Raw genomic sequence first — 57,671 nt, forward strand, 5'->3', positions numbered from 1 at the left:
ATTTGTTTGCTTAAAATTAGTGTATTTTTTTGGATACATCAGTCTTCCAAACGACAATGTATAATTAGTGGCGTTATCACTTTGCGCTGCGGGAAATTTGTAATCCGGCTTATTATCGAATGCTTTTTCAAAACTGACAGAAGCACTAATGGCTACCTTTTTTATAAGCTGCGTCGCAACAATTCCAGTTTCAAAACCAGTATTTTGTCCCATAATTTCTAACTGTTCCTGATGAATATCGGCATTATTGAAACTGTATCTTCCAAATGCTGCCATCCTAAAATGACTGTGTAAATCATCCGTGGAAAGGAAACGATATTTTGTATAAAAACTGGCGCCTTCAGTTACCAATTGATTACTTCTATTGCTGACAAACATGGATGTTCTCACCATCAAATTTTTATTGATTCCCAAAGTAACTTCGGGCATGACATGGTAATTAAATCGTGATTGCATTTGCTCCTTAAAAATGGATTGTCCAAAACGAATTCCCAGTGAGCCCGCAGGAACATTACTTGCCGGATCAGTAACTACAAAAAGTTCCTGAGCCGATATTCCCTGAATAAAAAAAAGTGTAAATACAATTATAAATTTCCTCATTACATTACAGCTTTAATATGGTAATCATCTTCATTATCTAATGGATATGAAGCAGTTTTTGAAAACGTTTTAAGCAGTTTTTTATGTTCTTTTTGGGTAACATATCCTTTGTCATAAATTTTCAATTTTGTTTCCCCATTACTATTTTTAAGTTCTTCATTCAATAAAACGAAAGTCGAACCATTTACTAAAATAGTTTTATTCCCATCGACTTTTAAGTTTTCTGAAGGCATTGTAATTACTAATGAACCGATGAAAAAACCTGCTTTTTCAACGCCTTCTTTCAATACTCTTGGCATTATTTTACTGTCTTTTTTAAAATAAACCGTGAAGGTATTCGTATTCAAATCAGTACTCACGCTGTCCACACCAACGGTTGCTTTCAATTGTTTGTTTATCGCATTAGAACACATCGAACACGTTAAACCTGTCGCCATTATCTCAGCTTTTGAGATTTGAGAATAGGATTGTACACTTGTCATTAAAACCAAACAAGCGATACCTATGAATTTTAGATTTAGATTTTTCATTTTGCTTTAATTTTTTATTTGCATTAAAATTTGCTCTTCTGTAGGATTGATAGCAACCAGTTTTCCTGATGCATCAAAAAGATAAGCACTTGGCAACTGCTCTACGCCAAAAAGTAGCGCTGCTTTAGCATCAAACCCTTTTGGATCAATCAATTGCTCATATTCTAATTTATCTTTTTGAATAGCATTCATCCATTTGGTTTTATCAGTATCCAGCGATATACCAACAATTTCGAAGTTGTCATTTTTATATTGATTGTAAAAAGGAACCAACTTTTTATTGGCTATTCTACATGGCGCGCACCAAGAAGCCCAAAAATCAATTAAGACCGTTTTTCCTTTTAGCGAAGCCAAATTTATTGTTGACTCTTTATTATTTTTAAGTTCAAAATCAAGCAAACTTTCTCCAATTTTCACTTGCGCAGTCGCAGTTGAAATACTGATTATTAAACTGAATAGCAGCATTATTTTTTTCATTTTATACTCCTTTTAAATGCTTATTGAATTGTCTCGACCGTTTTTCCGCAAGTCATCATTTGGGAACCATAATAAGGATTTTTAACCGCATTTTCTTTGCTTAACCAGTTTGCACCTTTACCGTCATTTGCCATTGGGCAAAACTGAAGATAAACCGGAGTTTCATATTTAGCCACTTTTATCAATTCATACATCGATTTTGAAAGTGGAATGAAAATTTCTCTTTGACGTTTGATGTCTTGAGTCTCCGAAATGTTCTTGGCACCAGCCATTAAACCTTTCATTTCTTTCATCCAAATCATGTGAACATCCATCGCAAGCTCGTCCATTTTTACTGCATTTAATGCTGTAAGAATGTCTTTAGCTACAGTAGCAGCAGCTTTTCCGTCAGTTTTCACCAAAGCATCTTTCAGAAGAAAATAGGTGTCAAAAACAACTTTTAGTTTAGTATCCACTTGCTGTTTTGCAGCAGAGGCATCAGAATGATTGGCGTGATTTGCATGACTTTCTGTTGTGGCAGTTTCAGATTTCATCTCTGTTGAAACAGCTACTTTAGCTTCTCTTTCATATTGACAACATCCATGTAATGCGTCATAAGTAGCATCCGGAGCAAGAAATTTATCGCTGTCGTAACCTGCTAAAGCAATGCGTTTCAAAATTTCGTCTTGGCTCGTTTTAGTAGAATCATAGGTAAGTGTCGCCATTTTAGTGTCTTTATTCCACTCGACTTTTGCTACTTTTTTCAGGTTTCCGGCAGTTTCTATCTTGCTTTTACACATATCACAGTTTCCATATATTTTAACAGTTTCTGTCTTGCTATTTTTAATTTGCGCGCTTGCAATTGTAACTGAAAGCAATAGGATTATTGCCATCAATATTTTTTTTATTGAGTTCATTGTATGAATAATTTTGAGGTGAATCAGTCGCAAAAAACATTGAAAAAAATAGCACATTTAGCTACATTTCAAATTCTATCCGACTAAAATTTAATGATTGTTAAAGCATAATTTGCTTTGAAAAAGACAGTTTTCAGGCTGTCATAGAAGGGATTTAGCTTATTTTAGGTGGAAGCCAAATAGAACGAAAATGTGAAGAAATAAACATTTCCGAATAATAATAATTTTGTTTTTCAGTAGAAAAACTAAAAACTTGCTTGTTTAATTCGGTATAAAACACCGAAGTTAAACCTAATTGAAATGCTGAACTGCTACAAGAAATATTCTTGCAAGCACCGTTACAGCCTTCATGTGAACTTTCATTTGATTTCTTTTCTTTCTTGCAACAGTCTTTCTGCTCCTTTTTTGAAGAAGATTCTTTTTTGCAACACGACTTGTCTGCTTTTGTTCCACATGCAAAAGCTACGCTTGGTGTCATAAAGAAACCAAGCATAACCAATAACAATATGTAAAACTTTTTAGACATAATATTCTATAAATAAAGTACAAAGGTATAAATTGAACACAATTAAAACCGGAATTCAATCATAAATACGTGTTAAAAACAACGTTTTATTTTCCTTCGCCTAATATTCCATTCATAATAGACTGCAAAACTGACAATATAATACTAAAGAATAAGGCCGTCCAAAACGTGTCAACGCTAAATCCGCCCACAATTTTGGTACACAACAAAATCATTAACGCATTAATAACCAGTAAAAACAATCCTAATGTAATAATAGTAACCGGCAAAGTTAGTATTACCAATATTGGTTTGATAAATATATTAAGCAACCCTAGAACAATGGCTACAATTAATGCTGTAGTAAATCCAGCCACATGAACTCCCGGCATAAAGTTCGCAATAAGCAACACCAAGCCCGAAGTAATAAGAATTTTGATTAGTAAATTCATAATTTTATATTTTAAGATTTAATAAATGTAGTAAAAATTTAAATCTGATTAATTTATTTTAAAAAGGAAATAACTTTTTGATAGAAATCGGCTGGGTTTTCGGCATGAAGCCAATGTCCTGCATTCGGGATTGTTTCAATGCTTGAATCCGGAAAATGCTGCTTTATGTTTTCGAAATCGCTGTCTAAAATATACCTTGAATTTCCACCACGAATAAACAACGTTGGTTTTTCGAAAATGGAATTCTCAGGTAAGGGAATTCCTATTTCATCCATTTTTGTATTAAAAACTGCCAAATTGAATCGGAAGGCGAGTTGTCCGGGCTCTTGCCAAAATAAATTTTTCAGCAGGAATTGTCTGGTTCCAAAATCAGGAACAAACTGCTCCATAATTTCTTCGACATCACTTCGGCTTGGTTTTTTTGAAAAATCGACGGCGTTCAATCCCGCCAAAATATCCTGATGGTGTTGCGGATAAAATTTTGGACCAATATCAGCTACAATTAATTTACTCACTAATTCCGGATGTGTCGTTGCCAAAAGCATGGCCACTTTCCCGCCCATCGAGTGTCCTATTATATTGATGTTTTCTAAATTATGAGCCTGGCAGTACTCGTAAACATCCTGCACCATGATTTCATAACTAAATTCTTCTGAATGTAAGCTTCGTCCGTGGTTGCGTAAATCGAGAACGTGAACCTGAAAATCAGTCGCAAATTGCGTTCCGAGTGTTTTCCAATTATCTGACATTCCCAGAAATCCGTGAAGAATTAAAAGTGGTTTCCCTGAGCCTTCTATTTTTGAAAAAAGCATATAATTTTAGATTTTAACGTTATAATTTAAATTACAAACCATTAAGAAATTAAGATAGATTAAGTGTAAAGCTTACTAACCTTAATTTCTTAATGGTTAAAAAAACTATTTCAATTTTTGCAAATACATATTTACCACATTATCCAATCCAAGATAGATAGCTTCGGAAATTAAAGCATGACCAATAGAAACTTCCAATAATCCCGGAATGTTTTGTTTGAAAAACTGAATGTTATCCAAACTCAAATCATGACCTGCATTGATTCCTAATCCAAGTTCATTAGCCAAAATTGCCGATTCAGTGTACGGCAAAATTCCCTTTTGATTTCCTAAACTGTATTGATGAGCAAATGCTTCGGTATACAATTCGATTCTTTCGGTTCCAATTTTCTTTGCACCTTCAATCATTTCCAGAACTGGATCTACAAAAATGGAAGTTCTGATTCCGTTGCGTTGAAATTCCTGAACGATTTCAGTTAAATAAGACGCGTGTTTTATAGTATCCCAACCCGCATTAGAGGTTATGGCATCAATCGCATCTGGTACTAGAGTCACTTGTGTTGGTTTTATTTCCAGAACAAGATCGATAAACGTTTTCTCTGGATTTCCTTCAATATTATATTCGGTGTAAACCACAGCCTTTAAATCGCGGGCATCTTGATAGCGAATGTGGCGCTCGTCCGGACGCGGATGTATGGTTATTCCTTCGGCTCCAAACTTTTGAATGTCGGCAGCCACTTTTAATAAATCTGGAACATTACCGCCACGAGCGTTTCGCAAAGTAGCTATTTTATTGATGTTTACACTTAATTTTGTCATTAGAACACTTTTTGATTTTGATACTTGTATTTGTCAGGACAAAAATACAAAGTAAAACTTAGGAGATTTTGCTTATTTTTGATTATTTTGCATGAAATATTGCCGATTGATTTATGACAGAAATTACAGAATATATTACCAATGATTTTAAAGCGATTGACAGCCATGATTCTATTTCGGCCGTTCAAGACTTTTTTAGCGACTTACACTTTTCCCATTTTCCAATTGTAGAAGAGGGAGTTTACATTGGCAGTATTGCATCGGAAGATATTGAAACCTTTGACAGTGACAAGGAAGTAGCCGATTACCGCTTTACGCTCGAGGGATTTTTTGCCAGAACAAATACGATTTGGCTAGATGTTTTAGAAGTTTTCGCAAAAAACCATACAAATTTAGTTCCTGTTTTGGACGAAAACAATGCTTACGTAGGCTATTATGAAATAGAAGATATCATGAAGTTTTTTCATGAAACACCCTTTTTAAAAGAACCAGGCGGAATCATTGTTGTCAGAAAACCAATTTTAGATTATTCTATGAGTCAGATTACTCAAATTGTCGAAAGCAATAACGGCAAGCTATTGGGGTTGTTCATTTCGGAGGCCGATGTGGATAGTGTGGAAGTAACCATGAAAATAACATTGGGAGCAATGAACGAAATAATCCAGACTTTTAGAAGGTACAGTTATGAAATCATTTCAGAACATCAAGAAGACAATTATATTAATAACTTAAAGGAAAGGTCTGATTATTTAGACAAATACCTGAACATATAACCGCTTATTCGGAGATTTGATGATTTGGTTATTGCAACCGCCATCTCAAACAACCCAATAATCAAATTAACGATTAAAAAAAAGATGAAAGTAGCGATCTACGGTCAATATTATCAAAACAGTACAGAACCTATTATAAACGACATCTTTGTTTTTTTCAACAAAAACAATGTAGAGATGATTATCGAGTCTCATTTTTTGTTGATGCTTAATGAAAGGAAGATTGTCGAAAATAAATACAAAACTTTCACTTCCCATACGGAACTAGACTCCAGTTTTGACATGCTAATTAGCATTGGCGGAGACGGAACAATACTAAGAGCCGCAACATTAGTTAGAGATTCAGGCATTCCCATATTAGGTATAAATGCAGGAAGACTTGGTTTTCTGGCAACTGTTCAAAAAGAGAATATAGCTGAATTTATGCAATTTGTGATTGACAAAAAATATTCGATTTCCAAAAGAGCATTACTAAGCTTGACCTGTTTTCCAGCCAATGAATCGATTGACGAAATCAATTTTGCGATGAATGAAATTACGGTTAGCCGAAAAGACACCACATCGATGATTACGATTGATACCTATTTGAACGATGAATTTTTGAATTCCTATTGGGCTGACGGTTTAATTATTTCAACGCCAACTGGATCTACAGGATATTCCTTGAGTTGCGGCGGTCCAATTTTGACTCCGGATGTAAAAAGTTTAGTCATTACTCCTATTGCACCACATAATCTTACCGCCAGACCACTTGTTGTACCGGACGAAACTGAAATCAGATTGAAAGTTTCAGGACGAGAGGAAAATTACTTGGTTTCCTTAGATTCCAGAGTCACTTCTGTAAAAAATGAATCAGTACTGACTTTAAAGAAAACGCCATTTCAAATTAACATGGTCGAAATTCCCGAAGAAACCTTTTTGAAAACACTTCGCAGCAAATTACTTTGGGGACAAGACAAGAGGAATTAAATCATTTTGTCCGCGCGTTATACGATTTTATCGATTTTCCCCGTTTTAATGAAACAAATACTTATTTAGTGTTAGTTACCACTCTAATTATTAAAAAAACACACATTTAACGGAATGGGTATTGTATCGAATTGATAATTATTATATTTGCACGCAATTTTTGATTTAATGAACAAGATCTATTACTTACTTTTCTGTTTTTTCCCTTTGATGATGGCCCAAGCCCAAATCCATGAGGTCGGAGTTTTTCTAGGCGGAAGCAACTACATTGGTGACATAGGTCCAACAACTTATATTGCACCAAACGAGCCTGCTTTTGGAGTGTTGTACAAATGGAATAAAAGCCCGAGACACTCCTATAGATTTTCCTATACTCAATCTGACATTACATCAAATGATTTAGATTCCGAAGAAGCCAGCAGAAACCAAAGAGGGTATCTTTTTGAAAACAACTTAAAAGAAGTATCTTTAGGTCTTGAATTCAACTTTTTCGATTTTAATCTTCATGAATTGAGCACTAAAATCACTCCTTATGTTTTTTCTGGTGTAAATTATTTTTCAGCTAAATATACCTTAACCAATACCAAAGCAGATATATCCGTGGAGGGCAGAACAGAAAGAAGAAAATCAATCGCAATACCAATGGTAATGGGAATCAAGTCAAACATAACACCACGTTTCGTTTTAGCACTAGAAACCGGAGCCAGATATACATTGACCGATAATATAGACGGAAGTTTTAATCAACAATTTGGAAATATAAATAATAATGATTGGTATGTTTTTTCAGGAGTTACCTTAACGTATACTTTTGGAGAAAAACCCTGTTATTGCGCAGAATAAAAAAATGAATTTACTACAGCATATCGACGCGACAAGATTACCCAAACACTTAGCTATCATCATGGATGGCAATGGACGTTGGGCAAAGCAGCAAGGACTTTTACGAGCTTTGGGACATGAAAGCGGGACAAAATCAGTGAAAGTAATAATAGAAGCCAGTGCTAAATTAGGCATTGAATTCCTTACGCTTTACGCTTTCTCAACTGAGAATTGGAACAGACCAAAATTAGAAGTTGAAACTTTAATGAAAGTGCTTATCAACTCCTTGAAAAAGGAACTTACCACCTTACAAAAAAACAACATCAAGCTTAATGCTATTGGCAATTTGGAAAAATTACCAAAATCCGCACAAAAAGAGCTTCTTGATGTAATTGATAAAACTAAAGATAACACGCAAATGACTCTGACTTTGGCGTTAAGCTACGGATCCAGAGAGGAACTTGTCAGTGCGGTTAAAAACATTTGCAGTAAAGTTAAAAATAATATAATTTCAATAGACAGTATTGACGATTCCATTATTAATGAGCATCTTTACACGCAAAATTTACCTGACGTAGATTTACTAATACGAACAAGTGGAGAACATAGGATAAGTAACTTTTTGTTGTGGCAAATTGCCTATTCAGAATTGTATTTTACTGACATATTGTGGCCAGACTTTAAAGAACAAGATTTATATGAGGCTATCATTAGTTATCAAAAAAGAGAACGTAGATTTGGAAAAACAAGTGAACAAATTAAATAATTTTTTAGTGTTAAATAAAAGCATAAAAATAGTCCTTACCGTTTTGATTTTTGGAAGTTTTACACAAGTTAAAGCTCAAGAAAGAGTTCCTTTTGATCAAGGTAAAAAATACATTCTTGCCGATGTAGCCGTAGTGGGAGATATCAGTTTTAATTCGCAAACCGTTGTCACTTTTTCTGGTTTGCAAAAAGGACAAGAAATAACTGTTCCAGGTGAGGAAATCAGTGCTGCTATAAAAAAATTAGGAAAATTAGGTCTCTTTGATGAAATCTCTTTTTATGTAAATAAAATACAGAATGATAGTATTTATCTTGACTTAAACATCATCGAATTACCTAAATTAAGCGAGGTAAAATTTGTAGGTGTTAAGAAAACAAAAACGGAAGGTTTAATTAAAGACAACTCGTTGAATAAAGGAAAAGTAGTTAATGAAAACTTGATTACGACTACCAAAAACTACATTGAAAATAAATATAAAAAAGACGGCTACTACAACACTAAAGTAAATATTAACACCGTAAAAGACACTGCTTCGGTAAACCAAGTCAATATGCTTGTTACTATTGACAAAGGCGATAAAGTAAAGATTCAGAGTATTGATTTTGCCGGAAACACAAAAATATCGGATAACACTTTGCGTAAAGCAATGAAAGATACGAAACAAAAGAAATTTACTCGTGTTTTGAAAGCTTCTAAATTTATAAAAGATAAGTACAAAACTGATTTAGAAAAAGTAATTGCATCTTACAAGGAAAAAGGATACAGAGACGCGAGAATAATTTCGGATTCTGTAACTTATGATAAGAATAAAAATGCGTTAAACATCAAAATTAATGTTGAAGAAGGGAATAAATACTATTTTGGAGACGTTAAGTTTTTAGGTAATACTGTTTATCCTGATCAATTTTTAAGCAGAATATTAGGCGTAAAAAAAGGAGACACTTACAATGGTGTTCTTCTTGAAAAAAGAATTGCAGATAAGTCTAAACCAGACGCAGAAGATATCACGAATTTATACCAAAACAGCGGTTATTTATTTTCTAATGTAAATGCTGTTGAGGTTAAAACTGCAAACGATACTATTGATTTTGAAATACGAATTACGGAAGGTCCAATTGCTTATTTCAACAAAATTACAGTTACAGGAAATGACAAAACAAATGACCGTGTAATCTATCGTGAATTAAGAACAAAACCGGGAGAGAAATACAGCAAAGAAGAATTAGTTAGAACAATTCGTGAAATTGGTCAATTAGGATTTTTTGACCCTGAAGCTATCAATCCAGCGTTCAAAAACGTTGATTCAGGAGCGGGAACTGTTGATATTGAATATCAATTAGTAGAGAAAGGATCGAGTCAAATTGAACTTCAAGGAGGTTATGGCGGAGGTGGTTTCATCGGTACACTTGGACTGTCATTTAATAACTTTTCAGCAAGAAACATGTTCAATAAAGATGCTTACAAACCTTTGCCAATGGGTGATGGTCAAAAAGTATCGTTACGTTTGCAGGCTAGTACTTTTTTCCAAACCTATAGTGTATCCTTTTCAGAGCCATGGTTTGGAGGAAAAAAACCAGTACAATTCAGCTCTTCTATTTCATATAGCAAGCAGTTTTTAAATAACTTCATAACACAACGAGCAGATAGAACAAAAAGTTTTGATATTCTTACATTATCTGTAGGTTTAGCAAAAAGACTTACTGTTCCAGATGATTTCTTTGTATTATCACAATCTATTAGTTATCAGCATTACGCCTTAAACAACTATAATACAGGGTTATTCACATTTGGAAACGGAACTTCCAGAAACTTAGCTTACACCGTAGGACTTACAAGAAACAGTAAAGGGTTGAATCCGATATTCCCTACTTATGGTTCAGAGTTCAGCATTTCGGCAAAGTTAACGCCACCTTACTCTTTATTTAATGGTGTAGATTATGCCACGCTAGGAGATCAAGAAGAGTACAAATTAAAAAACACCGTGGACAGACAAAATGTGCCGGATGCTAATGGAAATATTGTAAATATTGGAGATTACATCGACACGAATGGTAACAAGGTTACTAATTTTTCACAAGCGGCACCTGACGTAAGTAAAGTCGATCAAAAGCGATTCAATTGGTTAGAATATTATAAAGTTAAATTCAAAGCGGACACGTACACCAAAATTTACGGTAAATTAGTACTTAGAGCATTAGCTGAATTTGGTTTCTTAGGATCATACAATCAAGAAAGAGGAGCTGTTCCTTTTGAACGATTCTATCTTGGTGGTGATGGATTGGCTAACTTCTCCATGGATGGTAGAGAGACGATCCAGTTGAGAGGATATCCTAATAACTCGCTAACGCCTGTTAATAGTGCTGGAGAACAAATTGGAGCCACAGTATTTAATAAGTTCTCAATGGAATTGCGTTATCCAATTACATTGAAATCATCAGCTTCAATATACGCGTTGGCCTTTATGGAAGCAGGATCATCATTTAGTGATTTCAAAAGCTATAATCCATTTGCTTTAAGCCGTTCTGCAGGGGTTGGATTACGTGTATTTATGCCAGCATTTGGTTTATTGGGAATTGATTTTGGACATGGATTTGACGCATTACCGGGACAAGCAAAAGCTAACGGATGGGAAACCCACTTTATCATTGGGCAACAATTCTAAAGAACTGCTTTACGATTTTCTAATATAGCACAGTTATGAGGAAACAATTTTTATATGTATTTTTAGCTTTAATTGCCATGCAAACAATTAACGCGCAGACCAGAGGAAATAAACTGGGCTACATTGATATGGAATACATTTTACAAAATGTTCCTGATTATACTGAAGCAAAAATTCAATTAGAGCAAAAAGCTCAAAAATGGAAATCGGAAATTGACGCTAAGAAAATTGAAATCAATAAATTAAAAGAAGCTTTAAAAGCCGAAAAAGCTTTGCTTACTAAAGAATTGATAGACGAAAGAGAAACCGAAATCAGTTTCCTTGAAAATGAAAATTTAGAATATCAACAGAAACGTTTTGGTGCCAACGGAGATTTAATCATTCAGAAATCTGTTTTGGTAAAACCAATCCAAGACCAAGTTTTTACAGCAGTTCAAGATATTGCAGAACGATTGAAGTATGATTTCATATTTGATAAAACTTCCGACTTGACGATGCTTTTTGCAGCCAAAAGATTTGACATCAGTGATCAGGTTTTACGCGTTTTGAACCGTACCGAAAAAAGAGAGCAACTGACCAAAAAACAGCAAAAAGAAGCGGAAGCAAGAGAGAGTAAAGAAGATGCATTAGATGATAATCCGGCTTTGGCTGAACGCCAAAAATTGTTAGACGATAAAAAAGCTGCAAGAGACAAAGTTCTAGAAGACCGAAAACTACTTCAAGAGCAAAAGAAAAAAGAATTTGACGACAAAAGAAAACAAATTCAAGCAGACAGGGAAGCTAAAAAAAATGGCACGGTTTCTGCAAATGTTAAAAAAGAAGAAGCACCAACCAGTTCAACTGTAAATAATGAGGCTACAACAATTGCAGATGATGCTAAACAAAAGCAAGCTGACGCGAGAGCCAAAACATTAGAAGACCGTAAAAAAGTGCTGGAAGACCGCAAAAAAATTTTAGAAGAAAGAAGAAAAAAAATACTGGAAGACAGAGAAGCGCTGAAGAAAGCGAAAGAAGAAAAATTAAAAGAAAATACAAACAATAATTAATTACTTAATATTTTAAAAACGATGAAACAAATCAAAACTCTACTAATTGCTGCAATTTTAATGTTAGGAGCAAATCAAACAATGAATGCACAAGCAAAAACAGCTCATGTTGATGTAAGTGAAATTATGACAAAAATGCCAGCAATGTTAGATGCTCAAAAACAATTAGATAAATTGAGTACAACTTATGATGCTGACTACAAAAAAATGGTTGAAGAATACCAAGCAAAATTAAAAAAATACGAAGCTGAAGCTGCAACTGTTACTGAAGCTGTAAACGGAGATCGTTCTAAAGAAGTGCAGGATATGCAAAAAAGAATTGTTGATTTTAGAGATAATGCTCAAAAAGAATTACAACAAAAAGAATCTGATATCGTAAAACCATTAATGGAAAAAGTGAGAGCTTCTATCCAAAAAGTAGGTAAAGCAAAAGGATTCCAATATGTTCTTGATGGTTCTTCTCTTTTACTTGCTGATGGTCCAAACTTGACTATGGATGTAAAAAAAGATTTAGGTTTCTAAAAAAATCATTAATCGTAATAAAAACTGCTCAACCTAATATAGGATTGAGCGGTTTTTTTGTTTAAAACAAATCATAGGAAATTTAAATCGTAGCATGTAACTTTGTTTTTATGAATAGCAATAATCAACCTATAGGAATCTTTGACTCAGGTATTGGCGGAACTTCTATTTGGAAAGCAATCCATCAATTGCTGCCTAATGAAAAAACAATATATCTCGCAGATAGTAAAAATGCGCCTTACGGACAAAAATCTAAAAAGGAAATTGTTGCACTCAGCATGAAAAATACCGACTTATTGCTTGAAATGAACTGCAAATTAATAGTAGTCGCCTGCAATACCGCAACCACGAATGCAATTCAGGAATTAAGAGCAAAATATAATGTTCCTTTCATAGGAATAGAACCGGCTATAAAACCAGCAGTCACACATTCGAAAACACAGATTATAGGAATCTTGGCAACAAAAGGAACGCTGAACAGTGAGCTTTTTAATAAAACCACTGAGAAGTACCAAGACACTAAAATAATAGAACAGGTAGGTCACGGATTAGTTCAGTTAATTGAAAATGGAGAAATCAATTCACCCGAAATGACTAAACTGCTTCACTCCTATCTAGAACCAATGATTGAAGCTAATATCGATTATTTAGTTTTAGGCTGCAGCCACTATCCCTATTTGATTCCGCAGATAAAGAAAATCCTTCCTGAACACATTCAAATTATCGATTCAGGGGAAGCTGTTGCTAAGCAAACACAAAATATACTTCGGGAAAAAGTAGGATTCGCTTCCGTTGAAGAGAAGCAACCTGTTTTTTACACCAATACAAATCCCAAAGTTTTAAGTGAAATATTGGAAAATAAATATACGGTTTTACAGAAAGAATTCTAAAGAATACGGCTACTCTTCCTCTTTAAACCAACTGGAATACATTACATAATTATTCGAAATCCGTTCAATTTCTCCGGCAAAGTCCGATTGATCGATATCTTTTACCTTTTTAGCAGGAACTCCCGCCCAGATTGAGCCTGATGCTACCACTGTGTTTTGAGTAATAACAGCTCCGGCAGCCACAATCGAATTGCTTTCGATGACACAATTATCCATAACAATCGCTCCCATTCCTATTAGCACATTATCATGAACAACACATCCATGTACAATGGCATTGTGTCCAATAGAAACATTATTTCCTATAATAGTTGGGTGTTTTTTGTAGGTGCAATGAATAACAGCTCCATCTTGGATGTTTACTTTATTTCCAATTTTGATGAAATTGACATCGCCACGAATTACTGCGTTAAACCAAACACTGCAATTTGCACCAAAAGAGACATCGCCTACAATAGTGGCATTTTCGGCAACATAACAGTCTTCAGGAATAGAAGGCGATTTGCCGTTAACAGATTTTATTAGCATGAGGATATGAATTAATTAATTAATTGCCGGACAATTACAATCGTATTTTACGGGTTTGCAAAACAAATCGATTCCTAAAGTGATTTGGTGATAGCCACCATTATCAAACTTTACGGCTCCGGACAATTGAGAATAGGTATAAGCAAACATAAACTTATCAAAATTTACCCCTACAATAGGTGTGATGTATTGTAATTTTTGCTTAGAAATTGTATTGCCATCAATATATTCAGCACCATCAAAACTTCTTCGGTAGGACAATCCGCCCCAAACTCTTCCAAAATCTAGATTTTTGTAGGCTTTCAAATTAATGTCAATTGCTTTTTCATTTGTTTTTTCAACCATTTGAAATAAAACCGAAGGCTCCCATAATATTTTGTCTCGATTTCCAAAAATATAGCCGGCACTCAATAAATATTTTCTCAAATTATCACTTTCATACTCCGTATAAATATCTCTTCTGGTCTCAATGACATTTTTCACGGTTGCATGCGCATAAAAATCCAGAAAATTATACGAAGCACCAATATCAACATTAAAATAGGAATCTTTTTGCACTACAGTTCCATCAATAATTGGATCAAAATCTCCGGATTGTCTAAATTCCGTTTCGTCCAATTGACTTTGAATCAAACCAGCACTCATACCAAAAGACAATTGATTTAAATCGATTTCATCTCTGGAAAACATAAGATGATACGCATACGTAAATTTGACTCCTTTTTGGGAATGGTAACCATTTTTATCATTAAATAGTATAATCCCAGCTCCAGCTTTTTCACCTACTCTTCCATTAAAACTTAATGTTTGCAATTCAGGTGCATCCTTCTGATCGAACCATTGCTTACGACCTGTCAACCTAACTTTAGCACAATTAGCAGCACCAGCCATTGACGGATGTATCAGGTAATAATTATCAGATAAATAATCTGAATACACAGGAATTCCTTCTTGTGCAAAAGAATAATTTGTTATAAATAATAGTGCAGCTAGAATTTTAATTTTATGATACATTGAAATATTTTTTAGCAAAATGAATAATTCCAAATCAACATTAAGATATATAAATAATGATTTCTCCAATTTAAAAATTAAACTAAAGTTAATTTATTCATTAAAAAATCAAATATAGTTATTCGTAGAAAATAACTTTAGTAAATTTGTGAAAATTTCAAAAGCCATGAACAAAGTTACTATAAAAGAAACACAAAACCCAACGATATTAAAGTTTGAATTTCAAGATTTTATCACTCAAAATGAAAGTTTTGAATTTAAAAATATTGATGAAGCAAAAACGTCTCCATTAGCGCAACAATTGTTTTATTTACCGTTTGTAAAAACAGTTTACATATCCGGCAATTTTATCGCAATCGAAAAATACAGTATTGTAGAATGGGACGATGTAAAAGATGCCGTTGCAGAACAAATGGAAAAATTTGTCAACGATGGCGGAACAATAATCACTGTTGATGAAAATAAAACCAAGAAACAGCCGGTAACAGTTTATGGGGAAACTACTCCAAACCCTTCAGCATTAAAATTTGTAGTCAGCAAAATGCTGACTAAAAACGCGATTGAATTCAAAAATATTGATCAAACTGCTGCTTCACCTTTAGCCAAAGAACTTTTCAAATTTCCTTACGTAAAAGAAATTTTCATTGACGAAAACTACATTTCTGTAACCAAATATGAAATCAATGATTGGCAAGAAATCACTTTAGAACTTAGAAGTTTCATCAAACAATATATTGAAAACGGAGGAACTGTTTTAGATGAAAATTATGTTGCTGCAGTTACCGCAGAAGAAACCGTTAAGGCAAAAGAATTTGATAATTTGGATGTAACCTCACAACAAATCATCAATATTTTAGAAGAATATGTAAAACCTGCCGTACAAGCCGATGGTGGAAATATCGCATTTGACTCTTACAACGAAAATGACAAAACCGTAAAAGTGATCTTGCAAGGTGCCTGCAGCGGTTGTCCTTCTTCTACTTTTACATTAAAAAGCGGTATCGAAAACATGTTAAAAAGCATGTTGAATGATGAAAGTATCAAAGTTGAAGCAATAAACGCATAAACACACAAAATACTATTTGCTTGAAAATCTTTACGTTACGTGAAATATTTATATTTTTTAAATGTTCTATTTAAAAAAAATTGGTAAATTTATATTTCACTTAACAAATAGAAATCATGTCAATATTAAAAGTAATTGAAATACTTTCAAGCTCAGAAATTAGCTGGGAAGATGCAGCTCGAAAAGGAGTTGCTAAGGCGTCAAAATCAGTAAAACACATCCGTTCTGTCTATATTCATGAACAAAGTGCAACAGTAAGCGATGGCGCCATTACAGAATTTCGAGTGAATCTCAAATTGACTTTCGAACTCGAATAAAGAACTTAACAAAACAAATCAAAGCGTTTCATTCGAGACGCTTTTTTTTAGAAGCTATTTCCCGTCATCCGTTGCAATCTTTCCAGCCCTGAAAAAGCTCAGGACTAGAAAGGATTTCCACTACTACCGGGGCTAAAAACGACCTCATGAACGAACTACATTTAGAAACCAGCCCATACCTATTACAACACGCCGGAAATCCTGTAGAATGGAAAGCTTGGAATCCAAAATCATTGGCAACAGCTAAAGAAGACAATAAACTTATCATCATAAGCATTGGTTATTCCGCTTGTCATTGGTGTCATGTAATGGAATACGAAAGCTTTGAAGATCAAGAAGTCGCTCAAGTAATGAATGCACATTTTATACCCATAAAAGTCGATCGGGAAGAACGCCCAGATATTGATGCTGTTTACATGAAAGCTATTCAAATCATGACCGGTCGTGGCGGATGGCCGCTGAACATAGTGACGCTTCCTGATGGAAGACCCGTTTGGGGCGGAACCTATTTTAAAAAAGAAGAATGGATAGAATCTCTGAACCAATTACAGGAACTCTATCAATCTGCACCTGAAAAGATGATTGATTATGCCGAAAAATTACATCAGGGAATCCAAGAAATTGGATTAATTCAAAACGATAACACAGAAACGGAAGTAAACCAAAATGTACTGAAACTCTTAGTCAAAAAATGGAAAAAAAGTTTCGACATGGAATTTGGCGGCATGGCCAGAGCACCAAAATTTATGATGCCTAATAATTACCAATTTCTGTTGCGTTATGGCTATCAAACTAAAGACACCGATTTGCTGAATTTCGTGAATCTTACATTAATAAAAATGGCGTATGGTGGACTTTTTGACACTGTTGATGGTGGTTTTTCGCGTTATTCAGTAGATATGAAATGGCATATTCCTCATTTTGAAAAAATGTTATACGATAACGGCCAGTTGGTTTCTTTATACAGTGACGCCTATAAATTAACAAAAAATCCATTGTACAAAGAAGTGATAGAAAAAACACTTGGTTTTATCGAGAAAGAATTAATGAATCCTGAAGGCGGCTTATACTCAGCGCTGGATGCAGATAGTTTAAACTCGGATAATCAACTTCAGGAAGGCGCCTTTTATGTCTGGAAAATTCCAGAATTAAAGGCAATCTTAAAAGAAGATTTTGATTTATTCAGTCAAGTATTCAATTGTAATAGTTTTGGATTATGGGAAGATGAAAACTATGTTTTGATTCAAAACCAAACTTTAGAAAGTATTGCAAAGCAAAATAATATTCCCGTTTCAGAACTACAAACTAAAAAAATATTTTGGGAAAAATTGCTTTATAACGAAAGAGAAAAACGACCAAAACCAAGACTTGATGATAAGTGTTTGACTTCATGGAATGCAATAATGCTAAAAGGATATATTGATGCTTATAAGGCTTTGGGAAACCAAAAATATTTAGATATTGCACTACAAAATGCAGCCTTTATAATCAAAAACCTCTGGTCAGATGATGGGAATTTATTCCACAATTACAAAAACGGAAAGAGCACCATCAATGGATATCTGGAGGATTATTGTTTCGTGATTGCCGCATTCATTTCTCTGTATGAAGGAACTTTGAACGAAAAATGGCTTCACGATGCGAAACGACTTATGGACTATAGTCTGGACCATTTTTATGACAATAAAAAATTCTTATTTGCATTTACGTCAAATCTAGACGAGGCGTTAATTACAACGCATTACGAAACCGAAGACAATGTGATTCCTGCTTCAAATTCAGTGATGGCAAAAAACCTATTACAACTGAGTATCTACTTCAATAATTCCTATTATGAGCAAGTCAGTCATCAAATGCTGATGGCTATACTACCTGGAATTGATTATCCATCAGCTTTCTCAAATTGGATGGATTTGGCATTAAATTACTCGGAACAAAACAAAGAATTAGCCGTTTCTGGCGAACTTGCTTTGGAGTATTGCACAAAAATAAACAATCTTTATATTCCTAATATTGTATTGGCTGGATCACAGAAAAAATCAACACTTCCGTTTTTAGATTCTCGTTATTCAAACCAAGAAACACTGTTTTATCTCTGTCAAAACAAGACCTGCCTCATGCCAAATACTGATTATCAACAAATTATTAATGATTTAATAAAGTAATCTTAGAAAAAAATGATTACTATTGTAAGACTAATCAAATAAAAAAAACCATGGGACTATCTTCATTTTTTAAAAAATTATTTGGCTCAGCCAAAGAAACAGCCAGTGAATTAGCGGACAAAGCAGAAACAACTTTCGAAGAAGCAAAAGAAACTGCAGCGCCATATCTTGAAAAAGCAGAGAATTTCGCAGAAGAAACATTTGAAAAAGCAAAAGAAACCGCAGCTCCTTATCTTGAAAAAGCAGAAGTTTTTGCCGAAGATACATTTGATAAAATAAAAGAAACGGCTGCCCCAATAATCGAAAAAGTAGAAAATTTTACTGGTCATGCTAAAGAAACTACCGGTGAATATTCCGAAAAAGCAACAAACGTTTTAGAAAACACAATTGAAAGTGTCAAAGAAAAATCAGACACAACAGCTGAAAAAGTAGAAGATTTAGCCATTGAAGCCAAAACTGCCGTTTCAGACACAGTAGAAACCGTAAAAGAAAAATCAGAAACAACATCTGAAAAAGTAGAAGATTTAGCCAGTGAAGCCAAAACTGCTGTTTCAGACACAGTAGAAAATTTAAAAGAAAAGGCAGAAATAACTACTGACAAAGCGGAAGATTTAGCCAGCGAAGCTAAAACAAAAGCTACCGATGTTGTTGAGAATGTTGCTGAAAAAACAAGTTCACTTGCAAATGATGGCGATGAAGAAGCAAAGCACATTGCCAAAGAAACCATAAATAAAATAGAAGAAGACGCGGATTAATTTATAGAAAAATAATTTATTCGTATTTTTGTGCTTCAAACTTAACCTTCTCCTTTGAGAAGGTTTTTTATTTAAAAAAATGAATTTAAATCCAGAGCAAATTACTGATTACGCGAATACTTTTATCAAAGTGTTAATTGACTATTCTCCAAGATTAATTTCTGCATTCATAATTCTTTTTGTAGGTCTTTATATCATCAGGCTTATAAACAGGTTCATCAGGAGGTTAATGGTTAGGAGGCATTTGGATCCAACATTGACCCGATTTCTTGCCGATATTTTACTTTGGGTATTAAGAGTAATTTTATTTGTATCTTTTATTTCCAAACTGGGAATTGAAACATCATCATTTGTAGCCATTCTTGGAGCAATGGGACTTGCGGTAGGATTATCACTTCAAGGTTCCTTATCTAATTTTGCAGGCGGAATGTTAATTATCCTTTTTAAACCTTTTCGGGTAGGTGATCTGATAGAAGCGCAAGGTGTAACAGGAACTGTGAGTGAAATACAAATATTTGTAACCAAATTAGTTACAGCTAACAATCAAACTATTTTTGTACCAAATGGTTCCCTTTCTAACGGAAACATCATCAATTATTCACTGGAAAAAATTAGAAGAGCTGATTTGACTGTTGCTATCTCTTATGACACAAATATTAAAGAAGCTAAAGACATTATTACTGCCGTTTTAAAGAATAATCCAAAAATATTAGAAACACCAGCTGCCGAAGTTTCTGTAAAAAACCTTACTGATAGTGCCATACAAATAGCTGTAAGACCATGGGCAAAAAATGAGGATTTCTGGGGTGTTTATGCTGATACACTACAAAATTGCAAACAAGCTTTTGATGAGGCAGGAATTGTTATTCAGCCATTTGTCAAAGAATCTTCTAAAAAAAATAATCCAACTGAACCGATGGAATAATCGATACATTCAGCAATGCGCTATTTCTTTGGAGCGGTTATCATAAAATCTTTCAGATAATATGGTTCAAAATAAGCGACATCAACCGTGTCGCTTATTTTGAATTTTTCAAAACTTAGCACACTCATTTCTTTGGCAGATGGATATACAATCTCTTCCAAAAAAACATGGTTTTCCTTTGTTAAAACCGACTTGCATTTGTCGGCACAATCACCTATAAAATAAAGTGTTTCCTGTCTATCTTCAAATGAATTCTCATCGATAATTTGGGCAAGAACTTCTCGTTTTTTTTCTAAAGTTGGACTAAAAACTGCACTATACACTTCCATTCTTCGTGCATCAATCATAGGAATTATCAAACCGCTCGAAATAGTAACTTGTGCCGCTAAAGCCTGTAAAGTGTCTACCGCAATTAGTGGAATATCTAGTGCATAACACAATCCTTTTGCTGCCGAAACGCCAATTCGCAATCCCGTGTACGAACCAGGGCCTTGACTTACTGCAATCGCTGATAAATCTTGAAGAGCAATTCCTGCTTCTTTAATTATCGCTTCAATAAAAACATGAAGTCGTTCCGCATGTGAATATCCTTCTTCTGCAATTTCCTTACAAAGAATCGTTTTTCCATCTTTTGCAAGAGCGACAGAACAATTCTTGGTCGCCGTCTCAATGTTTAGTATATAGCTCAATTTCAGAATTTATTTTAAATTAAAAATCACAATCACAAAATTAGATTTTATGATTGTGATTTCAAAATAGTTGCTAATATAGGTTACTTTTTACTTTCTCCTTTATCTTTATCTGTTTTTAGCATGACTTTGTCACCAGAATTCAAATCTTTCGTCACCGTAGAATAAGGTCCTGTGATAACCACATCTCCTTTTTTAAGACCGGTCAAAACCTCAATGTTAGTATCATCCTGAATACCTGTTTTAATGACTCTGATTTTAGCTTTATCACCAACTTTTACAAATACACACTCGAATTTTTTATCGCTTTTAGGCGCTGCTCCTTTTTGCTCGTCTTTAGGATCAACTACAACAATGTCTTTTACAGCGGCAGTGTCTGATTTTATAACAACAGAACTAATTGGAACTGATAATACATTACTTTTTGTTTCGGTAATAATATCCACAGTCGCTGTCATTCCTGGTCTGAAAGGCGAATACGTATCTGGTTTTCCTTCCAATAAATCTTGGTAGGATTCCTTCAAAATTCTTACTTTAACTTTAAAATTAGTTACTTGATCAGCTGTCAAGGCAGAACTGGCTGAATTTGAAATACTGGTTACAATTCCTTTAAATTGTTTTTTCAAATACGCATCTACTTCAACATTTGCTTCGTCACCTACTTTAATTTTTACAATATCATTTTCATTCACATCCACTTCAACTTCCATATTGTTTAAGTTGGCTACCCTCAAAATTTCTGTTCCAGTCATTTGTTGGGTCCCCAAAACGCGTTCTCCTAATTCTACGTTTAACATAGAAATAGTTCCATCTGCGGGTGCGTAAATTGTAGTTCGTCCTAAGTTGTCTTTCGCTTCATTTACTGTTGCCGAAGCACTTTGAACATTAAAATAAGCGTTTTGTTTTGCAGCTTTAGCTACTTCGTAAGATGCAATTGCTTTATCCCAGTCGGCTTTTGAAATAATCCCTTTTTCGAATAAAGTTTTATTTCTGTCATAATTGGATTTTGATTCTTTGAAAGAAGCATCTGCTTGGCTCAAATTTGCTCTCGTTCCAGATAAGTTTGAAACAGAACGGTTGTAACCTGAAGTATATAAATCGGGATTTATTTTAACCAATAAATCTCCTTTTTTCACCACTTGACCTTCTTTTACATTCAAAGAAATAATCTCTCCGGATACTTCAGATGAAATTTTCACTTCAATTTCCGGTTGAATCTTTCCTGTTGCGGAAACTGTTTCAACGATTGTAGATGGTATAACTTGGGCTATTTCAACTTCAGTTCCTTTATCTTTATTACCGATAACGCCAGACTTTGAAAGTATTACTAGAGCCGCAATAATTACAACAGCTCCACCTATTAGAATATAAATTGTTTTTTTAGACATAATAAATTAGTTTTTGATAAGAGGAATTCCAAAATAGAATTCTAAGATTTTGATTTTGAAAATATAATCGTACTTGGTTCTGATAACTTCTGATTGTGCATTAGCCAATAAGGTTTGTGATTGGTTAAAATCAAATGAGTTCATCAAACCTACATCATACCTTTCTTTAGCATAATTATACGCTCCTTGTCTGGCTTCAAGTGCAACAACTGATGATTCATAAGCGTTAAGTGCACCTTTTGCATCTGTAAATGCAGTAAAAACATTTCTTTGCAAATCCAAATCTTGTTGCTCAACAGCAATTTTTGATCGTTCTAAACTCACTTTGGAACGCTCTACATTGTTTCTAACTGAAAACCCATTAAAAATCGGAATCGATAATTGTGCTCCAAAAGATTGTCCTTTATTATCGCTAAACTGATTGAAAAATGGCGCTGAATTTCTCGTGCCAATTATGTTTCCCTTGTCATCAAAAACAGGAACATCAGCATATGAAACTCTGCTATTAAAGCTGTAGAAACCCTGCAAAGTAGGCTGAAAAGCTCCTTTTGCAATTTCCACATCTTTTTGTGCAATCTCTAAATTAGTTCGGGCAATTTTCAATTCTGTTCTGCCTTCTACCGCTTTGTCATAAATAGCACTTGGAGTTTGTGCCATAATATTATTCTCATCCCTCATGTTTGTGTCATCCACAACATCAAAATTTTCAAAATCTTTTAGCTGTAGTAACTGCGCTAAACTTAATTTTGAGATTAATAAAGCATTGTCAGCAGCTATAACATTCTGATTATTTTGCGCTACTGTCGCTTTAATATCTAATAAATCTCCACGAGGAATAGATCCTGCATTGACTAATTCTTCTGAACGCGAATATTGCTTTTCATTGATTCCCAACTGCTCCTTTTGTACTTTTAAGTTTTCTTTGTTAAAAAGAACCTGCAAAAAAGCATTGGCAACATTCAAGGCAATATCTTCCTGCATTTTCAACAATTGATATTTGGCTGCTACTATCGAAAGATTGGCTTTACGAAGCGTATTCTGATTTTGCAATCCTTTATAAATATCAACACCTACATTAGCGCCAGCTGAAGTAAACTGGGTTGTTTGATTCCTCAATAAACCCGTGGTAATATCCTGGTTTAAACCAATATTCCAAGAATGGGAAGCACTGGCGTTAAGAGAAGGAAGAAAATTCCCGATAGCATCTTTTTTACCAATAAGTGCTGTTTTTGAATCCAATTCAGACTGTTTGATGGAAATATTATTTTGAATGGCGTATTTCACGCATTCTTCTAAGGTCCACACTTTTGACTGTGCTTGCGCTGTAACGCAACAAATCAGCATGACCATTAAACTAAGAAAACTTCTTTTTTCCATATATTTTTGAATAAAAGCGCAGCATAGCTGCAAACAAATTTAACTTTTTCTAATAAAAATCTATGAATTAATAAAAAATATTTTGTCCATAAATCCGTTATAAAACAATTAGACTTTAGAAATTAGCATTTGTTACAAAAATTCATAAAAAAAGAATAGTTTTGTTAATTTTGATTTTTTAAATAAAATAATGATGCTGAAATTCTCTTCCAATCTACTTATAATCTGTTCAATTTTATTCATTTCAAGTTGCGCTACTACTAATAAAATAGATGCTTTGAAACCGGAACCGGATGATGCAACCCCTTTGATTTATGAAAACACTCCTTCATATATTAATATGCCAATTAGCGTAAAACTAAAAGATATTGAAAACCAAACTAATGCATCGCTGAGTGGATTAATTTACGAAGACAACAGTATTGAAGACGACGACATTGAAATGAAAGTTTGGAAACTCGCTCCCATTACCATCAAAAATGAAATTGGAGAAAAAATTAAAACTATTTTACCCTTAAAAGCTATTGTCAAATATCGAATCGGCACTAAAAAATTGGGAATCGAAATATACGATACCCGAGAATTTCATCTTGATGGAGTTGTGACTTTAGTAAGTGATGTTGCTTTGATAAATTGGAAACTAAACACAAAAACAGAATTAAAATCATTAGATTGGAATGAAAGTCCTACGATGACCGTTTTTGGAAAAAACGTTCCGGTTACTTATTTAATTAATCCTGCCGTAAAACTATTTAAATCAAAAATTGAAAAGAAAATTGACGAAGCTATTGCAAAATCAATGGACTTTAAACCAAATGTTTTGGCAGCACTTGAGAAAATCTGTGTTCCTTTTTTAATGAATGAAACCTATGAAAGCTGGCTTCGAATTGTTCCAATAGAAATTTATTCGACCAGTGCGAAACTGAAAAATGACACTTTTGTGTTAGATATGGGAATGAAATGCAACATGGAAACCTTAATTGGAAAACAACCGGAATCTAAATTCAATGCATCCAAAATTATTTTAAAACCCGTTACCAAAATTCCTGAAGATATTACTGCCAACATTGTAGCCATTTCAACGTATCAGGAAGCATCAAAAATCATGACCAAAAATTTTGCCGGTCAAGAATTTGGTTCCGGTTCACAGAAAGTAAAAGTTCAAAATGTAGCAATTTGGCACAAAAAAGGAAAAATGATCATTGCTTTAGATGTTTTGGGTTCTGTTAATGGGACTATATATTTAGCCGGATTTCCAAAGTACAATGAAAAAACTAAGGAAATATTTTTTGATCAATTGGATTACGCTTTAGATACAAAAAACAAATTGATGCGAACTGCAAATTGGCTAGCCCAAGGATTAGTGCTCAAAAAAATTGAACAAAGTTGTCGTTATTCTATAAAACCAAACCTAGAAGAAGGTCAAAAAAGCATGATGACTTATATGAGAAACTATTCTCCAATGCAAGGTGTTTTTGTAAATGGAAAGATGGAAGACATTCAATTTCAAAAAATCCAATTAACGAATCAGGCTATAATTGCCTTTATAAAAGTAAAAGGAACTGTAAGTGTTTCCGTTGACGGATTGAAGTAGAATTATTTAATCATCAGTTTTTAATAGTCAACAAATCGTATACTTTAAACTCGAAGAAAGTGTTTTATCCTTTCTTTTTTGATAATGATATTATCTTTTAAGATTTATTCTTTTTCATTCGATAAATAGCATAACCAATTCCTGCAACCAAAATATAAGGAATAACCATCAGGTACACAATTCCATCATTTACCGCTGCTGCTTGCGTTGCATTTCCCTCACTTGTTAATGCAGCGCGACACATGGCACATTGCCCATTTACAGTACCACTGAATAATCCAAAAAACATCAGAAAGATATATATTACAACCTTGTTCACATTGTTTTTGACTGTCATTTTAGTATTCTTAGCTTTAATAAACATAGTAAGGTGAAATCATTAAATAAACAACTACTCCAGTTACGGCAACATACAACCAGATTGGGAAAGTGATTTTCGCAATCTTTTTATGCCTATCAAAATTTCCTGCTAATGCTCTCACATAGGTTATTAAAACCATAGGAATGATAGCCACTGACAAAACTATATGGGTAAACAAAATAAAGAAATAAATATATTTGATAGCTCCTTCTCCTCCGAATTTTGTAGAATCAGAAGTCATGTGATACGCAACATACATCACCAAAAAAGCAACAGACAAGGCAATTGCACCAGTCATTAATCTTTCGTGAAGTTTCCTTTTACCATTTTTAATTGCAATAACGGCAGCGATTAATAAAACAGCCGTAATTCCGTTAGTAGTGGCATAAATAGGAGGTAAAAAAGATAGAGGTTCTACATTATAACCAAAATCTTTTAGTTTCACACCAAAAAGTATCGCAACCGCAACTGGTATTATGATGGAGACCGCAATTATAAATTTATTGAATTTTTTTTCAAGAGAATTGTTTTCCATTTTTATTCTTCTAATAAAATATTAATATCTTGTTGTAAGTTTCTTACACCCATTTTATCTAATCCGTCATAATACAAAATCGGGTTTCCAAATTCATCATTTCTACAACGAATATTTCCATTTTTATCAATCAAGGCAAACAACCCTGAATGCTCAAAACCACCTGCAACTTTTTTATTTTCACCTGCGTAAAGATTAAATCCTTTATTAGCAAGATTAAATATGTAGGCTTTATTACCAGTCAAGAAATTCCAATTAGTAGATTTTACTCCAAGAAGATTAGCATGCTCTTTCAATACTTTTGCAGTATCATGTTCCGGATCGATAGTGATGGAGACGATTCCAAAATTAGGATTTCCAAAAAACTTTTTCTCAATCAGGAGCATGCTTTCATTCATCTTCGGACAAATTGTAGGACAGGTAGTAAAGAAAAACTCTAATACATATACTTTCCCTTCGTACGTTTCATTGGTTACCTTCTTACTATCTTGATTTATTAATTCAAATTTTGGAGCAGGACCAATTTTTATTAATTCCCCTTCTTCTGTAGTTGTTGGATTAACACTATCGAGCCTGTCGCCTTGAACCACCTTATCATTTTTAATTCTTTCTACAATTTTTGGAATTGCATAAATTCCAAAAATCAAAATAATAAAAGAGATACCTATGTATGATTTGTTTTTAAACATAAACTACTATATTTTTCTGGTGGCGTTATTGTTCTTTTTTAGTGCTGCACGATACTCATATAGAATCACTTTGAAGTCATCAAGCATTTCGTTACTCAACTCCGCTGGGTGAAATGTACTATATCCTTCTTTAGTATCTTTTACCAATTTTCTACCGCGAAGATTTCTCTTCTTATCGACAATATATACTTTTGGAGTTCCTAATTTATCGTCTAATTCCTCCACTAACTTTAATTGATTGTAATAAGTCTTAATTTCATCAGGTGAAGCAAAAACAAAACGCCATTGCGCTACATCCGTAAAAGCTCCTAAAGCATCTACTACTTTCTTGGCATCATTTTCAGTTCCCGTTGGGCAAATCATTACAAACTGAACATCTTTGAACTCATGATATCTTTGATAAATCTTCTGATTTAAATTGAAAAGATTTCCTCTGTTTTTTAACAGCTCTGTACCCATAAACCCCAGAATAGTTACTTTTCCATTCAAAGTAACTTTTTGTCCGTCTAAAGATTGCCAATTCCCAAAATCAGCAGTATTAGGAGTTATCGTTGGTAATTTAGTAAACCCATTTACTCCAGAAGCAAAAAAAAGGTAGGCAACTATAGGCAAAATAAAAAGAACGAAAAGGACAATATTTTTTTTCATTGTAATGATACTTTTAAAGTACAAAAATAAAAAAAGGTACGCAATGCGTACCCTTTTATTGAATTAATATCTTGTTAAAAATTCCATTTAATTGTAGAATTTTTAAAAACCTCATAAATATAATCCCCTTCGGTCAAAAGAATAAAGAGAATATATAATATCAGAAAAATTAGGGGAAAAACAACTGCATTTCTTAAAGTGCTTTTTTCTCCTTCCATGTGCATGAAAGCCCAAACAATATAATACGCTTTATAAATAGTAAGAGCGTAGAATATCCAGTTCAGTAAATTCATACCCATAAGATTGTTCATGTGTAGCGCTTCAGGTTTTAAAATCCCTAAAATTACTTCTACTACTGTAACGGCAGACAATATTCCGAAAACTTTCCAGATTCTACCTATATTAGATACGTGTTCGTGTGACATGATAATTACTTTTTGAAAATTAAACTAGATAGAAAACTGTAAATACAAAAACCCAAACTAAATCGACAAAGTGCCAATAAAGACCAACTTTCTCTACCATTTCATAACTTTTTCTTTTTTCGTAAGTACCAATTAACACATTAAAAAATATAATGATGTTTATCACAACTCCAGAAAAAACGTGAAATCCGTGGAATCCAGTAATAAAGAAAAAGAAATCAGCAAATAATTTACTACCGTATTCGTTTCTAACCAAGTTAGCACCTTCTACCACATAATGAGCTTGACTCAATCTTGCTTCAGATTCTGCTCTTGATAAAACTGTCTTTTGTTTTTGAGCAGTAACAACCTCTGTTCTAATCAAAAGTTCAGGATGCGCTTTGAAACCCGCTTGAACTTCTGCTACAGAGTACGATGGAAGAGTTGGTTCACTCATAAACCATTTCGCTTTGTTTCTTGTTAGTTGCTCTCTCTCCTCAGGCAAAGTTGCAGCAAAATCAGCTAAGGCTACACGTTTACCATCTTTATCAACAAACTGAAGTAAACTACCTCCTTTTGTTTCAATAGCACCATATTCTCCTTTGATGAAATTTTTCCATTCCCAAGCTTGAGACCCTACGAAAATCAAACCACCAATAATGGTTAAGAACATGTAGAGAACCACTTTGTTTTTTTTCATTTGATGACCTGCATCAACAGCCAAAACCATTGTTACTGATGAGAAAATCAAAATAAAAGTCATTAATGCCACATAATACATTGGAGCAGATACTCCATGCATAAACGGAAAGTGCGTAAACACTTCGTCAGCCAATGGCCATGTTTCAATAAATTTAAATCGAGAAAAACCATACGCCGCTAGAAATCCAGAGAACGTTAAAGCATCTGATACGATAAAAAACCACATCATCAATTTGCCATAACTTGCTCCCATTGGCTCATTGCCGCCTCCCCAAGTTTTTTCTTCACTATTTGCAGTAGTAACTGTCGCTTCCATAAAAGTTATTCGTTAAAAAGTTCCCAAATTTACGTTTTTTTCTTATTTAAAGAAATATAAAAACAAAAACAAATAAACCCATAATAAGTCAAGAAAGTGCCAGTACATTGCACCAAGTTCAATTCCAAGGGTTTGAGATGAATTGTATTTTTGTTTAAAATGATTATAAATTATAATTAGTAGTGAAATCACCCCACCAGCAAGGTGAATCAAGTGCACAACAGTAACAACGTATAAAAAAGTAGTGGTTATTGAGCTTCCGCTTCCGGTGAAATAATATCCGTTTTCCACTATTTGTCCAAATCCTACGAACTGTAAAATTACAAACAATATTCCGAGAACTAAGGTGCTCAAAAGAAAAATTGTTGTTTTACTTTGATCGTTTTTTTGAATAGACTTTTTTGCCAAATGAAACGTTACACTGCATGCTATAATCGCTACAGTACTATAGTAAAATGCCGGTGGTAACTGAAAATCTTTCAACCAGTCGGCTCTGGATTTACTTACTACAAAAGCACTCGTAAGTCCTGCGAACATCATGGTCATACTCACCATTGCAAACAACAAAATCAATTTATATGATCTTGCGGTTCTCGATTTTTGTTCGGCTGCTGTCATTGTCATTTCCATAACTATCTTAAAAATTTATCAAATATATAAACTAACTGTAATAATGTAATATAAGAAACACTTACTAACATTAAGGTACGGGCAGCTTTTGCTGTTCTCAACTTATACAATCGTACGGCGTAAAATAACATCCATAGTCCCAACAAAAATACAACAACAGCTGCAATAGGCGTCATATACAAACGACCTGTGTAACCCAAAACAGGTAAAAGCGAGGCTAAAATCAACCAAACTGTGTATAAAATAATCTGCAAGGCTGTTCCTTTATCTTTTTTACCTGTAGGCAACATAAAGAAACCTGCTTTTTCATAATCTTCATACAAAAACCATCCAATGGCCCAAAAATGTGGAAATTGCCAAAAAAACTGAATTAAAAATAAAGTTCCTGCTTCAATTCCAAATTCGCCTGTAGCGGCAACCCAACCCAACATAAAAGGAATTGCTCCCGGAAAAGCTCCAACAAAAACAGATAATGAGGTCATGGTTTTCAAAGGAGTATAAACGCTTGTATACAAAAATATAGAAATAGCACCAAACATTGCCGTTTTAGGATTGATCGTGTACAACAAAGCAATTCCAACAATTGTCAAAAGACTTGCAATAATCAAAGCCGTAGCTTGCGACATCCTACCAGCCGGCACGGGACGGTTTTTAGTTCTATCCATCAAAGCATCCAAGTCTTTTTCGATCACTTGATTAAAAGCATTTGATGCTCCAACCATGCAATATCCACCTACAGCTAACTTTAATAAAACCATCCAATCCAATGAATGCAAATCATAAATTCCAAGCATAAATCCCGCAATCGACGAAAAAACAACACTAATTGCTAAACGTGCTTTGGTGATCTCGCGGAAATCAATGTAAACAGATTTTAATGAAAAGGGACTTTGTGTTGCGTTCAATGCTAAAGATTATTTGCTTTGTGAAAACTTTTGCAAAAGTAGGCTATCAAAAGGGATTTGACAAAAAACAATTCATAAAAAGATTATTAATCAGTAAAATAAAGATTAATAATCAAAATACCAATTAAAGATATCCGCTCTTAATCCTAAAGTTAACCAATTTGTGCTCTGACTGAAAGTAGTTGCCGTATTTTTAGTTGGATCAAAACTCCTGTAAATATAACTTCCAAAGAGTTTTAGATTCGTTGCCGGATTCACTAAATAGCCTCCTTGAAAATCAGCAATAAAAACAGCGGTTTTGTTTCCCTGACCCACTTTTACACCACTGTCAAACGGTCTGTTTTCATCGTAATCTTTATAAATATTTCCACCGTAATTAAAATTATCTTCCGTAGTATCAAAATCCAACCCCCGAGTTCCCATAGTAATTTTTGCGTCAGCAAAATATCTGCCTTTATGATATCGGGCAATGGCAATTAATTCTTTGAAATTTCCACCCCATTGATGTCCTATACTTTGGTTATTATGCCCGTAATTAGTAATAGGCATGCTATGCGAATAAACATAAGGACGTACATGATTATACTCCAATTGCAACAATAAATTATCAATTTTGAAAGCATTGTAATATTTCGCACCCAATTGGTATCCGTATTTATTTTTCCAACTATTATCCCCTTCTTTGATATCTCCAAGAGAAAATTCATCCAGAATAAACTGTCCGTAAAAGTTAATTTGATTGCTCCATTTGTATTTGTAGGTCAACCCTAGAATTGCATTTCCGCTTCTGGCCGAAGATGCAAATTCAACCGAACGATAAAATATTATAGGATTCACAAAGCTCACATCGAATCCTCTATCATTCGTATTAGTCCAAATCACGGATTCAAAAAAACCAAGATTTAATTTATTCGAAACATTCCAACTCAAATAATGGTTTGCCATAAACTTAGTTGCATACGTACGTTCTAATGTAACCTCTGGACGAACATCTTTGAGCCACATGTAGGTATTTGTGTATTTTATTTTCCAAAAATTAGTATTCAATTTAAAATAAGGATATGGGCTGGCACCATCACTTTCTAATAAAGATCGGTATCCATCCCCAATAAAATTTCTTCCGTAACCCAACTGTAAATCGATATGTTTACTTGGCGTAAAAGTCAAATTGGCTTCGGCCGAAGGAAAATCATACGCATCGGTTTTGAAATCTTTTGCAATACCAATTCCAGGAATAATTGCGGGATTTCCTCCAGCTGGCCTGATAGATTCAGCATAATTATTGTAATAATCTGCAAAACGTCCTTGACTTTCAAAAACAGTAGTAGTAAAATTCAACGTTTTACCCAAACCACCGCGAAAATTGATTCCACGCGTATTAATATAAGTATACGATACATCACTTTTTGAAGCTTTCCCAACTTGCAAATCAAGAATAGGATTCAGTGTAAACCAGTAATCCTCGCCCTGAATTTCAACCATGTTTTCATTCCATAACTTTCTTGCCCACCAACTGGAAGCAGTCTTTTTCAGCTTCGCATTCACTGCTTTCAGGTCATAATATTTAGACACTTCGGCATAGGTGTATGGTTTTGAAGCGGTATGATTGTTACTTCCCATTTGGTTTAACGAAGCATCAAATTGCGCATAATAGCTATGTGAAAATGGGATATTCAAATGACTTTCAAACTCCGGGCTATTAAATTTTTTATAAATAATACTATCCAGTTCGGTTAACTTTTTGGTGTTGTTTGGAATAATATCGGCTTGCGCCAAAGTTGTAGCAGCCACTTCTTCCCTACTTTTTAATGGAATCGAAATCGTCATGGTAAACTTAGCATACGTTGGCTTTCCATTGTATGTCGAGGGTTGAATTTTTGGGAATTTACCAAAAACTCTTTTTGTTTCTTCAATCAATTTTTCCTCCGAGGCATCTACATAAATTACTTTGAAAACACCGTTGCTGTCAACTTCAAAAAGCACTTTTACATTTCCTTCAAAATTACTTAATGTCAAATTCTCCGGAATTTCAAAATTCGCAAAAACAAAATCCTGTACCTGATTATAAAAACAGGTTTCTAAAGCATTCGATTGTAAGTTCACGCAATCCGAAAAAACTGGAAAACGCTCCGCTGAGTTGCCGGACTGTACCGTAACACTTTTGATTTCTTGAGCAGAAATAGTAAAGGAATTTAATAGTAAAAATAATCCCAACAACCTTTTGTTCATGCTTATTTTCTTTTTGAATTTAATATTCATTATTTGAATTTTGACCATTCGCTATCATTTTTGCGCCGGAAGTTCCTATTCTTTTCACGCCCAATTCAATCATCGCTACAGCTTCCTCGTATGTTCTCACTCCACCAGCAGCTTTTACCGGAAGTGGCGAGGCATTTTCAAGCATCATCATTATGGCCGGAATAGTGGCGCCATTAGGTAAGTTATTTTCGGTTTTATAAAATCCCGTAGACGATTTTACAAAAACCTTTGGAAACAGCTCTTGTTCAAAATTAGAAACGATTACATTTTTTATCAAACTTGACAATTGGATAATTTCTTTTTCGGTGAGTGCAGCTACTTCAATAATCCATTTTACAACTTTATTATGAGCCAGACCTAATTGGGTACATTTTAAGATTTCTTCTTTAACCAAATCTATTTCTCCATTTTTAAAAGCTTGGTAATTGCATACAAAATCTAAATCATCCGCACCATCTTTTATCGCAAGAATTGCCTCTTGAAGTTTATCTTCTAGTGAAGATGTTCCTTCGGGAAAATCAATTACAGTTCCTATTTGCACTAACGAATTCGCTTCCGTAATCATCTTTTTAGCCAAAGAAACCATTTCTGGACGAATCATTATAAGTTTAAAATGCTCCTCGATAGCTTCCTGAATAAATCCCTGAGCCACAAGGATATTTTTTTCTTCACTGATTCCAGCTTGCTCTGCAGTTTTTAAATAAGTGGAATCTAAATATTGCTTAATATTCATAGCGTTTCTGATTTCTTGATGATAACGAATTCGAACTCACAAAAATACATTTTATCTGCACATAAGTTTCATATAAGATTCTTCTATTTGTATTTTTTTTAAACTCAAAACTACTATTTCTTGGCATTTTTAAAATAGAGCTTGACAAACAACTTCCTGAACAGATAATTTCTGACTTTTACGGAAACCTATAAAACAAAAAAATCCCACCGAAGTGGGACTCAATTTATTTTTGAAATTTATCTGAGCTTTGTGTTTAAACCAAATAAAAGAACCATTGCGACTGTTAAAATTGCTCCAGACAGATTTGCTAAAACATCAAACACTTCTGCATGACGGGTTGTTGTAAATAATTCCTGAGCTATTTCGATTCCTATTCCAAAAAAAACAGAAAAAAGAAACGAAGCAATCAAAGGCATGAAACTATTCGGATTATTTGCTCGGCTTTTTAAAAACAAGAAACAAAAGAATGTAAGGACAAAATGAAAAAAGGCATGTACCAACTTATCTAAATTGGATACAGTTCCCATTGGAACATTATTCAATTGTACCAGACAGAAAAAAGCAATTGTTCCTGCCCACAGCAAAGCAGCCCAAAAATAGAGCTGTTTACGCACCTATTAATTCTTTGTATGATTCGCTTGAAAGCAATCCATCAACTTCAGCCATATTAGCTATTTTCACCTTGATCATCCATCCAGCTCCATAAGGATCTGCATTTACACTTTCCGGAGTATTCTCTAAAGCGTCATTGAAAGCAATGATTTCTCCTGCTATAGGAAGAAACAAATCTGAAACCGTTTTAACCGCTTCAACTGTTCCAAAAACCTCATCTTTTTCTAACGTTTGATCTAAAGTTTCTACCTCAACATAAACGATATCTCCTAATTCTTTTTGAGCAAAATCAGTGATTCCTACTGTTGCGATATCGCCCTCAATACTAATCCATTCGTGATCTTTTGTGTACTTTAAATTTGCTGGTATGTTCATCTAAATTGTTATTGATAATTATTAATTGATAATTGAAATTTTCTGTGACAAATGTAACAATCTTCTATTCAAATCTGCTTTAGATTTTGAAAAATTAATTTCCAAAATTATAACGAAGCGTAAATCCGGAACGAATATTCGTCAATGGAAAAGAAGTCGAAATTACCGCTTTCGAAAAAGCATGATCGTAATAAAAAATGGCCGTCAGATTTTTGCTGAATGCGTAATCCGCCGTTAATTTTATGGACCAAATATTTTGTCCGCCTGCCAATTGATTGTTGTCATAATCTAAATAACGTACAATGGTCTGGTTGTTTCGATACGATAAATCTCCTTTCAAATTGATGTCGCTTTTTATAATTCCAGTTGGATTGTCCGCCAATCTTGAAGAGAAAATCACATCTTTAAAGCGGTACCCCAATCCTACTACATATTCAATTCCTTTTACCTCGGTCAATAAATTATTATCAAAACTCATTGATAAAGCTCTGTCTTTTTTAATTTCAGTCAGTACTTTTAATGAACTTTTTAATTCAAAATCCATTCTTAAAAGCGGACTGAATTGCTCTACCAAGTTGATATTAGACATAATCGTCTGGTTGAAAAAATTACCGCTTGCATCAACCCCATTTGGTTCATTATCATATTCAAAATTCGATCTGAATGCATTTATAGTGTACGAAGCGCGATAATTGTGTTGCAAAGAGAAGCGTTTGAAATTCTTCTTGAACATTTCATAACGCATCAAACCATTATATTTTACAGCCCAGTTTGGTATTGGAAAACTTCTGAAAATTCCGAGTGAAACATTTGATGCATCGCCTCCGGAATAAGCTGCTAAAAAGGCCGGCAACAAAACCGCTTGATTATTTTTTCCATATCCTAACGGAAATCCTTCAGCATCGATATTGACAGGATTATTGATATCAATTCCTCTTTCTGTGGCTAAACGGTTTGCTACCGTAAGTCGATTCATTCTGAAATCATCAAAAGCCTCTGATGAAATTTCATTACTGGTAGAAAATGATGTTTTAATTAAAACAGCTGATATAGAGAAAATTCCTGTGCTATATGGTGATCTCGGATTGTAAACGCCATCAGTCACATCGTATTGTTCCGAAGAATTTTCAGAAAAAGCCCTGTCTAAAGTCAAATCAATCTTTAAATCTGGGAACAAATCTACATTGGCTGTAGCCTTAAATAATTTATTAGTTACTTGAGCGAAATTTTGGTTAAAATCTGGATAATTAGTCAACCAACCATTTTTAGCAGCGTCATAACGAACATCATCTTGACTTCCAAAAATAAATCCTAATGAAGGTCTTGAAGATCCCAGGAATCCAACACCCGGTGTATAACCAGGTAAAATTGTACCGCTGTTGTGGGTATAATTCATTTGAATATTCTTTACGCTGGTCAAAACTCCAATCAAACCATCAACAAATGCATTGTTTTTTGGAATTTGATTCGCATTAGTATTCACTATTTTTTCACCCGGTTTTGGCGCTGCCGCTTTAGGTTTTGGTGCTGTTTTGTTCGTGTTTTTTGTCACTCCCAAATATTTATACAACATTTCCATATTGAATGTAGCATTCAAATTATTGGAACTCGCATTCTGGATTGTATTCCCTAAATTATAATCTTGCCCGTCAATTTGAATTTGTGACAACGCATTAGAAGTTCGCTGCCAGCTATAGTCTCCAGTATAGGAATAATTTGCTTTAACGAAACTGAATAATGGTATTTTATTAATTGGTATTTCGTAATTCACAACTAATTGTTGCATGTGCTGGTTAGAATCCCCAATATCCCAATAACTATCCCAAATAGTAAAACTGTCAATAGGCTCATTATCTTCATTCAAATAGTTTTTTACGATATTGCTTGAAGAAGCCGTATAATTTAATTTCAACGATTTTGTCAGATTATAATTGAATCCATATTGATAATTAAAAGCAAAGTTTCTACGGTACAATGGGTCAATCCCAATTCCTTCCACTTCCACTTGTCTAAATTGCTGACGGTTGTACTGTCTATTAATATTGGTATTAAACGAAATATTAGCAGGCAAATAATTAAAATTGAAATCGCTTAGGAGTTTCCAATAATTACTTTTTTTCAAGAATTTGGTCTTCTTGAAAGGCTCTACAGACTTAGGCTGAAAACTGTACGCATAATCAAAAGATGAATTTGCCTGCTGATCTACGTAGTCCTCGATTTCAAAATCATGTCTTTCTACTTCATTAAAAGACTGAGAAAACGTAAAGTTTTCCGGGTCATAAACACGTTGCTTTTGCTCCGGCTGGCGTTCTTTTCTCACTCCGATAAAGTTGATACTTTTACGTTTTGTATAATCAACCGCTCTGCTGGTAATATTGTCTTTTTTATTTTGATCAGCAGTATTATCAAGCAACTGTTTTAATTTGATATCTTGATTGAAAGGATCGTATTCAGGAGTTATAGTTTCCTCACCAATAGCGTAATTGAACGGCAAATTGACACCCCATTTTTGAGGCAATAATTTTCCAAGATTTAAATTAGTCACAATACTATATTGCTCGGTATCTTCTCGACTTCTTTCATTTGGGCCTTGTTCCAATGCTCCAAAACCGATGGTGCTTTTTCTTCCCGAAGCTGAAATCGTGGCAAAATCAGCTAAGTTGGAATCTACATTCAACACCGCAGCCATTCCGCCTTGGTTGTCCATATCTGCCAAACGAAGTTCATTGAACCAAACTTCTCCTTTTATATCGTTACGAAGATCACTATTTTTCACACCTACCATAAGCGTACGCACTAATCCAAAGTTAGGATTTCCTTTTATCCCTAACTTCAATGAACTGCTTCCGTCACCATCTGGTTTACTAGGATCCGAATCTGGATAATAAATCCCGTCCAATGGCAGCGTGGTTGGATCAACACCCATTGCTAAAATCTTCAATTTAGTCAGTAATGCCAAAGACAAATCAATTTCATTCTCTTCTGGCCAAACCGCTTCTGCACTCAACGGACCGCAATCAGCATTTGAAGCAGAAGAAGCAACAGTTACTTTTAAAGGAATCTCAACTTGATAGAAATTTTGGGTAAAGTCATTTCCAAAACGAATAAATCCAACCATTTGATTGTCTTGAAGTGCAATTTCGCCAGTTAAAGATTCCGCGTGTAAAAACATTTTCAATTTCTTGAATTGACGCATATCAATACTCACATTTTTAAAAACTGCTCTTGAATCTTCCGGCTCTAATCCGTCTCCGGAAACTCTTAATGCCAATGATTGCTCATTTTGATTGATTACCGTATTATTATTGAATAATTGCTCTCTTTGTACACCTGGAGGAGTAATATAATTTACCGGACATCTTTCATTATTTTCCTGAACGTTGACTGCCAAAACATCTAAATTAGTATTGTCATCTAAAATATTTGTATCATTAAAATCAAGCGTATTAGTATACCTTCTCCATTCGCCACGAACTAAATCCAAGGCTCCAAAACGCATTGTAACTTCCTCATTAAAACCCGTCATAAACATTCTCATAAAACGTATGGATCTGAAATCAGAAATGTTTCCAATCGTGTTTTCAGGCTGAGAAACTGGAATTTTAAATTGCAACCATCTGGCCTCGGTAGTCGATCCATCTGGCAGAGTCACTTGTGTATTTCTGATGTCGGTAATATAATTTTGTCCAACATTCATTCCTGGTTGCACATCAATACTGTACTCATAATAAGCATTGATTGTATTCATTGTATTGTCTCTGTTTATATCTTCAACATCAGGAACTGTTGATGAACCTCTATTTGGATCAGTAATATCCACCGCTGAGTTACCATCGGTACCATTATAATTTTTATACCGTTCCAAAATCCCTCCATCTGTGTTCAGATAAAAAGTGTAATCATCTGCTGCTGGATCCAATTCCGAAGCGAAATTTGTGTAAACTGCTCCTTCATTGTCATTAGCTAAACCATCCAGACCAATATCTTGATTCTTTCTATTATCAGCATTAGTATCAAAAGCATAAATCAAGGATTGCGAAGCAGGAACATCTCCCCATAATGGTCTTGGGTTAACCAAAATCTGATCTGGTCCAAGTCCATTTTCATATTGCTTCCTTCCGTCTTTCAAAACATCTTCTGAAATTTCCCCTAAATTGAAATAGATTTTACCTGTATTTGATTGCGGAGACTGACCATTTCCAACATAAGGATCTAAAACCCAAAACTGAATATACTCCACATTTCCTTGCTCGAAATTTGTGGAATTCAGCGATCGCATAATTCCACCAAAGTTATCCGCCGGGTTTGAAGCTCCATTTGGATTATTATTATACGGTCCTCGATCCGATGGATAATAACTTAAATCCAATGTATTTATAACTTGTGATTGTCCTTGCGCAATATCTGTCAAAGGATACAATTCCTCGCTGAAAATTCTTCTGGTTTTATTGAACGACAAGTCTTCATTTGAAATCCCGGCCGGTTTTTGTGTATAAAAAACAGGATCAATAGAATACCACGCTAATTTGGCTCTTTTGAATCCATAACTCAAATCATTTGCATTTGCATTAAAATCATACGTACTTGTTGCGTTACGTTCCGGAGTGGATGCTAAACTCCAAGAATATGGTGAACGCATATCAATGGTAGATTGAGAACCCTCAAAATCATCTACATAAATAGTGGATTCTCCCTGAAACTGATCAGCTTTCGGCGAATCTGGTTTCAAAAATGCAATTTCACCTCGTACTGAAAGATTCGAAGGTACATCGGTATCAATATTTGGTAATTTGTTGACCAATCGCGTCAAGAAAGGAACTTCGGTAGAGAAGTTAGTATTGAATCCAAAAATAGTATTATTAACGGATTCTTGTCCAAAGCTTGATTTTTGTGTAAAAGGTCTTTCGGACATTTTTAAGAATGTACCACCAACTACGAAGTTATCAGAAATTTTATGTTCTACATTTAACCCCATGAATCTTCTGGTTTGCTGACCAAAAACCGAATTGTTTTCTAACGAAACTTCAATTGGTGTATTTGAGGCTTGTAAGGATGGATCCAAAATTTGAACGCGGCCTAACTGATAATTGACACTATAATCAATCCCTTCTACTAAAACTCTTCCCGCTGCCGTAACAACCACAGAACCTTGCGGAACATTGAATGCGCCAATAGGAATCCCGTCACTACCTGTTGATTTATATTTCCCTCTTAATAAAAATTTATTTTTTTCACTATCCTGCAAAGCGCCCGATTGTGTATTTCGATACATGCTGCGAAACACATATTTCTTCTGATTTTCATTATAAGAACTAACGACATTATAATTTTCGGCAGAACCTGCATTAGATAATTTAGAAAACAACAATTCTCCAAAAGGCTCTTTGGTGGTAAAAATTATTCTTCCATTTTGAGCATCTATTGTCAAGCCCGGCATAAAATCAAAAAAACCATCACCACCAGTTTGAGGGTCGTTATTGTAATTCAACTTATCTAAGTTGAAAACTTTCAACAAAGGCGTTTCAGCAACTTTATTTTCTTCGTTTTCCTTAGGTGTTTTTAATGGATCTGGTCCGGGAAATGGAACTGGATTTCCAGCAGCATCTTTTGCTTCAGTTATATAATTTAAAGGAGAAGGATCTGTGTAAAGTATATTAAATCTAAAATCTTCTTGTTTCAATTGATAGCCACCTTGAATCTGATAGATGTTTTTCATCATCAGGTTCCAAACCGGATTTTTAACATTGGTCAAATTGCTTTTCAGCATTTTTAATACCAAACTTTGCGAAATAATGGCTTGATTGGACGGACTGTTTCCTGTAACCACAGTTGCATCTACGCCATCGTTACCAAATTCCCCAACTTGGTACACTTGATCACCAATCGTATATTGGTACGCTACTGCTAAAACCTCATCATTTGCCAATCGTTGTTGCAATGAAATATATCCTAATTGCGGATTGAACGTATACTCGTTTGGATTCAGTTTTCTCGCATTTTCTAGTTTAGAGTAATCCTGACCTTCGCTTACCGTTGTATTAAACCCAGAATTTGAAGTAACAATTTCCCGAATATTAGCGTTAAGCAATCCTGTTCCTGTAAGTATTTGAGCGGGATCATAATCATTATTGGAGTTGTCTGTAGGAGAATCTAAAGGATTGTTAAAAATTCCTGTTGAAGGATCTAAAACAACCACTTCATTATCAGGAATACCGGATAATTGGCCTTCTCCTAAATCCTGAAGCGCAATAATATTTCTTAGGTTATTATTAGTTGTAGTTACTCGGTTTTGCTTGTTTGTAACCCAGATTTCGATTCTGGAAATTTGGACTCTACTATCAATAAAAGGATAATTTGCGAGTGATTTATCGTAACGATTTCTGAAATATTGGGATAAGAAGAAGTGTCGGTCACTATCATAATCCAAAGCAAACATTTCAAAATCCTCGATTGTTCCTCCGCCTTGCGCAATCAGACTTTTAGTTTGTGATTTTTGTTCCGAAAAAACTCCTGTAATTGTTGTTTTTCCAAATTGCAGTTGGGTTTTCACACCAAATAAACTCTGAGCACCCCGAATCAAAGAACTGTTCAACGGCATGCTGACATTTCCCACTTCTATTTTTTGAATGATATCATCTTCAGTAGGAGCGTAATCTAATTTGATTAAATTTTGAAAAGCAAATGTAGACTGCGTATCGTAATTAGCATTCACATTAAGTCGTGTTCCAACTTTCCCCATCAAACTCATACTGATTCTTTGATCAAAATCGAAAGAAAGATTGGATCGATTTCTTGGCGAAAAAGATGGATTATCTTGTTTCGTGTACCGCATTCCCAAATCCATTTCAATAGAACCGGTGGGTTTCACATCAATTGTATTACTACCAAAAATGGATTCAAAAAGCCCTGATTTTATGTAATATCTAGGTAACAAATCTCTTTTCGCGAGTTCGCTTCCTTCTTTTTTACCGTCAATCGCGTCTACTTTTTGCTTGAAATAATCACGCATGGATTCTTTCAAAACAAGACTTTCGTATTCTTTTGGAGTTAAAATAATAGGATAATTAATCGAAAATCCATCGACGGAATTAGTATAAACGTACCGATCCGTAACGGGATCATACGTGTAAGCAGAAAGAATACTCTGAGGGTTTTTTAGTTGAAGTTTCCCAATAGAAAATCCAGTTTTAACGGTATCCTGAGCCTCCTGTTTCACTTGGGCCTGCGACACAAAACCACAAAATAAAACAAGCAAAAAAATACAAATTTTATGCATACAACTCGTGTTTCTTGAATACCTTTTAAAGGTTTTTTAAAGCTTTTTTGATAATTGTTTCCACAGAAGCATCCGGATCTTCTTTAACAATTTTTTCTATGATTTTTTCAGAAGTTTTTCGTACAAATCCTAAAACTTCCAAAGCTGATAACGCTTCATCTCGATTTGTATTGCTTTGTGACATAGAAACTTCGTCTAAATCATACAATTTTAATACTTTTTCTTTCAAATCCAGTATTACTCTTTGTGCTGTTTTACTTCCTATACCTTTAATGGACTGAATTGTAACTACATCCGCAGATGCTATTGCATTGGTAATTTGTTTTGGATCTAATGAAGAAAGCATCGTCCGAGCTATACTAGCTCCTATTCCAGAAACGGACAATAAGAGTCTGAAAATCTCTCTTTCTGACTTTTCCATAAAACCAAAAAGTGTATGCGCATCCTCCTTTATTTGAAGATGCGTATACACTTTTATGAAATCTGTACTTGGAAGCAAAGAATACGTATGTAAAGAAATATTAACATGGTAGCCAACGCCTCCACAATCAATAATTATTTGTGTTGGTGATTTTTCTACTAGTTTACCTTGTAAATGTGCTATCATGAAGTCTTAATATATTTCCAAATATAACAAAATTAGCATACGATTAAATTAAATTTAAAATTTTAACTATGCTTCTCGTCTACAGACTATTAAACTTGTTTAACTTTTTTCATTTCTTTTTCCTGAGCATCAATCACAGCAATTGCCGCCATATTGACCATTTCCTCAACGCTGGCACCTAATTGAAATATGTGAACTGGTTTTCCCATTCCTAACATGATAGGCCCAATAGAATCCACTTTATTCAATTCTTTCAACAGTTTATAGGTAATATTCGCTGATTCCAGATTTGGAAAAATCAACGTGTTTACTTTTTTACCGGCTAGTTTAGAAAAAGGAAACTTAGCTTTCAACATTTCTGGATTCAAGGCGAAATCCGCTTGAATTTCTCCATCAATAATCATATCAGGATGATTTTTATGCAAATAAGAAACTGCTTCTCTTACTTTGTTTGCGCTTTCGCTTGTTGAAGATCCAAAATTAGAAAATGAGATCATTGCTATAACCGGTTCTACTCCAAACATTTTGGCCGTTTTAGCTGTCATGATTGCAATTTTAGCTAAATCGTCAGCTGATGGATTAATATTTATAGCGGTATCCGATAAAAACATTGGCCCACGAGCCGTCATCATCATGTTAGTAGTAGCTACAATAGAAGCTCCCGGCGCTTTGTCAATAAGCTGTAACATTGGTTTAACCACTGAAGGATAACTTCTGGAATGCCCTGTTACCAGTGCATCTGCTTCTCCTTCATTGACCATCATTGCTGCAAAATAGTTTCTTTCACGCATTAACTTCTGCGCATCCAAAAACGAAATACCTCGTCTTTGTCTTGATGACCAGTATGTATTGGCAAACTTATTTCTTCTAGCTTCTTCCTCGTCAATTTTAGGATCTATGATTTGAACATCTGCATCAAAACCAATTTCTTCTTTTAATTCTAAAATAATTTCTTTGTTCCCTAATAAAATTGGAAAACCGATACCTTCTTCCCATACAATTTGAGCTGCTTTAAGAACATCTAAATGATCTGCTTCAGCAAAAACTATTCTTTTTGGATCCATTTTTGCTCTGTTTGCAATCAGACGAACCATTTTATTATCATTCCCTAAGCGATCTAATAATTCTTCTTCGTACTTTTTCCAATCAGTAATAGGATTCAATGCCACACCAGAATCCATTGCAGCTTTTGCAACAGCAGGCGCAACAATCGTTATTAATCTTGGATCAAATGGTTTTGGGATGATATATTCTCTACCAAAATTTAATTTTGTAGCTCCATAAGCAACATTCACTTGTTCTGGAACCGACTCTTTAGTCAATAAAGCCAAAGCTTTGACAGCAGCCATCTTCATGGCTTCATTAATTTTGGTAGCACGAACATCTAGTGCTCCTCTAAAAATATAAGGAAATCCAAGAACGTTATTCACCTGATTAGGAAAATCAGAACGTCCTGTTGCCATAATAACATCTTTACGAGTTGCAATTGCCAAATTATAATCTATTTCCGGATCAGGATTTGCCATTGCAAAAACGATAGGATTATCAGCCATTCCAAGCAGCATTTGTGGAGACATAATTCCTCCTGTGGAAAGGCCTAAAAAGATATCCGCACCAACTAATGCTTCTTCTAAATTCATAGAAGGTATATCTTTTGCATACTTTAACTGTAATTCTGATAATTTAGGATTGTCTTTTGTCAATAATCCTTTGCTATTAAACATGAAAATATTCTCAATTTTCACTCCTAATAAAACATATAAATCGGCACAAGCCAAAGCAGCAGAACCTGCTCCCGAAACGACCATTTTTACATCTTCTGCTTTTTTATCCGCTAATTCTAAAGCATTCAACAATGCTGCAGATGATATAATGGCTGTTCCATGCTGATCATCGTGCATCACAGGAATATTTAACTCTTCGACTAATCTTCTTTCAATTTCAAAAGATTCCGGAGCTTTAATATCCTCCAAGTTTATACCACCAAAAGTTGGTGCTATATTTTTAACCGTCTGGATGAATTCTTCAATATCTTTAGTTCCAATTTCGATATCAAACACATCAATATCAGCAAAAATTTTAAACAATAATCCTTTACCTTCCATTACTGGTTTTGATGCTTCCGGACCTATGTCTCCCAATCCTAAAACTGCAGTTCCATTAGTGATTACTGCAACTAAATTTCCTTTAGCGGTATATTTATAAACGTTGTTTACATCTTTTGCAATTTCTAAACACGGCTCAGCTACACCAGGAGAATACGCCAAAGACAAATCTCTTTGTGTTGCATATTTTTTAGTGGGAACTACTTGAATTTTACCAGGAGTTGGCTTTGCGTGGTATAATAATGCTTCTCTTCTTTTGCTATTCTTTTCCATTGTTTTTAGATTTTATTCTAGCGTACAAAGATAGGGGTCTAGATTTAAAAAAAGAGGACTTTTCCCCCATTCTTTTGTATAAAAACAAGCCTACTTGGATTCCAAAAAAAAAGCTGCAATAACTGCAGCTTTCTATAAGTATCATTATTTTGATTCTTTTTATTGGGTTATGTAAGAATTTAAATGTTGAATAGTATCTTTTTGCATCTCGATAATGGCTTTTACGACATCACTTATTGAGATGATTCCAATTACAATTTCATTCTCTAAAACAGGCAAATGACGAACTCTTTTGGTACTCATCAATTCCATGCAATATTCTAAATTATCGGACGGACTTACCGTAACCACATCTGTCTCCATAATTTCATGAACAAATGCTTTCTTTGAAGATTTTGCTTTCAAAACAATTTTTCTAGCATAATCTCTTTCAGATAAAACTCCTTTCAAAACGGTATCTTCAATGATAAGAATTGCTCCGATGTTTTTTTCGCTCATCACTGTCAATGCTTCGTATACAGTGTTAGTGGAAAGTATGGAATAAACTTCCTTTCCTTTAGTGCTTAAAATTTGATTAACTGTCATAATTGATTCATTTAATGAATTATAAAGTTAAAAAAAATATGCATTCAAACAACAAAAAACATTTTTTTAACCTCTAAAATATATCATCGGGAGAAACCAACTCTCCTAATTTCTGCTTCAATTCGTCGTTCAAAATTTGTAATCCATACTGATACGACGCATTCACCCAGCCAAAACCTTCCTTTGCGATGTAATCAAATTCAGTTCCTACATTTCCATATTCGGCAAAAACTTTATGGGAACTGATTTCCAAATCAAATTTTTCCGGAATCGTTCCATTATAATCCACCGCATTTCTGGTAATTAACCACAACCATCGGTACACCATTTCTTGTGCTTTATCTAAATAATTGTAGTTGATTAATCCTTCCCAAAGCAACATTTGATGCGGCGCCCAACCAAAAGGATAATCCCATTGTCGCTGCGGCGCTTCTTTTGGAGCATTAGCAATACTCGCCTGTGTACTTCCCGTAATTCCTCCAGTTTTCACAAATTGTGGTAACGCTACCTCTACTAATTTTTTAGCTTGATGTTCATCACACAACCCAGCCCACAAAGGAAAAAATGTTGTTGCAGCTTCAAACGGAAACTGCTTATGGTTCACAAAATCATAATCGAAATACATACTTGCTTCCTCGTTCCAACACAATTCATTCATTTTATCTTTACGGAAAAGCGCTTTTTGTTCCCATTCTTCGGAAGTATAAACGATATCGCCAACTTGACAAGCGTTCCCGAAATAGGCTTTAATTAGATAAGCGACGTCTTTTTCGTATTTATAAAGAAAACTGTTGACATCTACTGAATTCAAATTGGCACACGTATTAATCAATCGGTTGGTGGTGTCATGCCCACTTTCCCTCATGCTTCTGTCATGTACAAAATACATATCCAGTTCCTCATCGACAATCATTCTTTGTAAATATTGTTTTTCAAACTCCCGAATAGGTAAATTATATTTTTTAGCATACGGTTCTAAAACATCATCAAAATGTCCAGGTTCCACTTCAAATGGCATTCCAATTCCGTCCGCTTTGTAGCGATTTAAACCTGTTGGTGTCAATCGATTTCCTTGAACCATCCAAACGGTGTTATATTCCAAAATGACCGTTTCCAGATGAGATCTCAACCAATCTAAACTTGGCGTTTTCTTTTTTGCAATTTCGATAATCAAAGAAGAATATAAAGGCGGTTGGGTTCGTGTCAAATAATAACTTCTATTTGCATTTAGGATTTTTCCGTAGTGAATAATTTGATATTTAAAATTTTCAGCAATCGCAATTGCTTTGTCTATTTGTCCGTCAATAAGCAATCCAACACCAATAAAATAGCTGTCCCAACCATACATTTCATTAAATCTTCCACCGGGAACCACAAAAGGAACGCCTTGCAGACTGTATATTTTTTGTTCCAAAGCCAAGGCCAGAATTCCCGGTTTTTCATTTAAAGTTTCCACATATTCCACCGAATAATTTTCAGGAAGAATTTCAACTTTAAAATTTGGCAATTCTTGTTCTAATGCTTGAAAATAAGTAACTCCCTGTTTGTCTTTGGCAGCAACATAAAGCGTTGCCACATCACTAGAGGTTTTTTCATCTTCAATAATTTGTGTCAATCCTTTTTTATCAATGGTACGAGTTAGTTCGTTCCAATAATCTTCTTTGATTTTTCTTGAAATTCGCTGTACTGGATTCTCTTGAATGCGACTCAAATCCACTTCGCCCAATGCTGAATTCGTTTCCTTAAGCTGCGCTAATTCCTGTAATAAATTAGACAAATGATACGTGCCGACAATTGCTTCTTCTTGTTTAGTAGTTTCGTCAACCAAAACAAATTTTTTAGGCCCATTATCATCTTTCGTGATTTTTTTATCTTGGTCAGTATCCTCTTGAATCAATAGTTCCTGGAATACTTTATCTATGTTGAGTAGGAATTTCATTGTTTAGCGGTAAGTTTTTTTAGAATAAAGAAAGAAACAAGCAATAACGACATTGGTATTAAAGTATAATAAAATGCATTTTCCGGACCTTCGTTTTTAAACAAATAACCAATAACCCTAGAGCCCAAAGTACCTCCAAGTGCTGAGAAAACTACAATTAAACCAGTCATTGAACTATGCAGTTTTTTAGGTAAAGCACTTAAAACCACCGAATTTAAAAGAGGATAAATAGGCGCAATAAAAAGCCCTACCAATGGAAAAGCAAATCCTATCAAAGGAATATCACCAAGCGAATTGATTTCTTTGACATCTAATCCAACCGTTTTAGGAAGTACAAAAATCACAATAAGCATCGCTGCTACGATACAAAAACTAAGTACCCAAATCCAATTGACTCTTTTAGTAATTACACCTGCTACAAGTCTTCCTACAGCTAATGAAATAGCCAAAATACTTGCCATCATAATGCTTATATTCTCCGGAAGATGTAACACTTTACTATTAAAAGTTGGCAGCCAAGACATGATTCCCTGTTCAATCATTACAAACAAGAATGCACTGATTACAAAAACTATGGTTAATAGTTTTGCAAATAATTTGAACATTTGTTTAAAGTCATCAACTAAATCTACGCCAGGAATATCCGTTTGATTTTCGAATTTAGTAAAAAATAAAAAACTAAAAGAGACTAACGAAATCGCAGCCAGTAACCAATATACATTCAACCAAGCATCTGGATTCGCATCTGAATTAAAAGCGGGAAACAGGAAATACGCTAATGCAATTCCTATCATAAATACGCCTTCAATGCTACTCATCAAACTATTGTGTTCCTGCTGATTTTCGGTTATGGTTCCAATAAGTGAATACACAGATACTTTTATCAACGCAAAAGAAACACCAACGGTAGCAAAAAGCAATTTTGCCGTTCCAAAAGAATTACCAAAATACATACTAATACAAGCTACAGAAACCAGAGCTAAACCAATAAGCATGGCTCTTTTATATCCTATTCTAGGTAAAAAAGAAGCGATCAAAAACGAAACTATGGCAATGGGTAAATCTTTGAAAGCCTCCAAAACACTAGCTTGCAATTCATCTACACCATAATTTTTTTGCGCCTTTAATATCACAATTCCTACGCTGTTTAGCAGAATCGCAAATACAAAGTAATTGAGATACATGGCAATTTTAACCGTACTTTTTTTCATTTTTTACCTATTATTTGAGTTGAATTATTATTTTACTTTGAATTATAAATCGGTATTTAAATATTCCTGAATATCTATTCCTTCTGGCAATCTGCCTACATTCTGAAGTTTCAATACTGCCAGTTTCTGTGCAATAGTTATCGTTTCTTCAAAGTTTTTATTCAATAATTGTGCGTATAAAAAACCCGTCCAAAAAGCGTCTCCTGCTCCTGTTGTATCTTTGATATCTTCCACAGGCAATGCCTTTTGATGAAACATTCCATAATCAACATTCGACAAAACCACGCCGTCTTTTCCTTTTGTCAAGCAAATGGTTGAAGCTCCTAAACCATGAAAATAGTCAAAAATAAAATCTTCGGTTTTTGCTTCCGCAAAAAGGCGGTAACAATCATCTTCGCTTAATTTCACCAAGGGATTTGTTGATAAATAATCCCTCAAAACCTCTTTCGCCTCTTCCCGATCAGGCCAAATTCTTTCCGAAAAATTAATATCAATACTCGTTTGCAATCCTAATGATTTCGCGCGTTTGGCGCTTTCAACAATAGTTGTCCGAGCAGGATTTTTGCTTAGAGCAAAACAAGTAGTATGAAAAATTTTAGCACTTTCCAGTAAATCATTCGGTATTTGACTTTGCTCAATCTGACAATCTGCTTCTCGGTACGGAATAAAATCTGGCGTACTAGTCGATTTTGAAACAAATATCACAGACGTCGGATGAGTTTCTGATTTTCTAATTTGTGACGTAATCACATGATTTGCCTTTAACTTCCTAACAATATATTCGCCCAAACCATCTTCTCCACAGGTGGCTACTAATACTGATTTCAAACCCAAACGCGTCGCATTTACAGCAACATTTGTTGGTGAACCTCCCAAAAAGCGATGGTAATCTTTGGTTCTATTTATAGACGTATTCATTTCGTGACCAATAAAATCAATCAAAACTTCGCCTGCACATATTATGTCTATTGTCTTTTCCAATTAAACTAAGAATTTAAAATTTGTATGTAAACTTTGGTTTAGAAGCACCGTTGCTGCACCACTCCAAGCACAAAAAGGAACTCCGTTTGGAGCTTTAGTTTCACTATTGAAATTTTCGTAGAAACTGAAATCTTCAATCGCGTTCACTTCATTTATAGCTGTTAAAAGCTCATTTGCTTCCTTGTTTTTTCTTTTCGAAAGCAATGCCAATCCATAAAATCCATTGACCATTGACCAACTTCCACCGTTATGAAACTCATTTGGATAATTCCTAAACTCATATTTGCAATTGTTTTTAAGCAAATTCCAGTCTAAGTCAGTTTCTTTTATTGGTGGCCAAAAAGCAGGCAACAGCTGCAATTTCATTTCGTTTTTGAGTGCAATTGAATACTCTAAAATTGTATTTTGAAAACTTTCGGAACCAATGTTTAAATACAAAGCGAGCGAATTTGCAAAAGCATCAAACTGTGTTTTATAGCCCGCCGGTGAAAAAGAACACGGCATGTATTTTTGAAAATTCAATTCGTTGTAAGCTCTTTCGTGGTATTTCTCACCAACTGAATTTGGTGTAAAATTAATTTCTAATTGCCTTGTTATTGTTTCAATTTTTGCAGCGATCAAATCGTCATGCGCAAAATGATTGTAACTTTTTAAAGCCCAAATTCGGAGTAATTGATCATACAATACATAACCATCAGTGATGTATTCATCCGCCCAATTTCCTGATAATGGAACATATAAAAGCCCTTTATTGTTAAATTCCCAAGCCTCCAAAAGCGCAAAACACTTTTCAATTTCAGCATCGTATTTTGCCACAAAGGTGATGTCTTTTGTATAATACGCATATTGACAAATCCCGATTACAAACCAAGTCACCGCATCTACTCTTCCTGCCAATCCGCCATAACTAACCTCAACTTGATCTCCATGTGTCATTACATTCGATGGAATAGTCCCGTTTTGATGTTGGTTAGTAGCTAACGTTTCTAATGTTTTACGGAATGTTTCGATTAATTTTTCTTCTCCCGAAGCCAAAGCCGCTAATCCACAAATCACACCATCCCGAGCCCAGACTCTTTTGTAGTTAGAAATGTTTTGGGCACTAGCCAGAAATCCTTCTGATGAAGATACTTTATCAAGCAACTCAATTGCTTTTGTATAATTTAAATCACTTTTCATATTATTCTGTTGCAACTTTTTTAGTTTTAATCAAAAGGGTACAAAAAGCACTAATTAGCAATAAAACTCCGGCAAAAGTAATTGCTTGACGAGAATCGTTATCTAAAAAGTTTTTTAAAATGTAACCAAACGACAAGTTTTGGATAATCATTGGGATAACAATCATCATATTTATAATTCCCATATAAACTCCGTATCTTTCTTTAGGAACTACAGCAACAACCATCAAATAAGGAATACCCATCATACTTGCCCAAGCAATTCCATATCCAATAATTACCGCAAAAAATACATATTGATTTTGTACCATTGGAAACCACAAAAAAGAAACGGCTCCTAATAACAGGCACCCAAAATGAATCATTTTAGCACCGTGTTTTTTGGCTAATTTTGCCAGATAAAAAGCTACTGAAAATGTAACTATAAACCCAAAAGCGCCGATTAAACCATTCCATTCTACCGCTTTTTCGTAGCCCATTACATTCTTTGGAGTTACATTCCATACGGACAAAGCAATACTTTTGGAATTGTTTTGCCAATAGCACATCATGGCATACCACTGAAAAAGGTACACCAGAAACAGTTGCCACATCACTGTTGGCATTTCTAAAACAGCTTGATAAATATCGATAAAAGGTGAAAAAATCTTTAATGGTTCTGCTTTTAAAATGGCTATTTCTTCTGCCGTTGGTGGGATTTCTTTTGTTTTACTCATACTCCACCAAATGGAAGTTACGGAAAGGACCGCTCCTAAAAAGAAAGAAGCATAAATCCAAGTAGGCAACGATCCGGTGTATCCTACAAAAACAATTGGAAACAGAAAAAGAGAAATATAAGCGAGAAATTGCCCGAAACCTGTAAAGAAACTCTGTGCCTGAAAACCTGTTGGTTGCTGCTCTTCGTCTAATGTATCCGCAATAAAAGCGCGATACGGCTCCATAGCAGTATTGTTTCCAATATCTAAAATCCAAAGTAAACCAGCGGCCATCCATAAAGAACTGCTAAATGGGAATAGAAATAAAGCGATACTACAAATTATGGCTCCAATAAAAAAGTAGGGTTTCCGTCTTCCCCATCTTGGATGCCACGTTTTATCACTCATCGCACCAATAATAGGCTGAATCAATAAGCCGGTTAAAGGTCCCGCAAGATTCAGTATAGGAATTTGATCTGGACTTGCATGTAAAAAATCATAAATAGGATTTACGGCACTTTGTTGTAAACCAAAACTGTACTGTATTCCAAAAAAACCAACATTCATATTAATTATCTGCCAAAAGCTCAATTTTACTTTTAAATTCATTCTACGTGGTTAATTTGTTAATTTTTTCTAAAATTAATTTTAAAATTGCCAATTAAAAACAGAATAAAAACAAAAACGTTTTCGGAAGACCCGAAAACGTTTTCGATAAATTTAAATTACATAAATAATCTGCTCTTTATTTAGAAGCAAATGGAATAATTATTTTAGTTTCCCATTGCAGCTCTTCCCCCCCATTGAAAGGATTTGATAGGAAATGTTCCAGTACTTTATTTTCCAATTTAAGATTGTGCTTTTTTGCATAATCCATCAAGGCAAACCAAGCTCTGTCCGAAGTTCTGAAATTGCCGTAATAAGTAGCTTTCAATCCTTTAACAACTGGTAGGGTTTTGAATTTAACAACATCATTTAGAATGTTGTTTGTAGGTTTTTCAACTGGAAAACAATAATTAAAATCTATTGTCTCTTTATCAAGATCCCATTTTAAAATTTCTAAGTAGGGCCTTCCTATTATTTTTATTTGATTTTCGAAGAGAAAACCAGTAATAAGAGCATCATTAGCAATCATATATCGTGCTTTTTCCTGTAAAACACTTTTCAAATTAATATAAGCCACAAATGTTTCTTCTGACTCACCTTCTCCATCAATTCTGACTTTAAAATTTTTCAAGTGTTCGCTCAAACCTTTCTTAAAATCAGTTATTTTTTTGATTTGTTCTTGCTTGAATTCAGTATTAAAGAAAGGTGCCGTTACTTTATTGTACCAACTATGATTCAAATCCTTGATACCAACATTCACTTTTGTAACCGAATCATTGATAGAAGTAATGTCCCAAGTATAGTGCATTTGAACCTCTTTTTTGGTCATTTCTTGTTTAATAAAGTCAAAATTTCTTTTTTCTAAAATCACATACTTTTCAGAATCCTTTAAATCCTGAGCATTTGACCACTCCTGAATTCCTTGAAAAACAGTTCCTGTAGCTGCATTTACTTTGAACGAAATACTGTAATCAGTCTTCTTTATGAATAAATACCAAATTAAAAACAAGGATAAAAAAGCACTACAAGCTATTATAATTTTCTTTCTGACTGTCATTATTTTTTAATCATCTTTAATTTATTATTAACATAACCTCCAATATTGTTGCCTTGTACAATACCATTTTCAATAGCGGCTCTGTAATGAATACCACCATAAAGCCGGCTAATTGACGCCTCTGCGGCAGCTTGTTTAAATGATTTAAAAGATCTTTTAGGCAAACCAAAAGGAACTTCTGAATCATCAATATAACTAAAATTATCCCCAAAAATAGAGGTTAAAATAATTGCCGAACATGAAGAAACAACAGAATGTCCACTTACATATTCCGGAAAAGGAGGCGTTTGTAATTGTGGTCTCCAGTTTTCATCTATGTTTTGATTTATATACGTTTCAGGACGCACAACATTACTTCTATATTTTTCTTCCCAGCAACTAATGAAACTTTCAAAAATTCCAATTGATGTTATAGTGTAAGCAAAAACAGTAGTTTCAAAATCTGATTTCGATTTTTTTAAAGCAATTTTAGTAATGTTAATCCAATGCGCATCAGGTGTATTTTTCTTCTTTGCAAACATCATGTGTCCTTGTATGACTGTAGCATAGGGATTACAATCCCAAAAGGAAGCAATAGCTGATTCTTCAGGAATTGGTTTGCTTTGGTTTTTTTCTACTTCGATTAATTTTTCAGAAATCAAATTACCCACATCATACGTTTCTTTTGCTTCTTTGTAAAATGCAGAATTTTTATCAGTTGAGAATGGATGAGCTGGAATAGGCTTAAACTGAGATGCCGAATCCATAACTAAAGTTCTTATTTCTCCCCAATGGGGTTCCACGCCATCCATGTAAGATGGCGGAGTTGGCTGCCACCTTCCCGGTTGATCTGCATACACTGAAAATTTAGAAGAAGTTCGCGTTTCTTTGTAATTATCTTTCCCCATCCACATTTTGATTCTGTCTACCACTTTTAAGGCATATTCCTTAGACACATCAAATTCTTTTTGGTTTTCAGAACCCCATTTTTTATACAAACTATCTCGATATTTTTCTAATGCTTCTTCAGAAAAAATCAATTGTTTGCTTACTTCAATATGGGCAATAAGCGCTGCTAAATTTTTATTTACGCCACTTTTCGGGTCTAGTTTAGGAATAGAATCTAATCCTTTTAGCTGTCCTTGCAAACTCTCATATTTAGTGCTGTTTTGAGCCATAATTTCATAAGCAGCAACATTAGGATAAACATAAATTCTGCTGGCAACCGGAGGCGAAAATATATCATGGACCATAATTCCTGTTACAGTATCAACTGCTGCACAATAATCATCTGTTGTCACTTTAATAGGAGTATCTTTTTTACATGAAGTTAAAAAAAGCATTATAAGTCCTAAAAGGTATATTTTAGAATTCATCTTATTAGATTTAATTATTGAGTTTGTCATTAATTTATTTTTTAGCCGAAGGCAATTCATACAATTCTGCCTTTTTATTATTGATGGTAATCAACATATATTTCTTTCCATTGAAATTTATTATATCCAAATGTCTAACTGCCTTTTGAGTCAAGTTGATTCCTATTTGATTACCTAAAAATATGGTTTTTTCATTTTTGATTAAGGCTCCTGAAAATCCATCAAACCTGCTGTGATACGGAGAAACTCCAAAGTAATTTCCTGCCGCAAAAACCTCTTCTTTCGCATCTGAATCAAAATTAAATTTCAGAAAACTAGTGATGGGTGCCACTTGCATTTTATTAGAAAAAGGAACAAAAGTAAATTTCCCTTTATCGTTTCTTAAGTAACCGGATTTCAAATTATGAACTTCGAATAACTTTCCTTTCTCCAGCATTTTTGGATCAAAAACTTCTTCAAGTGTTTTCCCTGCGAATGATTTATAACTGTTGAATTTCTTTTTTAGCATTCCGCTGAATTGCTCGGCTAATTCGTCCAGCCCTAATGTAGTATAATATTTTGCATTTTTTTCAATTGCAACAATGGTTTCAAAAGAACCGTTAGTATCAAAATCATCGTAATACATTTTCATCGGAAAATCCTGTGAAGCTTTAAATTTAGAATTCATTCCCCAGTTTCCTACCAAATAATCTTCATCGCCATCCTGATCAATGTCAAACGAAAGTACTGACTGCCACAATCCATTGCTTTTTTCTGGAAAAATAGTTGCGGTAACATCTGTAAACTTCCCGTTTTTATTTGCAAAAAATGTAGGTTTCATCCATTCACCCACTACAATTAAATCTATTTTACCGTCTTTGTTGAAATCAGTAAAAACAGCATCGGTAACCATTCCTATTTTCTCAAAAGTTTTATTTTGAACAACAGTAAATACTCCTTTATTGTTGTTTAATAAATAACAATCCGGCATGCTTCCAAATCTGTTATTGACTGAATTATTACCTACAAAAATATCTAAATCTCCGTCTTTATCATAATCAAAAGCCTTTACAACCGATGCATTTTGAGTTAGCTTAGGCAAAACCGTATTTAGAAATTGATTGTCTTTATTTAAATACAAGCGGTCTTGCAAATTAGATGCGTTTTCACCACCACCAGAAGCAACAAACAAATCATTAGTTTTATCATTATTGAAATCACCAATTACAACTGAAGCATCTTCAAAAACAGAATCTTTTTCGATTGCAGAAAATCCTTTTTTAGAAAACCCGGTAGCATTTTGAAAATAAATCGCTGCTTTTTTACCTTTGGAACCACCAAAGAAAATATCGTCCATTCCATCGCCATTCAAATCCCCAACTGTAGTTGCAGAGCCACGATCAGAACGTTGGTATGGAATCAGTTTTTGTGATAAAATATCTATAAAATCGTTTTCCTGATGCATAAAATCGATTCCCAATCCGGTTTCTACCTTTTTGAAAATTGGCAAAACTGCAGGATGTAATTTTTTATAATCAAAAGCTTTTCTGTTCTGATTGGCTTTTATGGTAAGCGTTTGACACGTTTTAACATTCTTTATTGTTTGATACGTTTTATCTGGCCAAATCACCACTAACGAATCTATTTTATTTGTTTTTCCATAACCAAAATGAATTATTGGTTCTGATGATGACTGAAATCCTCTAGTGGTTTGCAGTTCCTTAAATTGTTTTTTTCCTTTAGAATAAGAAATTACTTTGGCTCCTATCCCAAAAGTATTTTTCCCAGTAAATCGCAGTTTTAATTTTAAATAGTTTGATTTGGTATCCGTTTTATTAATATAAAGGGATGCAATTGCGTTGGTATTATTGGTAATTACATCTAGATCTCCATCATTATCAATATCTGCATAACCACTACCATTTGAAATTACAGAATCATTTTCTATCCAATCACTTGAACGGTTCTTAAACTGTAAATCAGCTGCACCTTGAAAAACATAATTCGTCACATTTCCCTTTGGCATTCGCTTCAACGCTTCTTTATCCAATAACTTCGTCGTACTGATTTTGCTTTTTATTTGATCGTTTGAATAGTATTTCACGTAATCTAAATCGTTAGGACGCTTTGGAATTCCGTTACTTACAAAAATATCCTGCTCTCCATCTTGATCATAATCCCCAAATAAAGTGCTCCAACTCCAATCAGTTGCCGCAACACCGCTCAGCAAAGCCGTCTCAGTGAAACCGCCACCTGCTTGATTTAACTGCAACGTATTTCTGGAGTATTGATAATGATAGCCTAGTTTTTCGGTTCTCATTTTCAACATTTGTACATTATCATCCCCTAAAGACGATTTCAACACTTTCTCATCTTCGGGCAACATATCTAAACTTAAAATATCGGGGAAACCGTCATGATTTACATCTGCAACATCAACCCCCATTGAAAAACGGCTGGTGTGACCAAAATACTGTTTCAAACTTTCAGTAAAAGTTCCGTCACCATTATTTAAATAGTAATAATCATCTTCATGAAAATCATTCCCCACATAAATATCCGGATAACCATCTAAATTAAAATCAGAAACTGCCAATCCCAAACCATAGCCATTAGCACCGCCAAAAATTCCTGCCTGTTCACTTACATCTACAAATTTTCCATCATCATTTCGGAATAATTTATCGCCACATTCGTAGCTTCTTTTATTTCGAACAGCTGCATTTCCAAAAGATGACTCCGAGTGTACGGCGTGATTCAATAAATACATATCTAAATCTCCATCTAAATCATAATCAAAAAATGCTGCCGAAGAGCTGTAATTATCTAAATCTAATCCGTATTCAGCCGCGCTTTCGGTAAACGTGTTGTCTTTATTATTGATAAACAACTCATTTTGACCTTCAAAACCATTAATCCCAACTACCGCACAAACATAAATATCAAGATATCCATCTCCATTTACATCAGCCATAACGGTTCCCGCGTTCCAATCACTTTGACTTTCAACTCCAGCTTTTGCTGAAATATCCTCAAATTTATTTTTCCCTTTATTTAAGTATAATTTATTTTTTCCTTGATTGGAAGTAAAATAAATATCTACCAAACCATCATTATTGATGTCACCAAGAGCTACTCCTCCGCCATTATAATAATAGAGATAATCTAAAATAGAGATATTTTTGGACTCAACTAATTCGTTATTGAAAGTGATATTGCTTTCGTCAGAAGACAATTTTTCAAACAATTGTCCTTCCTTTTTGGAACAACCCATAAACAGCAATGAAGCCAGT

General features: G+C 34.3%; 51 protein-coding genes (2 of these 51 running past the window's edge). 14 read left to right on the forward strand and 37 right to left on the reverse strand.

The window, feature by feature from the left end; all coding sequences use genetic code 11:
• From IWX80_RS03395 to IWX80_RS03430, 8 genes are all read right to left on the reverse strand, one after another.
• On the reverse strand, positions 1-600 hold the 5' portion of the coding sequence (locus IWX80_RS03395) for a hypothetical protein (RefSeq protein WP_196852164.1). The gene continues 210 nt to the left of window position 1, outside the view; 600 of the gene's 810 nt are visible here — the first part of the coding sequence; it begins with the start codon at positions 598-600; its stop codon lies off the left edge, out of view.
• A complete protein-coding gene (locus IWX80_RS03400; RefSeq protein ID WP_196852165.1) occupies positions 600-1,130 on the reverse strand; it encodes a heavy-metal-associated domain-containing protein in 531 nt (176 codons plus the stop codon). The genes IWX80_RS03395 and IWX80_RS03400 overlap by 1 nt, the downstream gene beginning before the upstream one ends.
• Positions 1,131-1,136: 6 nt before the next feature.
• On the reverse strand, positions 1,137-1,607 hold the full coding sequence (locus IWX80_RS03405) for a TlpA family protein disulfide reductase (protein WP_196852166.1): 471 nt from the start codon (positions 1,605-1,607) through the stop codon (positions 1,137-1,139).
• Between the two features lie 20 nt (positions 1,608-1,627).
• Positions 1,628-2,503, reverse strand: coding sequence for a DUF3347 domain-containing protein (locus IWX80_RS03410; RefSeq protein WP_196852167.1), 876 nt, complete (start codon positions 2,501-2,503; stop codon positions 1,628-1,630).
• A 154-nt stretch (positions 2,504-2,657) separates the two neighbouring features.
• A complete protein-coding gene (locus IWX80_RS03415; RefSeq protein WP_196852168.1) occupies positions 2,658-3,029 on the reverse strand; it encodes a hypothetical protein in 372 nt (123 codons plus the stop codon).
• 86 nt (positions 3,030-3,115) lie between these two features.
• On the reverse strand, positions 3,116-3,460 hold the full coding sequence (locus IWX80_RS03420) for a phage holin family protein (protein WP_091165627.1): 345 nt from the start codon (positions 3,458-3,460) through the stop codon (positions 3,116-3,118).
• 53 nt (positions 3,461-3,513) lie between these two features.
• A complete protein-coding gene (locus tag IWX80_RS03425; RefSeq protein ID WP_196852169.1) occupies positions 3,514-4,272 on the reverse strand; it encodes an alpha/beta fold hydrolase in 759 nt (252 codons plus the stop codon).
• Between the two features lie 105 nt (positions 4,273-4,377).
• Positions 4,378-5,091, reverse strand: a complete 714-nt coding sequence (locus tag IWX80_RS03430) for a pyridoxine 5'-phosphate synthase (protein WP_196852170.1) — start codon at positions 5,089-5,091, stop codon at positions 4,378-4,380.
• Between the two features lie 113 nt (positions 5,092-5,204).
• Here IWX80_RS03430 and IWX80_RS03435 point away from each other — a divergent pair, with 113 nt between their 5' ends.
• The 8 genes from IWX80_RS03435 (at position 5,205) to murI (ending at position 13,541) form a co-directional block, all read left to right on the forward strand.
• Positions 5,205-5,864: a CBS domain-containing protein gene (locus IWX80_RS03435; protein ID WP_196852171.1), complete on the forward strand. Its 660-nt coding sequence runs from the start codon at positions 5,205-5,207 to the stop codon at positions 5,862-5,864.
• Positions 5,865-5,948: 84 nt separating this feature from the next.
• The gene (locus IWX80_RS03440) at positions 5,949-6,833 is read left to right on the forward strand and encodes an NAD kinase (protein WP_196852172.1); all 885 of its coding nucleotides are present in this window, start codon (positions 5,949-5,951) and stop codon (positions 6,831-6,833) included.
• Between the two features lie 168 nt (positions 6,834-7,001).
• Positions 7,002-7,676: a type IX secretion system protein PorG gene (locus IWX80_RS03445; RefSeq protein WP_196852173.1), complete on the forward strand. Its 675-nt coding sequence runs from the start codon at positions 7,002-7,004 to the stop codon at positions 7,674-7,676.
• Between the two features lie 4 nt (positions 7,677-7,680).
• Entirely contained in the window at positions 7,681-8,421 is a 741-nt protein-coding gene (locus tag IWX80_RS03450) for an isoprenyl transferase (protein WP_196852174.1), read from the forward strand.
• Positions 8,354-11,083: a BamA/OMP85 family outer membrane protein gene (locus IWX80_RS03455; RefSeq protein ID WP_196852175.1), complete on the forward strand. Its 2,730-nt coding sequence runs from the start codon at positions 8,354-8,356 to the stop codon at positions 11,081-11,083. Before IWX80_RS03450 ends, IWX80_RS03455 begins: the two co-directional genes overlap by 68 nt.
• 35 nt (positions 11,084-11,118) lie before the next feature.
• Positions 11,119-12,129, forward strand: coding sequence for an OmpH family outer membrane protein (locus IWX80_RS03460; protein ID WP_196852176.1), 1,011 nt, complete (start codon positions 11,119-11,121; stop codon positions 12,127-12,129).
• Between the two features lie 21 nt (positions 12,130-12,150).
• Entirely contained in the window at positions 12,151-12,651 is a 501-nt protein-coding gene (locus IWX80_RS03465) for an OmpH family outer membrane protein (protein WP_113633990.1), read from the forward strand.
• A gap of 110 nt (positions 12,652-12,761) precedes the next feature.
• Entirely contained in the window at positions 12,762-13,541 is a 780-nt protein-coding gene (murI, locus tag IWX80_RS03470) for a glutamate racemase (RefSeq protein WP_196852177.1), read from the forward strand.
• Positions 13,542-13,550: 9 nt separating this feature from the next.
• On the opposite strand, the gene IWX80_RS03475 is transcribed toward murI, so the two are convergent.
• Together IWX80_RS03475 and IWX80_RS03480 are read right to left on the reverse strand one after the other, a co-directional pair.
• Complete coding sequence (locus IWX80_RS03475; protein WP_196852178.1) at positions 13,551-14,069, reverse strand: gamma carbonic anhydrase family protein; 519 nt, start codon at positions 14,067-14,069, stop codon at positions 13,551-13,553.
• A gap of 15 nt (positions 14,070-14,084) precedes the next feature.
• Positions 14,085-15,083, reverse strand: coding sequence for a PorP/SprF family type IX secretion system membrane protein (locus IWX80_RS03480; protein ID WP_196852179.1), 999 nt, complete (start codon positions 15,081-15,083; stop codon positions 14,085-14,087).
• A 166-nt stretch (positions 15,084-15,249) separates the two neighbouring features.
• On the opposite strand from IWX80_RS03480, the gene IWX80_RS03485 reads away from it, so the two are divergent.
• The 5 genes from IWX80_RS03485 to IWX80_RS03505 all read left to right on the forward strand — a co-directional run bounded on the left by IWX80_RS03485 (position 15,250) and on the right by IWX80_RS03505 (position 20,311).
• Positions 15,250-16,149: a NifU family protein gene (locus IWX80_RS03485; RefSeq protein ID WP_113633994.1), complete on the forward strand. Its 900-nt coding sequence runs from the start codon at positions 15,250-15,252 to the stop codon at positions 16,147-16,149.
• A gap of 116 nt (positions 16,150-16,265) precedes the next feature.
• Positions 16,266-16,466, forward strand: coding sequence for a dodecin family protein (locus IWX80_RS03490; RefSeq protein WP_091165677.1), 201 nt, complete (start codon positions 16,266-16,268; stop codon positions 16,464-16,466).
• Between the two features lie 146 nt (positions 16,467-16,612).
• Entirely contained in the window at positions 16,613-18,631 is a 2,019-nt protein-coding gene (locus IWX80_RS03495; RefSeq protein WP_196852180.1) for a thioredoxin domain-containing protein, read from the forward strand.
• A 50-nt stretch (positions 18,632-18,681) separates the two neighbouring features.
• Positions 18,682-19,386, forward strand: coding sequence for a hypothetical protein (locus IWX80_RS03500; protein WP_196852181.1), 705 nt, complete (start codon positions 18,682-18,684; stop codon positions 19,384-19,386).
• A gap of 79 nt (positions 19,387-19,465) precedes the next feature.
• A complete protein-coding gene (locus tag IWX80_RS03505) occupies positions 19,466-20,311 on the forward strand; it encodes a mechanosensitive ion channel family protein (RefSeq protein ID WP_196852182.1) in 846 nt (281 codons plus the stop codon).
• A gap of 20 nt (positions 20,312-20,331) precedes the next feature.
• Here the strand turns inward: IWX80_RS03505 and tsaB are convergent, their stop codons facing one another.
• From tsaB to IWX80_RS03520, 3 genes are all read right to left on the reverse strand, one after another.
• Entirely contained in the window at positions 20,332-21,000 is a 669-nt protein-coding gene (tsaB, locus tag IWX80_RS03510) for a tRNA (adenosine(37)-N6)-threonylcarbamoyltransferase complex dimerization subunit type 1 TsaB (RefSeq protein WP_196852183.1), read from the reverse strand.
• An 83-nt stretch (positions 21,001-21,083) separates the two neighbouring features.
• Positions 21,084-22,388 (reverse strand): efflux RND transporter periplasmic adaptor subunit, encoded by a 1,305-nt coding sequence (locus tag IWX80_RS03515; protein ID WP_196852184.1) that lies wholly within the window; start codon positions 22,386-22,388, stop codon positions 21,084-21,086.
• 6 nt (positions 22,389-22,394) lie between these two features.
• Positions 22,395-23,765: a TolC family protein gene (locus IWX80_RS03520; protein WP_196852185.1), complete on the reverse strand. Its 1,371-nt coding sequence runs from the start codon at positions 23,763-23,765 to the stop codon at positions 22,395-22,397.
• 193 nt (positions 23,766-23,958) lie between these two features.
• Here IWX80_RS03520 and IWX80_RS03525 point away from each other — a divergent pair, with 193 nt between their 5' ends.
• The gene (locus IWX80_RS03525; RefSeq protein ID WP_196852937.1) at positions 23,959-25,359 is read left to right on the forward strand and encodes a DUF4403 family protein; all 1,401 of its coding nucleotides are present in this window, start codon (positions 23,959-23,961) and stop codon (positions 25,357-25,359) included.
• A 97-nt stretch (positions 25,360-25,456) separates the two neighbouring features.
• Here the strand turns inward: IWX80_RS03525 and IWX80_RS03530 are convergent, their stop codons facing one another.
• The 24 genes from IWX80_RS03530 to IWX80_RS03645 form a co-directional block, all read right to left on the reverse strand.
• Complete coding sequence (locus tag IWX80_RS03530; protein ID WP_196852186.1) at positions 25,457-25,696, reverse strand: hypothetical protein; 240 nt, start codon at positions 25,694-25,696, stop codon at positions 25,457-25,459.
• Positions 25,697-25,712: 16 nt separating this feature from the next.
• Positions 25,713-26,255, reverse strand: a complete 543-nt coding sequence (locus IWX80_RS03535) for a DUF420 domain-containing protein (protein WP_113634001.1) — start codon at positions 26,253-26,255, stop codon at positions 25,713-25,715.
• A gap of 2 nt (positions 26,256-26,257) precedes the next feature.
• Positions 26,258-26,944, reverse strand: a complete 687-nt coding sequence (locus IWX80_RS03540; RefSeq protein ID WP_196852187.1) for an SCO family protein — start codon at positions 26,942-26,944, stop codon at positions 26,258-26,260.
• A 6-nt stretch (positions 26,945-26,950) separates the two neighbouring features.
• On the reverse strand, positions 26,951-27,592 hold the full coding sequence (locus tag IWX80_RS03545; RefSeq protein ID WP_196852188.1) for a hypothetical protein: 642 nt from the start codon (positions 27,590-27,592) through the stop codon (positions 26,951-26,953).
• A 74-nt stretch (positions 27,593-27,666) separates the two neighbouring features.
• Complete coding sequence (locus tag IWX80_RS03550; RefSeq protein ID WP_113634004.1) at positions 27,667-28,017, reverse strand: cytochrome C oxidase subunit IV family protein; 351 nt, start codon at positions 28,015-28,017, stop codon at positions 27,667-27,669.
• Between the two features lie 19 nt (positions 28,018-28,036).
• Entirely contained in the window at positions 28,037-29,014 is a 978-nt protein-coding gene (locus IWX80_RS03555) for a cytochrome c oxidase subunit 3 (protein WP_196852189.1), read from the reverse strand.
• A gap of 42 nt (positions 29,015-29,056) precedes the next feature.
• Positions 29,057-29,644 (reverse strand): cytochrome c oxidase subunit 3, encoded by a 588-nt coding sequence (locus IWX80_RS03560; RefSeq protein ID WP_196852190.1) that lies wholly within the window; start codon positions 29,642-29,644, stop codon positions 29,057-29,059.
• A 2-nt stretch (positions 29,645-29,646) separates the two neighbouring features.
• Positions 29,647-30,549: a heme o synthase gene (gene cyoE, locus IWX80_RS03565; protein WP_196852191.1), complete on the reverse strand. Its 903-nt coding sequence runs from the start codon at positions 30,547-30,549 to the stop codon at positions 29,647-29,649.
• A 105-nt stretch (positions 30,550-30,654) separates the two neighbouring features.
• Positions 30,655-32,778 (reverse strand): energy transducer TonB, encoded by a 2,124-nt coding sequence (locus IWX80_RS03570; protein ID WP_196852938.1) that lies wholly within the window; start codon positions 32,776-32,778, stop codon positions 30,655-30,657.
• Positions 32,779-32,797: 19 nt separating this feature from the next.
• On the reverse strand, positions 32,798-33,541 hold the full coding sequence (gene deoC / locus IWX80_RS03575) for a deoxyribose-phosphate aldolase (protein WP_196852192.1): 744 nt from the start codon (positions 33,539-33,541) through the stop codon (positions 32,798-32,800).
• A 239-nt stretch (positions 33,542-33,780) separates the two neighbouring features.
• Positions 33,781-34,158 carry a VanZ family protein gene (locus IWX80_RS03580; RefSeq protein ID WP_196852193.1) on the reverse strand — a complete coding sequence of 126 codons (378 nt, stop codon included), beginning with the start codon at positions 34,156-34,158 and terminating at the stop codon, positions 33,781-33,783.
• Entirely contained in the window at positions 34,151-34,531 is a 381-nt protein-coding gene (gene gcvH, locus IWX80_RS03585) for a glycine cleavage system protein GcvH (RefSeq protein ID WP_113634010.1), read from the reverse strand. The genes IWX80_RS03580 and gcvH overlap by 8 nt, the downstream gene beginning before the upstream one ends.
• Before the next feature lie 94 nt (positions 34,532-34,625).
• The gene (gene sprA, locus IWX80_RS03590; RefSeq protein ID WP_196852194.1) at positions 34,626-41,807 is read right to left on the reverse strand and encodes a T9SS outer membrane translocon Sov/SprA; all 7,182 of its coding nucleotides are present in this window, start codon (positions 41,805-41,807) and stop codon (positions 34,626-34,628) included.
• Between the two features lie 25 nt (positions 41,808-41,832).
• A complete protein-coding gene (ruvA, locus tag IWX80_RS03595; protein ID WP_113634012.1) occupies positions 41,833-42,414 on the reverse strand; it encodes a Holliday junction branch migration protein RuvA in 582 nt (193 codons plus the stop codon).
• 89 nt (positions 42,415-42,503) lie between these two features.
• Positions 42,504-44,792, reverse strand: a complete 2,289-nt coding sequence (locus IWX80_RS03600) for an NADP-dependent malic enzyme (RefSeq protein ID WP_113634013.1) — start codon at positions 44,790-44,792, stop codon at positions 42,504-42,506.
• 159 nt (positions 44,793-44,951) lie between these two features.
• Entirely contained in the window at positions 44,952-45,377 is a 426-nt protein-coding gene (locus tag IWX80_RS03605) for a CBS domain-containing protein (protein ID WP_196852195.1), read from the reverse strand.
• Between the two features lie 73 nt (positions 45,378-45,450).
• Complete coding sequence (locus tag IWX80_RS03610; protein ID WP_196852196.1) at positions 45,451-47,316, reverse strand: trehalase family glycosidase; 1,866 nt, start codon at positions 47,314-47,316, stop codon at positions 45,451-45,453.
• Positions 47,313-48,527: an MFS transporter gene (locus IWX80_RS03615; RefSeq protein WP_196852197.1), complete on the reverse strand. Its 1,215-nt coding sequence runs from the start codon at positions 48,525-48,527 to the stop codon at positions 47,313-47,315. Before IWX80_RS03615 ends, IWX80_RS03610 begins: the two co-directional genes overlap by 4 nt.
• Positions 48,528-48,569: 42 nt before the next feature.
• Complete coding sequence (locus IWX80_RS03620; RefSeq protein ID WP_196852198.1) at positions 48,570-49,508, reverse strand: carbohydrate kinase family protein; 939 nt, start codon at positions 49,506-49,508, stop codon at positions 48,570-48,572.
• Positions 49,509-50,687: a glycoside hydrolase 100 family protein gene (locus tag IWX80_RS03625; protein ID WP_196852199.1), complete on the reverse strand. Its 1,179-nt coding sequence runs from the start codon at positions 50,685-50,687 to the stop codon at positions 49,509-49,511. It lies immediately after the preceding gene.
• Between the two features lies 1 nt (position 50,688).
• Positions 50,689-51,990: an MFS transporter gene (locus tag IWX80_RS03630; protein ID WP_196852200.1), complete on the reverse strand. Its 1,302-nt coding sequence runs from the start codon at positions 51,988-51,990 to the stop codon at positions 50,689-50,691.
• Positions 51,991-52,126: 136 nt separating this feature from the next.
• Complete coding sequence (locus IWX80_RS03635) at positions 52,127-53,044, reverse strand: hypothetical protein (protein ID WP_196852201.1); 918 nt, start codon at positions 53,042-53,044, stop codon at positions 52,127-52,129.
• Positions 53,044-54,429: a vanadium-dependent haloperoxidase gene (locus IWX80_RS03640; RefSeq protein ID WP_442899819.1), complete on the reverse strand. Its 1,386-nt coding sequence runs from the start codon at positions 54,427-54,429 to the stop codon at positions 53,044-53,046. Before IWX80_RS03640 ends, IWX80_RS03635 begins: the two co-directional genes overlap by 1 nt.
• 4 nt (positions 54,430-54,433) lie before the next feature.
• Positions 54,434-57,671, reverse strand: the 3' portion of a protein-coding gene (locus IWX80_RS03645) for a VCBS repeat-containing protein (RefSeq protein WP_196852202.1). 23 nt of this gene lie beyond the right edge of the window; 3,238 of the gene's 3,261 nt are visible here — the last part of the coding sequence; the start codon falls outside the window, past its right edge — the gene reads right to left on this strand; its stop codon occupies positions 54,434-54,436.

Origin of the sequence: Flavobacterium sp. CAN_S2, assembly GCF_015752255.1 — a bacterium.
In the GTDB taxonomy this organism is placed as follows: Bacteria; Bacteroidota; Bacteroidia; order Flavobacteriales; family Flavobacteriaceae; genus Flavobacterium.

Excerpts from the sequence above, each read along its gene's own strand:
- IWX80_RS03610 (WP_196852196.1), bottom strand. The coding sequence starts at position 47,316 with ATGAAATTCCTACTCAACATAGATAAAGTATTCCAGGAACTATTGATT.
- IWX80_RS03400 (WP_196852165.1), bottom strand. The coding sequence starts at position 1,130 with ATGAAAAATCTAAATCTAAAATTCATAGGTATCGCTTGTTTGGTTTTA.
- IWX80_RS03460 (WP_196852176.1), top strand. The coding sequence starts at position 11,119 with ATGAGGAAACAATTTTTATATGTATTTTTAGCTTTAATTGCCATGCAA.
- IWX80_RS03505 (WP_196852182.1), top strand. The coding sequence starts at position 19,466 with ATGAATTTAAATCCAGAGCAAATTACTGATTACGCGAATACTTTTATC.
- IWX80_RS03605 (WP_196852195.1), bottom strand. The coding sequence starts at position 45,377 with ATGACAGTTAATCAAATTTTAAGCACTAAAGGAAAGGAAGTTTATTCC.
- IWX80_RS03410 (WP_196852167.1), bottom strand. The coding sequence starts at position 2,503 with ATGAACTCAATAAAAAAAATATTGATGGCAATAATCCTATTGCTTTCA.
- IWX80_RS03635 (WP_196852201.1), bottom strand. The coding sequence starts at position 53,044 with ATGACAGTCAGAAAGAAAATTATAATAGCTTGTAGTGCTTTTTTATCC.
- IWX80_RS03490 (WP_091165677.1), top strand. The coding sequence starts at position 16,266 with ATGTCAATATTAAAAGTAATTGAAATACTTTCAAGCTCAGAAATTAGC.
- IWX80_RS03480 (WP_196852179.1), bottom strand. The coding sequence starts at position 15,083 with ATGTATCATAAAATTAAAATTCTAGCTGCACTATTATTTATAACAAAT.
- IWX80_RS03515 (WP_196852184.1), bottom strand. The coding sequence starts at position 22,388 with ATGTCTAAAAAAACAATTTATATTCTAATAGGTGGAGCTGTTGTAATT.
- IWX80_RS03625 (WP_196852199.1), bottom strand. The coding sequence starts at position 50,687 with ATGAAAAGTGATTTAAATTATACAAAAGCAATTGAGTTGCTTGATAAA.
- IWX80_RS03475 (WP_196852178.1), bottom strand. The coding sequence starts at position 14,069 with ATGCTAATAAAATCTGTTAACGGCAAATCGCCTTCTATTCCTGAAGAC.
- IWX80_RS03430 (WP_196852170.1), bottom strand. The coding sequence starts at position 5,091 with ATGACAAAATTAAGTGTAAACATCAATAAAATAGCTACTTTGCGAAAC.
- IWX80_RS03425 (WP_196852169.1), bottom strand. The coding sequence starts at position 4,272 with ATGCTTTTTTCAAAAATAGAAGGCTCAGGGAAACCACTTTTAATTCTT.
- IWX80_RS03600 (WP_113634013.1), bottom strand. The coding sequence starts at position 44,792 with ATGGAAAAGAATAGCAAAAGAAGAGAAGCATTATTATACCACGCAAAG.
- IWX80_RS03570 (WP_196852938.1), bottom strand. The coding sequence starts at position 32,778 with ATGAACAAAAGGTTGTTGGGATTATTTTTACTATTAAATTCCTTTACT.
- IWX80_RS03455 (WP_196852175.1), top strand. The coding sequence starts at position 8,354 with ATGAGGCTATCATTAGTTATCAAAAAAGAGAACGTAGATTTGGAAAAA.
- IWX80_RS03525 (WP_196852937.1), top strand. The coding sequence starts at position 23,959 with ATGCTGAAATTCTCTTCCAATCTACTTATAATCTGTTCAATTTTATTC.
- IWX80_RS03535 (WP_113634001.1), bottom strand. The coding sequence starts at position 26,255 with ATGGAAAACAATTCTCTTGAAAAAAAATTCAATAAATTTATAATTGCG.
- IWX80_RS03555 (WP_196852189.1), bottom strand. The coding sequence starts at position 29,014 with ATGGAAGCGACAGTTACTACTGCAAATAGTGAAGAAAAAACTTGGGGA.
- IWX80_RS03540 (WP_196852187.1), bottom strand. The coding sequence starts at position 26,944 with ATGTTTAAAAACAAATCATACATAGGTATCTCTTTTATTATTTTGATT.
- gcvH (WP_113634010.1), bottom strand. The coding sequence starts at position 34,531 with ATGAACATACCAGCAAATTTAAAGTACACAAAAGATCACGAATGGATT.
- IWX80_RS03405 (WP_196852166.1), bottom strand. The coding sequence starts at position 1,607 with ATGAAAAAAATAATGCTGCTATTCAGTTTAATAATCAGTATTTCAACT.
- sprA (WP_196852194.1), bottom strand. The coding sequence starts at position 41,807 with ATGCATAAAATTTGTATTTTTTTGCTTGTTTTATTTTGTGGTTTTGTG.
- IWX80_RS03465 (WP_113633990.1), top strand. The coding sequence starts at position 12,151 with ATGAAACAAATCAAAACTCTACTAATTGCTGCAATTTTAATGTTAGGA.
- IWX80_RS03440 (WP_196852172.1), top strand. The coding sequence starts at position 5,949 with ATGAAAGTAGCGATCTACGGTCAATATTATCAAAACAGTACAGAACCT.
- IWX80_RS03520 (WP_196852185.1), bottom strand. The coding sequence starts at position 23,765 with ATGGAAAAAAGAAGTTTTCTTAGTTTAATGGTCATGCTGATTTGTTGC.
- IWX80_RS03550 (WP_113634004.1), bottom strand. The coding sequence starts at position 28,017 with ATGTCACACGAACACGTATCTAATATAGGTAGAATCTGGAAAGTTTTC.
- murI (WP_196852177.1), top strand. The coding sequence starts at position 12,762 with ATGAATAGCAATAATCAACCTATAGGAATCTTTGACTCAGGTATTGGC.
- IWX80_RS03615 (WP_196852197.1), bottom strand. The coding sequence starts at position 48,527 with ATGAAAAAAAGTACGGTTAAAATTGCCATGTATCTCAATTACTTTGTA.
- IWX80_RS03630 (WP_196852200.1), bottom strand. The coding sequence starts at position 51,990 with ATGAATTTAAAAGTAAAATTGAGCTTTTGGCAGATAATTAATATGAAT.
- IWX80_RS03495 (WP_196852180.1), top strand. The coding sequence starts at position 16,613 with ATGAACGAACTACATTTAGAAACCAGCCCATACCTATTACAACACGCC.
- IWX80_RS03445 (WP_196852173.1), top strand. The coding sequence starts at position 7,002 with ATGAACAAGATCTATTACTTACTTTTCTGTTTTTTCCCTTTGATGATG.
- ruvA (WP_113634012.1), bottom strand. The coding sequence starts at position 42,414 with ATGATAGCACATTTACAAGGTAAACTAGTAGAAAAATCACCAACACAA.
- IWX80_RS03420 (WP_091165627.1), bottom strand. The coding sequence starts at position 3,460 with ATGAATTTACTAATCAAAATTCTTATTACTTCGGGCTTGGTGTTGCTT.
- IWX80_RS03640 (WP_442899819.1), bottom strand. The coding sequence starts at position 54,429 with ATGACAAACTCAATAATTAAATCTAATAAGATGAATTCTAAAATATAC.
- IWX80_RS03485 (WP_113633994.1), top strand. The coding sequence starts at position 15,250 with ATGAACAAAGTTACTATAAAAGAAACACAAAACCCAACGATATTAAAG.
- IWX80_RS03435 (WP_196852171.1), top strand. The coding sequence starts at position 5,205 with ATGACAGAAATTACAGAATATATTACCAATGATTTTAAAGCGATTGAC.
- IWX80_RS03545 (WP_196852188.1), bottom strand. The coding sequence starts at position 27,592 with ATGAAAAAAAATATTGTCCTTTTCGTTCTTTTTATTTTGCCTATAGTT.
- IWX80_RS03560 (WP_196852190.1), bottom strand. The coding sequence starts at position 29,644 with ATGGAAATGACAATGACAGCAGCCGAACAAAAATCGAGAACCGCAAGA.
- IWX80_RS03530 (WP_196852186.1), bottom strand. The coding sequence starts at position 25,696 with ATGACAGTCAAAAACAATGTGAACAAGGTTGTAATATATATCTTTCTG.
- IWX80_RS03500 (WP_196852181.1), top strand. The coding sequence starts at position 18,682 with ATGGGACTATCTTCATTTTTTAAAAAATTATTTGGCTCAGCCAAAGAA.
- deoC (WP_196852192.1), bottom strand. The coding sequence starts at position 33,541 with ATGAATATTAAGCAATATTTAGATTCCACTTATTTAAAAACTGCAGAG.
- IWX80_RS03450 (WP_196852174.1), top strand. The coding sequence starts at position 7,681 with ATGAATTTACTACAGCATATCGACGCGACAAGATTACCCAAACACTTA.
- IWX80_RS03415 (WP_196852168.1), bottom strand. The coding sequence starts at position 3,029 with ATGTCTAAAAAGTTTTACATATTGTTATTGGTTATGCTTGGTTTCTTT.